The 57029-nt window shown below is 56.6% G+C and carries 56 protein-coding genes and 1 other RNA gene (2 of these 57 cut by a window edge); 18 read left to right on the top strand and 39 right to left on the bottom strand.

All coding sequences use genetic code 11. The features are described from left to right. From hisS to ndk, 6 genes are all read right to left on the bottom strand, one after another. A protein-coding gene (gene hisS / locus HFD97_RS17035; RefSeq protein WP_046102368.1) for a histidine--tRNA ligase crosses the window boundary here: on the bottom strand, positions 1–551 show its beginning. It extends 727 nt beyond the left edge of the window; only the first 551 of its 1278 coding nucleotides appear in the window; its start codon is at positions 549–551; its stop codon lies beyond the left edge, outside the window. 106 nt (positions 552–657) lie between these two features. Further along, positions 658–1779, bottom strand: a complete 1122-nt coding sequence (gene ispG, locus HFD97_RS17030) for a flavodoxin-dependent (E)-4-hydroxy-3-methylbut-2-enyl-diphosphate synthase (protein ID WP_167431283.1) — start codon at positions 1777–1779, stop codon at positions 658–660. A gap of 37 nt (positions 1780–1816) precedes the next feature. Then, entirely contained in the window at positions 1817–2830 is a 1014-nt protein-coding gene (gene rodZ / locus HFD97_RS17025; protein ID WP_167431282.1) for a cytoskeleton protein RodZ, read from the bottom strand. Next, positions 2820–3554, bottom strand: coding sequence for a type IV pilus biogenesis/stability protein PilW (gene pilW / locus HFD97_RS17020; protein ID WP_167431281.1), 735 nt, complete (start codon positions 3552–3554; stop codon positions 2820–2822). The genes rodZ and pilW overlap by 11 nt, the downstream gene beginning before the upstream one ends. Positions 3555–3634: 80 nt before the next feature. Further along, positions 3635–4804 (bottom strand): bifunctional tRNA (adenosine(37)-C2)-methyltransferase TrmG/ribosomal RNA large subunit methyltransferase RlmN, encoded by a 1170-nt coding sequence (locus HFD97_RS17015; RefSeq protein WP_009088720.1) that lies wholly within the window; start codon positions 4802–4804, stop codon positions 3635–3637. Between the two features lie 186 nt (positions 4805–4990). Then, positions 4991–5422, bottom strand: a complete 432-nt coding sequence (gene ndk / locus HFD97_RS17010) for a nucleoside-diphosphate kinase (RefSeq protein WP_003848684.1) — start codon at positions 5420–5422, stop codon at positions 4991–4993. Positions 5423–5740: 318 nt separating this feature from the next. On the opposite strand from ndk, the gene sseA reads away from it, so the two are divergent. Next, the gene (sseA, locus tag HFD97_RS17005; RefSeq protein WP_167431280.1) at positions 5741–6583 is read left to right on the top strand and encodes a 3-mercaptopyruvate sulfurtransferase; all 843 of its coding nucleotides are present in this window, start codon (positions 5741–5743) and stop codon (positions 6581–6583) included. Between the two features lie 38 nt (positions 6584–6621). Here sseA and sseB read toward each other — a convergent pair whose 3' ends face one another. From sseB to trmJ, 5 genes are all read right to left on the bottom strand, one after another. Then, the gene (gene sseB / locus HFD97_RS17000) at positions 6622–7386 is read right to left on the bottom strand and encodes an enhanced serine sensitivity protein SseB (RefSeq protein WP_167431279.1); all 765 of its coding nucleotides are present in this window, start codon (positions 7384–7386) and stop codon (positions 6622–6624) included. A gap of 46 nt (positions 7387–7432) precedes the next feature. Then, the gene (gene pepB, locus HFD97_RS16995) at positions 7433–8719 is read right to left on the bottom strand and encodes an aminopeptidase PepB (protein ID WP_009088714.1); all 1287 of its coding nucleotides are present in this window, start codon (positions 8717–8719) and stop codon (positions 7433–7435) included. A 161-nt stretch (positions 8720–8880) separates the two neighbouring features. Further along, on the bottom strand, positions 8881–10041 hold the full coding sequence (locus HFD97_RS16990) for an IscS subfamily cysteine desulfurase (RefSeq protein ID WP_167431278.1): 1161 nt from the start codon (positions 10039–10041) through the stop codon (positions 8881–8883). An 88-nt stretch (positions 10042–10129) separates the two neighbouring features. Continuing rightward, on the bottom strand, positions 10130–10627 hold the full coding sequence (gene iscR, locus HFD97_RS16985) for a Fe-S cluster assembly transcriptional regulator IscR (protein ID WP_009088710.1): 498 nt from the start codon (positions 10625–10627) through the stop codon (positions 10130–10132). A 145-nt stretch (positions 10628–10772) separates the two neighbouring features. Next, entirely contained in the window at positions 10773–11510 is a 738-nt protein-coding gene (trmJ, locus tag HFD97_RS16980; protein ID WP_009088708.1) for a tRNA (cytosine(32)/uridine(32)-2'-O)-methyltransferase TrmJ, read from the bottom strand. Between the two features lie 132 nt (positions 11511–11642). On the opposite strand from trmJ, the gene suhB reads away from it, so the two are divergent. After that, on the top strand, positions 11643–12446 hold the full coding sequence (suhB, locus tag HFD97_RS16975; protein ID WP_009088706.1) for an inositol-1-monophosphatase: 804 nt from the start codon (positions 11643–11645) through the stop codon (positions 12444–12446). A gap of 59 nt (positions 12447–12505) precedes the next feature. On the opposite strand, the gene HFD97_RS16970 is transcribed toward suhB, so the two are convergent. The 3 genes from HFD97_RS16970 to HFD97_RS16960 form a co-directional block, all read right to left on the bottom strand. Then, positions 12506–13519 (bottom strand): TIGR04086 family membrane protein, encoded by a 1014-nt coding sequence (locus HFD97_RS16970; RefSeq protein ID WP_046102373.1) that lies wholly within the window; start codon positions 13517–13519, stop codon positions 12506–12508. Between the two features lie 203 nt (positions 13520–13722). Beyond that, a complete protein-coding gene (locus HFD97_RS16965; protein WP_167431277.1) occupies positions 13723–14703 on the bottom strand; it encodes a nickel/cobalt transporter in 981 nt (326 codons plus the stop codon). Continuing rightward, positions 14694–15320, bottom strand: a complete 627-nt coding sequence (locus HFD97_RS16960; RefSeq protein WP_009088701.1) for a DUF1007 family protein — start codon at positions 15318–15320, stop codon at positions 14694–14696. The genes HFD97_RS16965 and HFD97_RS16960 overlap by 10 nt, the downstream gene beginning before the upstream one ends. A gap of 155 nt (positions 15321–15475) precedes the next feature. Between HFD97_RS16960 and csiE the strand changes: the two genes are divergently transcribed. Next, positions 15476–16744, top strand: coding sequence for a stationary phase inducible protein CsiE (gene csiE / locus HFD97_RS16955; protein ID WP_009088698.1), 1269 nt, complete (start codon positions 15476–15478; stop codon positions 16742–16744). Here csiE and HFD97_RS16950 read toward each other — a convergent pair. Both HFD97_RS16950 and glyA read right to left on the bottom strand, forming a co-directional pair. After that, positions 16726–17874, bottom strand: coding sequence for a 3-phenylpropionate MFS transporter (locus HFD97_RS16950; protein WP_167431276.1), 1149 nt, complete (start codon positions 17872–17874; stop codon positions 16726–16728). The genes csiE and HFD97_RS16950 overlap by 19 nt on opposite strands. Positions 17875–18002: 128 nt before the next feature. Beyond that, the gene (gene glyA, locus HFD97_RS16945; RefSeq protein WP_009088694.1) at positions 18003–19256 is read right to left on the bottom strand and encodes a serine hydroxymethyltransferase; all 1254 of its coding nucleotides are present in this window, start codon (positions 19254–19256) and stop codon (positions 18003–18005) included. Between the two features lie 324 nt (positions 19257–19580). Here glyA and hmpA point away from each other — a divergent pair, with 324 nt between their 5' ends. Next, complete coding sequence (gene hmpA / locus HFD97_RS16940) at positions 19581–20765, top strand: NO-inducible flavohemoprotein (protein WP_167431275.1); 1185 nt, start codon at positions 19581–19583, stop codon at positions 20763–20765. 93 nt (positions 20766–20858) lie between these two features. On the opposite strand, the gene glnB is transcribed toward hmpA, so the two are convergent. The 5 genes from glnB to purL all read right to left on the bottom strand — a co-directional run bounded on the left by glnB (position 20859) and on the right by purL (position 29261). Continuing rightward, on the bottom strand, positions 20859–21197 hold the full coding sequence (glnB, locus tag HFD97_RS16935) for a nitrogen regulatory protein P-II (RefSeq protein ID WP_003848647.1): 339 nt from the start codon (positions 21195–21197) through the stop codon (positions 20859–20861). A 183-nt stretch (positions 21198–21380) separates the two neighbouring features. Next, entirely contained in the window at positions 21381–22715 is a 1335-nt protein-coding gene (gene glrR / locus HFD97_RS16930; RefSeq protein WP_009088690.1) for a two-component system response regulator GlrR, read from the bottom strand. Next, on the bottom strand, positions 22715–23383 hold the full coding sequence (gene qseG, locus HFD97_RS16925) for a two-component system QseEF-associated lipoprotein QseG (RefSeq protein ID WP_009088688.1): 669 nt from the start codon (positions 23381–23383) through the stop codon (positions 22715–22717). The genes glrR and qseG overlap by 1 nt, the downstream gene beginning before the upstream one ends. 3 nt (positions 23384–23386) lie before the next feature. Next, positions 23387–24814 (bottom strand): HAMP domain-containing sensor histidine kinase, encoded by a 1428-nt coding sequence (locus tag HFD97_RS16920; RefSeq protein WP_009088686.1) that lies wholly within the window; start codon positions 24812–24814, stop codon positions 23387–23389. 559 nt (positions 24815–25373) lie between these two features. Further along, positions 25374–29261 (bottom strand): phosphoribosylformylglycinamidine synthase, encoded by a 3888-nt coding sequence (purL, locus tag HFD97_RS16915; RefSeq protein ID WP_167431274.1) that lies wholly within the window; start codon positions 29259–29261, stop codon positions 25374–25376. Between the two features lie 268 nt (positions 29262–29529). Here purL and mltF point away from each other — a divergent pair, with 268 nt between their 5' ends. Continuing rightward, complete coding sequence (gene mltF / locus HFD97_RS16910) at positions 29530–30996, top strand: membrane-bound lytic murein transglycosylase MltF (protein ID WP_167431273.1); 1467 nt, start codon at positions 29530–29532, stop codon at positions 30994–30996. On the opposite strand, the gene tadA is transcribed toward mltF, so the two are convergent. Further along, the gene (gene tadA / locus HFD97_RS16905; protein WP_009088680.1) at positions 30993–31484 is read right to left on the bottom strand and encodes a tRNA adenosine(34) deaminase TadA; all 492 of its coding nucleotides are present in this window, start codon (positions 31482–31484) and stop codon (positions 30993–30995) included. The genes mltF and tadA overlap by 4 nt on opposite strands. A 52-nt stretch (positions 31485–31536) precedes the next feature. Then, positions 31537–32175 carry a phosphatidylglycerophosphatase C gene (gene yfhb / locus HFD97_RS16900; RefSeq protein ID WP_140029715.1) on the bottom strand — a complete coding sequence of 213 codons (639 nt, stop codon included), beginning with the start codon at positions 32173–32175 and terminating at the stop codon, positions 31537–31539. Positions 32176–32331: 156 nt separating this feature from the next. Between yfhb and HFD97_RS16895 the strand changes: the two genes are divergently transcribed. Continuing rightward, positions 32332–33171, top strand: coding sequence for a MurR/RpiR family transcriptional regulator (locus HFD97_RS16895; protein WP_009088675.1), 840 nt, complete (start codon positions 32332–32334; stop codon positions 33169–33171). 55 nt (positions 33172–33226) lie between these two features. After that, positions 33227–33475, top strand: coding sequence for a YfhL family 4Fe-4S dicluster ferredoxin (locus tag HFD97_RS16890; RefSeq protein ID WP_009088672.1), 249 nt, complete (start codon positions 33227–33229; stop codon positions 33473–33475). Here HFD97_RS16890 and acpS read toward each other — a convergent pair. From acpS to rpoE, 11 genes are all read right to left on the bottom strand, one after another. Continuing rightward, entirely contained in the window at positions 33472–33852 is a 381-nt protein-coding gene (acpS, locus tag HFD97_RS16885) for a holo-ACP synthase (RefSeq protein ID WP_009088670.1), read from the bottom strand. The two genes, HFD97_RS16890 and acpS, sit on opposite strands and share 4 nt — an antisense overlap. Then, the gene (pdxJ, locus tag HFD97_RS16880; protein WP_009088667.1) at positions 33852–34583 is read right to left on the bottom strand and encodes a pyridoxine 5'-phosphate synthase; all 732 of its coding nucleotides are present in this window, start codon (positions 34581–34583) and stop codon (positions 33852–33854) included. The genes acpS and pdxJ overlap by 1 nt, the downstream gene beginning before the upstream one ends. A gap of 72 nt (positions 34584–34655) precedes the next feature. Next, a complete protein-coding gene (gene recO, locus HFD97_RS16875; protein ID WP_167431533.1) occupies positions 34656–35384 on the bottom strand; it encodes a DNA repair protein RecO in 729 nt (242 codons plus the stop codon). Between the two features lie 4 nt (positions 35385–35388). Continuing rightward, positions 35389–36294: a GTPase Era gene (gene era, locus HFD97_RS16870; RefSeq protein ID WP_009088664.1), complete on the bottom strand. Its 906-nt coding sequence runs from the start codon at positions 36292–36294 to the stop codon at positions 35389–35391. Between the two features lie 95 nt (positions 36295–36389). Beyond that, positions 36390–37070, bottom strand: coding sequence for a ribonuclease III (gene rnc / locus HFD97_RS16865; protein WP_009088661.1), 681 nt, complete (start codon positions 37068–37070; stop codon positions 36390–36392). 131 nt (positions 37071–37201) lie between these two features. After that, positions 37202–38176 (bottom strand): signal peptidase I, encoded by a 975-nt coding sequence (lepB, locus tag HFD97_RS16860; protein WP_009088659.1) that lies wholly within the window; start codon positions 38174–38176, stop codon positions 37202–37204. A 9-nt stretch (positions 38177–38185) separates the two neighbouring features. Next, positions 38186–39985: a translation elongation factor 4 gene (lepA, locus tag HFD97_RS16855; protein WP_009088658.1), complete on the bottom strand. Its 1800-nt coding sequence runs from the start codon at positions 39983–39985 to the stop codon at positions 38186–38188. A gap of 218 nt (positions 39986–40203) precedes the next feature. Next, positions 40204–40668 carry a SoxR-reducing system protein RseC gene (gene rseC / locus HFD97_RS16850; protein WP_046102382.1) on the bottom strand — a complete coding sequence of 155 codons (465 nt, stop codon included), beginning with the start codon at positions 40666–40668 and terminating at the stop codon, positions 40204–40206. Then, the gene (rseB, locus tag HFD97_RS16845; protein ID WP_046102383.1) at positions 40665–41621 is read right to left on the bottom strand and encodes a sigma-E factor regulatory protein RseB; all 957 of its coding nucleotides are present in this window, start codon (positions 41619–41621) and stop codon (positions 40665–40667) included. Before rseB ends, rseC begins: the two co-directional genes overlap by 4 nt. Then, a complete protein-coding gene (rseA, locus tag HFD97_RS16840; RefSeq protein ID WP_009088654.1) occupies positions 41621–42274 on the bottom strand; it encodes an anti-sigma-E factor RseA in 654 nt (217 codons plus the stop codon). Before rseA ends, rseB begins: the two co-directional genes overlap by 1 nt. A 27-nt stretch (positions 42275–42301) precedes the next feature. Further along, positions 42302–42880, bottom strand: a complete 579-nt coding sequence (gene rpoE / locus HFD97_RS16835) for an RNA polymerase sigma factor RpoE (RefSeq protein WP_009088652.1) — start codon at positions 42878–42880, stop codon at positions 42302–42304. Positions 42881–43292: 412 nt separating this feature from the next. Here rpoE and nadB point away from each other — a divergent pair, with 412 nt between their 5' ends. After that, complete coding sequence (gene nadB / locus HFD97_RS16830) at positions 43293–44915, top strand: L-aspartate oxidase (RefSeq protein ID WP_150028988.1); 1623 nt, start codon at positions 43293–43295, stop codon at positions 44913–44915. On the opposite strand, the gene HFD97_RS16825 is transcribed toward nadB, so the two are convergent. Continuing rightward, a complete protein-coding gene (locus tag HFD97_RS16825; RefSeq protein WP_150028958.1) occupies positions 44900–45649 on the bottom strand; it encodes a tRNA1(Val) (adenine(37)-N6)-methyltransferase in 750 nt (249 codons plus the stop codon). The two genes, nadB and HFD97_RS16825, sit on opposite strands and share 16 nt — an antisense overlap. A gap of 164 nt (positions 45650–45813) precedes the next feature. On the opposite strand from HFD97_RS16825, the gene srmB reads away from it, so the two are divergent. Further along, positions 45814–47142 carry an ATP-dependent RNA helicase SrmB gene (gene srmB, locus HFD97_RS16820; RefSeq protein ID WP_150028959.1) on the top strand — a complete coding sequence of 443 codons (1329 nt, stop codon included), beginning with the start codon at positions 45814–45816 and terminating at the stop codon, positions 47140–47142. Positions 47143–47359: 217 nt separating this feature from the next. Here srmB and grcA read toward each other — a convergent pair whose 3' ends face one another. Beyond that, on the bottom strand, positions 47360–47743 hold the full coding sequence (gene grcA / locus HFD97_RS16815; protein WP_009088643.1) for an autonomous glycyl radical cofactor GrcA: 384 nt from the start codon (positions 47741–47743) through the stop codon (positions 47360–47362). Between the two features lie 242 nt (positions 47744–47985). Here grcA and ung point away from each other — a divergent pair, with 242 nt between their 5' ends. Further along, positions 47986–48666, top strand: coding sequence for a uracil-DNA glycosylase (ung, locus tag HFD97_RS16810; protein ID WP_150028960.1), 681 nt, complete (start codon positions 47986–47988; stop codon positions 48664–48666). Between the two features lie 59 nt (positions 48667–48725). Here the strand turns inward: ung and grpE are convergent, their stop codons facing one another. Next, the gene (grpE, locus tag HFD97_RS16805) at positions 48726–49307 is read right to left on the bottom strand and encodes a nucleotide exchange factor GrpE (RefSeq protein WP_009088632.1); all 582 of its coding nucleotides are present in this window, start codon (positions 49305–49307) and stop codon (positions 48726–48728) included. Between the two features lie 122 nt (positions 49308–49429). Between grpE and nadK the strand changes: the two genes are divergently transcribed. From nadK to bamE, 3 genes are all read left to right on the top strand, one after another. Then, positions 49430–50308 (top strand): NAD(+) kinase, encoded by an 879-nt coding sequence (nadK, locus tag HFD97_RS16800; RefSeq protein ID WP_009088631.1) that lies wholly within the window; start codon positions 49430–49432, stop codon positions 50306–50308. A gap of 84 nt (positions 50309–50392) precedes the next feature. Further along, positions 50393–52054 (top strand): DNA repair protein RecN, encoded by a 1662-nt coding sequence (recN, locus tag HFD97_RS16795; protein WP_154927483.1) that lies wholly within the window; start codon positions 50393–50395, stop codon positions 52052–52054. 185 nt (positions 52055–52239) lie between these two features. Then, a complete protein-coding gene (bamE, locus tag HFD97_RS16790; protein ID WP_009088629.1) occupies positions 52240–52587 on the top strand; it encodes an outer membrane protein assembly factor BamE in 348 nt (115 codons plus the stop codon). A gap of 89 nt (positions 52588–52676) precedes the next feature. Here the strand turns inward: bamE and HFD97_RS16785 are convergent, their stop codons facing one another. Together HFD97_RS16785 and HFD97_RS16780 are read right to left on the bottom strand one after the other, a co-directional pair. After that, entirely contained in the window at positions 52677–52970 is a 294-nt protein-coding gene (locus HFD97_RS16785; protein WP_167431272.1) for an RnfH family protein, read from the bottom strand. Further along, entirely contained in the window at positions 52963–53397 is a 435-nt protein-coding gene (locus tag HFD97_RS16780; RefSeq protein ID WP_009088627.1) for a type II toxin-antitoxin system RatA family toxin, read from the bottom strand. Before HFD97_RS16780 ends, HFD97_RS16785 begins: the two co-directional genes overlap by 8 nt. A gap of 158 nt (positions 53398–53555) precedes the next feature. Between HFD97_RS16780 and smpB the strand changes: the two genes are divergently transcribed. The 5 genes from smpB to HFD97_RS16755 form a co-directional block, all read left to right on the top strand. Beyond that, a complete protein-coding gene (gene smpB, locus HFD97_RS16775; RefSeq protein WP_009088626.1) occupies positions 53556–54038 on the top strand; it encodes an SsrA-binding protein SmpB in 483 nt (160 codons plus the stop codon). Between the two features lie 43 nt (positions 54039–54081). Then, positions 54082–54443: a transfer-messenger RNA gene (gene ssrA, locus HFD97_RS16770) on the top strand. 192 nt (positions 54444–54635) lie between these two features. Beyond that, the gene (locus HFD97_RS16765) at positions 54636–55838 is read left to right on the top strand and encodes an integrase domain-containing protein (RefSeq protein WP_167431271.1); all 1203 of its coding nucleotides are present in this window, start codon (positions 54636–54638) and stop codon (positions 55836–55838) included. After that, positions 55838–56959 (top strand): SIR2 family protein, encoded by a 1122-nt coding sequence (locus HFD97_RS16760; protein ID WP_167431270.1) that lies wholly within the window; start codon positions 55838–55840, stop codon positions 56957–56959. The genes HFD97_RS16765 and HFD97_RS16760 overlap by 1 nt, the downstream gene beginning before the upstream one ends. Continuing rightward, on the top strand, positions 56947–57029 hold the 5' end (the start) of the coding sequence (locus HFD97_RS16755; protein ID WP_244319735.1) for a helicase HerA domain-containing protein. It continues 1168 nt past the right edge of the window; only the first 83 of its 1251 coding nucleotides appear in the window; it begins with the start codon at positions 56947–56949; the stop codon falls past the right edge of the window. The genes HFD97_RS16760 and HFD97_RS16755 overlap by 13 nt, the downstream gene beginning before the upstream one ends.

The raw sequence follows: 57029 nt of genomic DNA, 5'->3' as shown, positions 1-57029 counted from the left end.
AAGGCGACCAGTGCATCGCGGTAGTGCGCACGCGCTTCCAGTGAGCCGATGGAGTTGAGTTCCAGGCGAACGTGGTCGGCAATGCCTAACGCTTTCCACCAGCGGGCGTTGAGCATAATCAGCTCCGCATCGATGTCCGGTCCCTGCAGACCAAACACTTCGACGCCGATTTGGTAAAACTGGCGATAACGGCCCTTCTGCGGACGCTCATAGCGGAACATCGGCCCCATGTACCACAGGCGCTGCTCCTGATTGTAGAGTAAACCGTGCTCGATACCGGCTCGCACGCAGCCTGCGGTTCCTTCCGGACGCAGCGTCAGGCTTTCGCCATTGCGGTCCTCGAAGGTGTACATCTCTTTTTCAACCACATCGGTGACTTCACCGATGGCGCGTTTAAACAGTGGGGTCTGCTCCACCAGCGGCAAGCGAATTTCGCTGTAGCCGTAGCTCGCCAGCGTCTGCTTGAGTACGCCTTCAATCCGTTGCCAGAGAGCGGTATCCGCAGGCAGGTAGTCGTTCATCCCGCGAATCGCCTGAATATTCTTCGCCACGTTAAAATCTCTTAATGCAAAAAAAACCTGTCCGGCATCATACCTTATGAGGATGAAACCGCACAGGTTCAGTCAAAAAAGTCACGCACGCAGGCTGCGCACGCCATTATTTTTCCAGCTGCTGCACATCAATCCGGCGGCTGGCATCCAGCATCGACGCTTTGGCACGAATGCGCGCTTCCAGCTGATCGATCATGTCGTGGTTATCGAGACGATTGCGCTGACGCACGCCATCCTCGTAGAAACCACTCTTCTTGCTGCCACCGGTCACGCCCAGGGTCGAGAGCGTTGCTTCGCCCGGTCCGTTGACCACACAGCCGATAATGGAGACATCCATCGGCGTGATGAGATCTTCCAGACGCTGCTCCAGCGCGTTGACGGTGCCGATCACGTCAAACTCCTGACGTGAACAGGTCGGGCAGGCGATGAAGTTAATCCCACGCGAACGGATGCGCAGTGATTTCAGAATATCGAAGCCGACTTTGACCTCTTCAACCGGATCGGCCGCCAGCGAGATACGCAGCGTGTCGCCGATCCCTTCTGACAGCAGCAGACCCAGCCCAATCGCCGATTTGACTGCGCCAGCGCGCGCCCCGCCCGCTTCGGTGATCCCGAGATGCAGAGGCTGATCGATCTGTTTTGCCAGCAGGCGATAAGATTCCACTGCCAGGAAGACGTCAGAGGCTTTTACACTGACTTTAAACTGGTCGAAGTTAAGACGGTCGAGGTGATCGACGTGACGCATGGCCGATTCCAGCAACGCCTGCGGCGTCGGCTCGCCATACTTTTCCTGCAGATCTTTTTCCAGCGAACCGGCGTTAACGCCAATCCGGATCGGAATATTGTTGTCGCGCGCGCAGTCAACCACCATACGGATGCGCTCATTGTTCCCGATATTACCGGGATTGATGCGCAGGCAGTCAACGCCATATTCGGCGACTTTCAGGGCGATGCGGTAGTCAAAATGGATGTCTGCAACCAGCGGCACGTTCACCTGCTGTTTGATCAGCCTGAACGCTTCTGCGGCATCCATGGTCGGCACCGAGACACGAACGATGTCGACACCGACGCGCTCAAGGGCTTTGATCTGATTTACCGTCGCTTCCACGTCAGTGGTGCGGGTGTTGGTCATCGACTGGACGGCAATAGGTGCGCCGTCACCGACCGGCACCTTGCCGACGTAAATGCGTCTGGATTTACGACGGATAATGGGTGCTTCGTTATGCATATTTCTTCTCCACAATTGCCCGGTACGCGATACGCTGTTATTGCGCACCCAACGTCAGGCGAGCAACCTGGTTATTACGGATAAAACGACTTAAATCAACGGGCTGATTCTGATATTGCACCTGAACCGCGGACGGCGCGCCAATTTTCAGACGATACGGAGGTGTGCCCGCGAGGCTCAGTTTACCACCACTACGCTGAATGCCGCTGAACAGTTTTTTGCCGGTGGCATCGCTCACTTCCAGCCAGCAGTCGGCAGTGAAGTTCATGACCACCGCATTCGGGTCGGCCGCCGGTTCACTGACTGCGGCAGCGCCGACCGGCATCTGTGGTGTCGTGCTGGTTGCAGGGTTAGTCGTGGCCGGTGCTGCCGATGTGGTGTCCTGTGGCGCCTGGCTCGGTGACACGACAGCATTGCTGCTGTCGGTCTGCGTTGTGGCTGGGGTAGTGGTGGTGCTGGCAGCCGGCGCAGAGGTGGCTGGCGTGCTGGTCGCGCTGTTGTCGCTGGCGGCCGTATTACTTTCGTCAGGCGCGGCTGGCGCCGCGCTGTCACCGCTGGTCTCACCCAGCGGAATCGACTGGCCGCTATCGCCGCTGCTGCCGTTCTGGTCGGTCATCGGCACCAGTTCGTCCTGCGACGCTTTGTGATTCTGCCACCACCAGGCGCCGGTCAGGCCAATCACCACGAACACCACCAGCCAGGTAAAAATCATTAACCAGCCGTCGCGTTTCTTGCGGCGCTTGCCCAGGGAGAAACTTTGCATCGGCTCGATTTTTGCCGCCCGGACCGGCGTCTGTTTCGCCATCATCGGCAGCAGTTCCTCTTCAGGAATGTGCACCAGACGCGCATAAGAGCGGATGTAACCGCGCAGGAACGTCGAGGCTAAATCGGCAGGCGATTTGTCCTCTTCGATGTCACGCACGGTAGAGAGTTTCAGACACAGACGTTCAGCGACGTTCTGCTGTGACAGCCCCATCTGCTCACGGGCCAGACGCAGGCGATCACCTGTTGAATGTAATGCAGAGTTTTCTTGAGTGGCTTCAGTATTCATTAGCTAAATAACGCTGGTACTGTATCGATTGCGGAAAACGTCGCGCTAACTGGTCGCCATAACGTGAAACGTCTGCGGCATTTCCCTGTAGCGCGGCGAAACGTAAGTGTAACGCCAGACTGCGTGCCGTTTCGGGCAACTGTAGCTGGTAAACGTCGAGCAAAATCTGCACCCTCGCCAGATGGTTTTCAGCCATCTGCTTTTCAGCCTCCGCCAGCAGCGAATCAGCTTTTCGCCTGTCGGCTTCAATGGCCCGGCGTAGCATCCTGCGGGCGGCAACAACATCCCCCGCCTGCAGGTAACAAAAACCTGCCAGTTCAAGCGCGTCGTTGCGTGCATCAGACGACGGAGCGGTTTCTGCCCGACTAAACTGTTGATGCGCTTCGTCATACTGCCCTAAAGCGCAGAGAAACGCACCGTAATTGTTAGCAACAAAACCATTATCCGGGGCATGCTGCTGTGCCAGTATAAACCCTGCCTGGGCTGCTGTCTGATTGCCCTGCTGTTGCGCCAGTCGTGCCAGCGCAAGCGAGACCCGGTAATCCTCTGGCGCGGCGGCCTGTGCGCGCAGAAAGTTTCGCTCAGCGGCGGCATAATCACCCGCCGCCAGATAGTGCATCCCTAACTGCAGACGCACCTCTTCAGCACCGGATGAGTGCGGCTGGCTGACACACCCGCTTACAACAAACAGCGCCAGTACACTGGCGGGTAATCCGTTACGCACGATCGTTTCCCTCTGCCTGACATTGACAGGCTGCAGCCTGCCACGCGTCTTCACGTCAGGAAACGTTCTCTGTCACGCTTCTAGAGCGCCTTCACAGAGATGGCTTCACCCGCCATTTTTTTACGCAGCGTACGCTTGGTGCGGTCGATCACCTCACCCGCTAACTGACCACAGGCGGCATCAATATCGTCGCCACGGGTTTTACGCACAATGGTGGTAAAACCGTAGTCCATCAGCACCTTGGAGAAGCGATCGATGCGGCTGTTTGAGCTGCGGCCATAAGGAGCACCCGGGAAGGGGTTCCACGGAATCAGGTTGATTTTACACGGTGTTTCTTTCAGTAATGCGGCAAGCTCATGCGCATCGTCGGTGCTGTCATTGACATGATCCAGCAGGACGTACTCAATGGTCACGCGTCCCTGGTTGGCGTTAGATTTGCCAATGTAGCGTTTCACCGCTGCCAGGAAGGTTTCGATATTGTACTTTTTGTTGATCGGAACAATATCATCACGCAGCTTGTCGTTAGGCGCGTGCAGTGAAATGGCCAGCGCCACATCAATCATATCGCCCAGTTTGTCCAGTGCAGGCACCACACCTGAAGTAGAGAGGGTCACACGACGCTTGGAGAGACCGAAGCCGAAGTCATCCAGCATGATCTCCATTGCCGGAACCACATTATTGAGGTTGAGCAGCGGCTCACCCATGCCCATCATCACCACGTTAGTGATAGGACGCTGGCCGGTGATTTTTGCTGCGCCGACGATTTTCGCCGCACGCCATACCTGACCAATAATTTCTGACACCCGCAGGTTACGGTTAAAACCCTGCTGTGCGGTCGAACAGAATTTACACTCCAGCGCACACCCCACCTGCGAAGAAACACACAGCGTGGCGCGGTCGCCTTCCGGGATATAGACCGTTTCCACCAGCTGATCGCCCACGCGGATGGCCCATTTAATGGTGCCGTCAGTGGAGCGCATCTCTTCAGCCACTTCCGGTGCGCGGATCTCCGTCAGCTCCATCAGCCGGTTACGCAGCTTTTTGTTGATGTCGGTCATCTGCTCGAAATCGTCGCAGCAGTAGTGGTAAATCCACTTCATGACCTGATCGGCACGGAACGGCTTTTCGCCCAGCGACTGGAAAAACTCGCGCATCTGCTGACGGTTGAGATCCAGCAGGTTGATTTTCTGGCTTTTAGGGGAAACGACAATGGGGGATGCGGACGCGGACGTCACAATCTGTTCGGACATAATATTCTCTGGCCTCGTTGTTACACGTTATGGCGCTGTTCAGGGATAGGTGAAAAAAATTGCGCCTTCATTAAGCGAAGTCAATGAAGGCGCAATATTGTACAACATCTGCGGCCTGATAACAGGCGGGAGTGGCTCCCTCAGGCAGATTTTTGTAAAGCCGACCTGCTGTTTATCGCCAGGCGATTAACGGGTACGTGGGCAGATTTCGTTTTCGCCGAAGAAATAGGCGATTTCGCGGGCAGCGGATTCAGCAGAATCTGAACCGTGCGTGGCGTTTTCGGTGAAGCTGTCTGCGTAGTCAGCACGCAGGGTGCCAGCCAGTGCGTTTGCCGGGTTAGTCGCACCCATCAGGTCACGGTGACGCTGAACGGCATTTTCACCTTCCAGTACAGAAACGACAACCGGGCCAGAGGTCATGAATTCAACCAGACCATCAAAGAATGGCTTGCCCTGGTGCTCAGCGTAAAAACCTTCAGCCTGCTCTTTGCTCAGCTGCAGCATTTTTGCACCAACGATTTTGAAGCCAGCGCTTTCAAAACGGTTGTAGATAGCACCAATCACATTTTTAGCGACGGCGTTTGGCTTGATGATAGAAAAAGTACGTTCGATTGCCATGATGACCTCTGTCTTGACGTCCTGAAGAAACCGGCGGCGCAGCCCCCGGCCAATAAACGGCGCCGATTATAGGGGCTGAGTGCGGCATTGCCTATCAGAGATCCCTAATTTGTTGAAAATTCTTGATCTGAGTCGACGCAGAGGCGTCTTCGTTATGATTTTGCCTGAAAAAGCGCCGGTGCTGCGGCCCTGACGGACGATTCCTGAGCAGCACGCCAGGCTTTTTCTCCTCCCCTGCCCCATTTTATTAACGCATCGCTTGAGATGGTTTCCACATTCCCCGACACTGCTATCACAGATTGCAGAGATGAGGTTGTTATGACGACGCCACTGTTTGTGTCCGCCGACTGGTTACAAGAGCACTATGATGATGAGCGGCTTCAGGTACTGGATGCGCGCATGTTGCCACCCGGCATGGAGGCCGTGCGTGATATTCAGGCTGAATATCTGGCGGGACACTTACCCGACGCCCCTTACTTCGATATCGAAGCGCTGTCCGACCACACCAGCCCCTATCCCCATATGCTGCCGCGCGCCGAACGCTTTGCCGTGGCGATGCGCGAGCTGGGCGTCAGCAGCGATAAACACCTGGTGGTCTATGACGAAGGCAATCTCTTCTCCGCGCCACGCGCCTGGTGGATGCTGAAGACCTTTGGTGTCGCGCAGGTGTCGATCCTGACGGGCGGACTACAGGGCTGGAAAGCAGCAGGCTTTGCGCTGGAAACCGGCGAGGTCAGCCTGCCGGAAGGCGAGTTTGAGGCTCAGGCGGATGAAAGCCGGGTGAAACGTCTGACGGACGTGCTGCTGATCAGCCATGAAAGCGGCGCACAGATCGTGGATGCACGTGCGGCCAATCGCTTCAACGCGGAAGTGGACGAGCCGCGTCCCGGATTACATCGCGGGCATATTCCCAACAGTCTGAACGTGCCGTGGAACAGCCTGGTAGAGCAGGGAGAACTGAAGCCGGAGGCGGCGCTGCGCCAGCTGTTCGCTGACGCCGGCGTCGATATCAGCAAACCGGTAGTGGCCAGCTGCGGCTCTGGCGTCACGGCGGTGGTGGTAATCCTCGCACTGACGGCGCTGGGAGCGCGGGATGTCACGCTGTATGACGGCTCCTGGGGTGAATGGGGCAGTCGCGACGACTTACCGATTGCGAAATAAAAAACAGGCGGCCCATGAGCCGCCTGTTTTTAACTGCGTCAGATAATCCGCTCGCTGCCCTTGAAGTCACGCAGGAAACTGCCCCAGCGACGTTCATAAAAGGGCGTGATATGCGCGGTAAAGAAGTGGCTGATACCGCGGTCCTGCAGGGTAACTTCGCAGATATCAATCGGCGCATCGTCCGGCAGCGTATCCGTTGCCACGCTGCCCGCCGCCTGAATGATCGCCTCAATGTTGCTGTCCGCTTCAATTCCAATCAGCAGATTAGGCGCTTCGTCGGCCTGCTCACGAATGCTGGCAACAAAGGCGCGCCGCACCTCCTTGTGCTTGCTGAACAGCTGCGTCAGCGAGTCGATCATCTGCGCAGGCGGCTCGGCCACCTCAGAGAGCAGCAGGGCGTGCCCGCCTTCCAGCACGGTCTGCTGACTCAGCGCACTGCCCTGCTCCGCCAGCAGATGCGTAATCTCTGCCGGGGTAAACTCTTTGCCGGATGGGAGTTTTGGATTGAGAAACAGCGTTTCGCCGCGCGTAATCTCAAACAGCGTCCGCACCGGCAGACGCAGCCAGGCCTGTTCACCGGTGACGGCTTCGCTCATCGCATGTTCCGACGTGAAAAAAGGAATGATGCTGCTGCCATCCTCTTTTTCCCAGTGCTGCAGATCAACCGGCGTACTGGCATCGAGCTGTGGCTGGGTGCTTTCACCCGGAACCCAGACATCGGACTCCAGCAGCAGTTGAAAAAATTCGGGCCGATGGGCTGGCTCAGTTGCGGCCAGCTTCAGCACCTCTTCAAGACGGTTCATAGTTGCTCTCTGCATAGCGGTGGCATCGGCCACCGCTGGGGTCAGCTTATTTCAGTAACAGGTTGGCGATAGTGCGCACGCCCAGGCCGGTTGCGCCTGCGGCCCACTGATCGACCGCGCCTTTGCGATAGGTCGCAGAGCAGTCGATGTGCAGCCAACCCTGCTGATAGTGGCTGACGAAGTGGGACAGGAACGCTGCCGCACTGCTGGCACCCGCCGCATGGGAAGGGCTGGCGATATTGTTAAGGTCGGCGAAGTTAGACGGCAGGTGGCTGCGATGGAATTCTGCCAGCGGCAGACGCCAGAAAGGTTCATTCTCGCTCACCGCGCTGCCCATCAGCGACTGCGCCATCACGTCGTCAAAGGTAAACAGCGCATGGTAATCGTTACCCAGCGCCGTTTTGGCTGCGCCGGTCAGGGTGGCAGCGTCGATCAGCAGCGTCGGATTCTGTTCGCTGGCATCGATCAGGCCGTCAGCCAGAACCAGACGTCCTTCCGCATCGGTGTTCATCACTTCCACCGATTTACCGTTGCGATAGCGAATGATATCGCCCAGTTTAAAGGCGTTGCTGCTGACCATGTTGTCGGCACAGCAGAGGTAGAGTTTGACTCGCTTGTTGAGGCCACGGGAAATCGCCAGCGCCAGCGCGCCGGTGACGGTCGCCGCTCCGCCCATATCTGACTTCATCGAATCCATGAAGCTGCTCTGCTTCAGGCTGTAGCCGCCGGTATCAAAGGTGATGCCTTTACCGACCAGACAGGCGTAGACCGGCGCACTCTCATCGCCGGTCGGGTTGTAATCCAGCGCCAGGAAAACCGGCGGGCGATTCGAGCCACGTCCTACCGTGTGCAGGCCCATGTAGCCCTGCTCGCGCAGATCGTCACCTTTGGTGATGCGATAGCTGACGGCGCTGCCGCCCACTTCACTGATCAGATCGATCGCCATGTGTGCCAGCTGTTCCGGCCCCAGATCTTCTGCAGGCAGGTTGATGACGTTGCGGACCCAGTCGATCGCTTTCAGACGACGGTCAAACTCCGCCTGCTCATGTTCGCCCAGCGCCGGCCACTCCACCTGACGCTGCCCTTTCGGGCCACGGAAGCCCTGCCAGAATGCCCAGCACTGCTCAAGGTGCCAGCCTTCGCCGGTGAGCGCCACGTGGCGGATCCCCTGGCTGTCGATTTTGTGCGCCGCGCGCTGAATGGTGTTCAGCGCATCCGCGCCGGTCAGATGCAGCGTCATGCCGCTGTCGTTGCTGCTGAGAATCGCTTTTTCGCCCCAGCGCGCATCGGCGGGCTGGCTGCTAAGCGTGATGTTCATCGGTTGTGTGGTCATCGAAAAGCTCCATAATCGTTATCTGTTTCATCCAGCCTGATTGTTATAACGGCTTTAATAAGATGTTAAATGCAATCCGCAGACAGACCTGATAACAGATTCCGTCGGGTGATGCCAGCGAAGTGCAATGACAGGTGCCGTTTCCGGATTCTGACCGGGTGTCAGGATTTCATTAATGCCCGCAGACGCGTCACGGATTTCTGCACCAGCGCGATGGCGTAGTCGATCTCTTCATCGGTGGTGAAGCGTCCCAGCGAAAAGCGCAGCGAACTGTGCGCCAGCTCTTCACTCAGCCCCAGCGCCCGCAGGACATAGGAAGGCTCCAGGCTGGCGGAGGTACAGGCCGAGCCGGAAGAGAGCGCCAGATCTTTCAGCGCCATGATCAATGATTCACCCTCAACGTCAGCGAAACTGACGTTGAGAATATTCGGCGCGCTCTGCTGAGGATGGCCGTTAAGGGTCACGCCCGGCAGTGCGCTGATGCCCTGCCACAGACGCTCACGCAGCGCCTGCAGACGCGCCATCTCGGTTTCGCGCTCTTCAGCTGCGATGCGAAAGGCTTCCCCCATCCCGACAATCTGATGAACCGGCAGGGTGCCGGATCGCATACCGCGCTCGTGCCCGCCACCGTGGATCTGGGCGGCGATCTGCACGCGCGGTTTCCGCCGCACATAGAGCGCGCCGATGCCTTTCGGGCCATAGAGTTTGTGAGCAGAAAAGGACATCAGATCCACCGGCAGCACGCCGAGATCGACAGGCAGCTTGCCGACGCTCTGGGTCGCATCCACATGAAACAGAATCTCACGTTCGCGACAGAGTTCACCAAAGGCGGCGATATCCTGAACCACGCCGGTTTCATTATTGACGTGCATCAGGGTGACCAGAATGGTGTCGTCGCGCAGCGCCGCCCGCAGCTGGTCAGGGGAGATAATGCCGTCATTGCCAGGCGTAAGCCAGGTGACCTCAAAGCCTTCACGTTCCAGCTGCTGACAGCTGTCGAGTACCGCTTTGTGTTCGGTCCGGCTGGTGATGATATGTTTGCCACGCGCCTGATGGGCGTGGGCCGCACCTTTGATTGCGAGGTTGTCAGATTCGGTGGCGCCTGAGGTAAAGACGATTTCACGCGGATCGGCATTGACCAGTTCGGCGATCTGATTACGCGCAACATCAACCGCTTCTTCAGACTGCCAGCCAAAACGGTGCGATCGCGAGGCCGGGTTACCGAACGTGCCATCCAGCGTCAGAAACTGCATCATTTTGCTGGCTACACGCGGATCGGCCGGCGTGGTGGCGGCGTAATCCAGGTAAATCGGTAATTTCATTGCGCTACAGCTCCGTATAAAAAATCATACGTCTTTATAGCAGATTCGGCCCTGACCGCGTTAGCAGTAAGGGCCGCAACAGGGGGGATTACGAGGCGCGCTGATTGATGTTGATTTCCTGAGTACGCGGGCTCTGGAAGCGGCGATTATCAATCGCATTCTGCCGGTCGGCGACGTCCAGGATCTCCTGATTGTTCACCAGCTCAGCCAGCGTGATGTTATTCAGGAAGTCACTGATGCGCACGCTCAGGTCGCGCCACAGTACGTGGGTCAGGCAACGTTCGCCGCCCTGGCAACCCTCTTTCCCCTGGCACTTCGTTGCATCAACAGACTCATCCACGGCGGTGATCACTTCACCGACAGAGATGGTATTGGACGCTTTGCCCAGCAGATAACCGCCGCCCGGTCCCCGGACGCTGGAGACCAGATCGTTTTTGCGCAGCCGCGAGAATAACTGCTCCAGATAGGAGAGCGAAATGCCCTGACGCTCTGAAATATCAGCCAGCGGGACCGGGCCTTCATGGGAGTGAAGGGCAACGTCCAGCATTGCGGTAACGGCATAACGTCCTTTGGATGTCAGTCTCATAGCATACGACCTCAATAGCGTCCGGTTATCGGAGGATTAGCAACAGATGCTCTGAAGTCTGACATTCCCGAGTAAATTGGTCAACTATTTAACCTGGTAAAACACTCAACTATTTAACCTGGTAATTCAGTCAACTATTAACCGCTTATTTTTTATCGCTTTTTGGCTTTTCAAAGGAGGAAAGCATGCCGCGCAGAATGTTGAGTTCATCGCGTTCCGGACGCGCGCGGGTATAAAGACGGCGCAGTTTGCTCATCACCTGACCAGGGTTGGCTTCACGGATAAAGCCGCTGTTCAGCATCATCTGTTCCATATGCTGATAGAAGCGCTCCAGGTCGTCGACCAGCGGATAAGGCGATTCTTCATACTTCGGTGCCGGGCTGGCCTGCTCCTGCGACTGTAACCATGCCATGCGCACTTCATAGGCGATAATCTGCACCGCCATCGCCAGATTCAGCGAGCTGTACTCCGGATTCGCCTGAATCGCGACGTGATAATGACACTTCTGCAACTCTTCGTTGGTCAGGCCGACGCGCTCACGCCCAAAGACCAGCGCGACCGGTGCCTGCTGGCCCTCTTCCACACTTTTCACGCCGCACTCACGCGCATCCAGCATTGGCCATGGCAGTGAGCGGGAACGGGCGCTGGTGCCCACGACCAGGCTGCAGCCGGCGATCGCCTCATCCAGCGAGTCGACGATTTTCGCGTCGCCGATAACGTCGCTGGCACCCGCCGCGAGTGAGATGGCCTGTGAGTCGGGCTTGACCAGCGGATTCACCAGATAGAGGTTGGTTAAGCCCATGGTTTTCATGGCGCGCGCAACGGAGCCCATGTTACCGGTGTGAGAGGTCTCAACCAGAACGATACGAATATTTTGCAGCATGATTAGGGATACTCAGAAACGGGTCAGTAAAATCAGTGGGGAGAATCCTAACATAAAGCAGGACATTTACCGAACACACTGCTATACTCCGCGCCGTTTTCCCCGTTCTTTAACATCCAGCGAGAGATACCGATGCATCCAATGCTCAACATTGCCGTGCGCGCAGCGCGCAAGGCCGGAAATTTAATTGCCAAATATTATGAAACCCCGGACGCCGTCGAAGCCAGCCAGAAAGGCAGCAACGACTTCGTAACAAATGTTGACCGTGAAGCAGAACGCCTGATTATCGAAATCATTCGTAAATCTTACCCGAAACACACCATCATCACCGAAGAAAGCGGTGAGCTGGCGGGCGAAGATCAGGACGTTCAATGGGTTATCGATCCGCTGGATGGCACCTCAAACTTCATCAAACGTCTGCCCCATTTCGCTGTCTCTATCGCTGTGCGCATTAAAGGCCGCACTGAAGTCGCGGTCGTTTACGATCCGATGCGCAATGAGCTCTTCACCTCTTCACGCGGTCAGGGCGCCCAGCTGAACGGCTATCGTCTGCGCGGCAGCATTGCCCGCGATCTGGATGGCACCGTGCTGGCAACCGGCTTCCCGTTCAAGATGAAGCAGCATGCACCGGCTTACATGAACATCCTGACCAAACTCTTTACGCAGTGCGCCGATTTCCGCCGCACCGGTTCAGCTGCGCTGGATCTGGCCTACGTGGCCGCCGGTCGCGTGGACGGTTACTTTGAAATCGGCCTGAAGCCGTGGGACTTTGCGGCGGGAGAACTGCTGGTTCGTGAAGCGGGCGGTCTGGTGACTGACTTCACCGGTAACCATGGCTATATGCACTCCGGTAATATCGTTGCCGGTAATCCGCGCGTGGTGAAAGCGATGCTCTCCTCCATGCGTGATGAGCTGAGCGAAGCGTTAAAGCGCTAAGTCTCAGACAGAAAAAAGGCGGCTTCTCAGCCGCCTTTTTTATTGCCTGTTACAGGGGATTAGCGACGTTCGTGCGCCAGCACCTGACGAGGCTGAGTACGACGACCCACCATGCCCATCACACCCGCCAGCACGGCTTCGATAATCAGCAGAATCAGGGCATACCAGCTCGCTTTCGCAGTAGCAGCGGCCGCTTTTTCGCCGGCTTCACGCGCTTTCTGCTCAGCCTGCTGTTTCAGTTCCTGATACTTCTGAACAGCCTGCTGATAGCTCTGCTCGGTTTTGGCAACGATCTGATCCACTTCCTCATCGCTTTTACCGGTACGCGCCTTGATAATATTTTTCAGCGCATCACGGTCAGCGGCCTGCAGCGTATCAGAATGACGATCCATCACACCTTTTAACCAGTTAGCCAGATCGGTATCGGCCGTCTGCGGATGGTTTGCGGTATTGTTCGCCTGATTCTCTGCATTCTGCGCTTCGTTATTCGCGTCCTGTTTTAAATTCTCTGGCTGTAATTCCGGCTTACCGGTCTGACGCAGCGTGGTTTCCAGTTCGCTCTGCAGGTTATCCAGATTAATATTATTTTCCTGCAGCTTCTCTTTTGCCATTTGCGTTACCGAAGGTGCCGCTGCGGAAATACCATTACCCAGCGCCTGGAAGCCGGATCCTACAATATTCATCGCGCCGCCTAATACACTGGAAGCCAGCGTAACCGCCAGGTAAATAGTGAAAATTGTGCTAAGGCCAAACATCAGTAAGCCGTGCATGGCGCCTTCGCGCTGCGCCAGGCGTCCTGCCACATAGCTACCCGCCGCAATGGCAACCAGCATCTCAATCGCCGTCCAGACCAGTGCGCCCGTACCAAGGCCATCCAGAGGATTCTGTTCTTTCATCGGATCAATGGTGGTGGCACCGATCGCCGTTCCCAGCAGCGTCAGAATGATATGAACGATAAGCGCGCAGATAACACCGGCAAATACGGCGCTCCAGGAAATACGCTTTAACGGTAATCCTGCGGGCCCGGTCGCCAGCGTTTCGGTATAACCATTATTAATACGGGTATCAGCCATGAAATATACTCCTCGCAAAAAAGAAAGCTGCTTTGATCTTTTATCATCCCGACGGCGACGTGCCGATTTGGTATTAACAGCGTAGACAGGAAATAGTCACTTCTCCACTAAAGCGGCGTGAGAAAATAATAAAGATGTGAATCTAAAGCGGATTAGCGAAGAGAAAAACGCAGCGGCTATTTTATTCCCGCTGCGTTTTTAATTCAGAAAGGCCGGATGCCACCGCCCAGCGTCAGCTGGGCTGATTGCCACAGGGCGAGACCCGCGACGATTAAAATCAGACTGCCGGTCAGGGTCAGCAGCGGGATAAGCAGCCGCGCCCTGCCCGCCGTTTCGCGGGGCTGCGCCAGCCGTTGCGCCACCGAGCGCGCCTGCTGAACCAGCACGCCTATGGCGGAAATGGTGAGGGCCGTGCCGAGCGCCATCACCGCAGCCGAGAGCACGCCCCAGCCATACACGCCGATCACTTTGGCAAACAGCAGCATCATGATCGCGCCGGAACAGGGGCGTAATCCCATCGACACCACGACCAGCAGCTGAGTTTTCAGGCTGACACTTCCCTGCATCTGCTGCGGTGTCGGCAGGTGCGCATGTCCGCATCCACACTGCGCATCATGCTGATGATGGGGCTGGAAGGCGCGAAACAGTGGCGCAGGCCGGGGACGCAAAGCCCGCCACAGGGCACGCAGCGCCCGATAGCCCATCAGCACACCCAGACCGATCACCAGCAGATAGCTGCCCTTCTCCAGCCAGAAACTGCTGAGGTGCAGCTGGCGCGACGAGGTTTGCAGTATGACCAGCATCACCGTCACCAGCCCGATAGCTACCGAGCCCTGCAACAGTGAGGCGAGCAGCGTCAGCCTGATACTGGTTTTCACTCTGGCAGGATGGGTCGCCAGAAAGGTGGCGATCACCACTTTTCCGTGGCCCGGCCCCAGCGCATGCAGCACGCCATACAGCAGGCTGAAAATCACCAGCGACAGACCCGCCTGATGGGGTTGCTCAGCCACCTGCTGCAACAGCTGCGTCATCTGCCGGTGCAGATCTTTCTGCCACAACACGCTCTGCAGCAGAATCTGTGACCAGTAGATCCAGACCAGCAGTCCGCCGCTCAGCAGCAGCGCCGCCATCAGCCAGAGTGGCCAGAGCCGCGATCCCCGTTCCGGTGTGGACATTACTGACATGTCAGCCCCACCGTCTGAGCAAACTGGCGGCCCAGATCCATCTCCTCTGCGGGGGCATCGGCTTTATCCAGCGACAGCGCATACTGCTTCAGCGAATCATTGGGTTTCGGTGTTGTCAGGGTAAAGCGGCAGCGCCCCTGCAGTGCAGGCGGCAGCGTTAAGGCGCCGGGATTGTCATAGAACATATCGACGAAGTAAGTGGGATCGAAGGTCAGGATCTCAAAGTGCTGTCCGGTCAGCGTCGGCGGCTCCGCCAGCGGCAGAATAAATTCGAGCACCGCCTTGTGGCCATTGCGTGACAGATTATATTCCGTTGGCAGATTCAAAAACTTTACCCGCTGTTTGTTATGCCAGACTTCAGAAAAGTAGTGCTGGCCAAGAACGTTAGCCATCACGCCCGCCGCAAGCTTTTTCCACACCACGCTGCCTGGTCTGGCGTCGCCTGCATCATAAAGCAGATCGGCGGAGGTGATTTCATCCATGGTCCAGGTCATCTTTAAACCGGTAAAGGTGTCACCCTGTGCCACCAGCGCGGTTTTCATGTCGATGAAACTGTGAGGGTGAGCCACGACAGCCGGACTTAGTGCCATCAGTAAGGTCAGAAGTGCGCGTTTCATAATGTTATAAAGTAACGTTCCCGATGAAAAGAATCTATAAGTAACAAAATTTTGTGACCCGCCTTAAACCTCCGGCAAATAAACTGCGCAAAGCGCACAGGCGCTGACGCGGTTGACTATTCTTAGCTCAAAATAGCCTGCTGGAAATCTGATTGATGAGTTCTGCTACCCCTTTGGCACCACTCTTCACCCGTTCACAGCGTCAGTGCCACCTTTTATTGCTGCTGTTTCTGCCATCATCCGCGCTCACACTTGAGAAAGTCTGCCAGCTTAATGGCGTCGATCCTGCCGTTGCCCGACAGGATATCGCGGATGTCGGTCATGAGATACAGCGATATCACCAGCTGGAATTGCACCAGATGGTGGACGGCAGTTTTCGTCTTCATGGCACAGAGCTGAATCGGCGACTCTGTCTGCTGCACAACCTGCGGCGCAGTCTGCGTCTGTCGCAGGAGTTTGTCTGCGCGCATTTTGCCGCCCCGCTGCGCCAGCGCCTGAAGGTGATGAAGATTGAGAAAGCGCTGTGGGATGAGACCAATCTGCAGGCACTGATCCAGCACTGCGGCCTGCGCCTGAAGCGGGATTTCAGCGAGCGCGACCGCCTTTTTCTGCAGATTTTTATGAAATATGGCTTATGCGAGCGCCAGCCGGTGCTGTTCAGTGAGGCGCAGCGTCACTGGCTGCTGCATAAGGCAGAGCGGCAGGCCGCCGAGGATGTGATTCACCACTGGCGCAAACGCTGCCACCTGGCCCCGCCGATCAGTGAAGCGGATTTCTGGACGCTGCTCTTCAGCCAGATCCATACGCCGCTGACCCATGCCATTCATCATCCTGCCGAGCAGCAGTTAATGACGGCGACGCAACAGTTGATCAATGACTTTGAACAGTGCGCCGGTGTTACCTTTGCTGACCGCGACGGGTTGCTGAACCAGCTCTACCCGCATCTGGCCCAGGCGCTGGAGCGCACCCACTTCCATATCGGTATCGACAACAGCGTCGCGCTGGATGTCAGCCGCCTCTATCCCCGTCTGCTGCGCACCACCCAGCAGGCCTTACAGCCGTTTGAACAGCACTACAGCGTCGCTTTTACGCCGGAAGAGGTGAGTTTAATGACCATTATCTTCGGTGCCTGGCTGATGCAAGAGAGTGCGTTGCAGGAGAAGCAGGTGCTGATTCTGACGGGGGATGATACGCAGCTGGAGCAGGATGTGGAGCAGCAGATCCGCGAGATCACACTGCTGCCGATCAATATTACCTATCAGGATATCAGACAGTTTCAGCAGGAGGGCGCACCGCGTGATGTCGATATCATCATCTCGCCCTACCCTACTTCGCTGCCTCTCTTCTCGCCGCCGCTGGTGCACGCCGAACTGCCGCTGACGTTACACCATCAGCAGCGTATTCGTTATTTACTGGAGTCGTAGCCGGGACGAAGGAACAGGGCGGGCAGCGCCACCAGCGCCATGACCCAGAAAAGGTGGCCCTGCAGATGGGTAAACAGCACGCCACAGATCATGGTCATTATCGCTATCCCGCCGCCCATTGCCAGGGCGGAGTAGAGCGACTGCAGGCGGATCACTTCGGCTCCCTGCCGCGCCGCAATAAAGCGCATCGCCGCCAGATGACAGACGGTGAAGCTGCCACAGTGGAGGATCTGCGCCACAATCAGCAGCGGCAGTGCGGTGGTGGCTCCCATCAGGCTCCAGCGGATTAGCGCGCAGATGCCTGAAAGCAGCAGCAGATCCCGGGCGCTCCAGCGACGGAACAGGCGGTTGCTCAGGGCAAAGACCACGACTTCCGCCACCACGCCCAGCGACCAGAGATAGCCCACCGTCGAGGCGGAGTAGCCGCTCTCCTGCCACCAGATAGCACTGAAGCCGTAATAGGCGGCGTGCGCGCCCTGCAGCAGCGTCACGCAGAGCATGAACCGCCAGACCGCGTTCTCACGCAGCAGCGCCCGCCACGCCTGCCAGCCCCCACCTGCGGCGCCCTGACGCTCATCGCCCTGTGGCTGCGTGACGGGGGTCAGCATCATGCCGGCCAGCATACTGACCGCGCCCAGCGACAGCAGCAGCAGAATCGCCTGGGAGGTCCAGGCGCTGACCAGCACACCGGTTAACGCCGAGCTGAGCACAAAGGCCAGCGATCCCCACAGTCGCACCGGTCCATAAGCCAGACCAATCTGCCGTGTCCAGGTGGCGGCCAGCGCATCGCTGAGCGGCACCAGCGGGGAGAAAAAGAGGTTGAAGCCAATCATCACCGCCATCAGCCACATCCACTGCTCACCCACCCAGAATCCGATGATGAACAGGCAGGTCATCAGGGCCAGCAGGCGCAGCGCCGTGATCAGCCGGGCAGGATTTCTGACCTGAGACGCGATAAGCAGGCTGCCGACAAAGCGCGCCACCATGCCACAGCCCAGCAGCAGGCCGATTTTTTCTGCATCCAGACCGGTGCCTTTCAGCCACACGCCCCAGAATGGCAGGTAGATGCCGTAACAGAAGAAGTAAGTGAAGTAGCCCAGTCCGAGCCATCTGGCGGAGCCGATTGCCATATTCCCTCCGGCAGGTTTGCTGCCTTGCAGCACAGGTGGGCGCTACTCTGGCAGAGCGCCACCGGACAGGCAATAAAAAAGGATGGCAGATGCCATCCTTTTTGTGGTGTCTTACAACAGGTTAGCGATTAAGCGTAGACCGGCAGACGACCGCAGATTTCCAGTACTTTCTGCTTCGTGCGCTCAATGGTCGCTTCGTCGTTGACGTTGTCCAGCACGTCCGCGATCCAGCCTGCCAGTTCACGCACGTCTGCTTCTTTAAAGCCACGACGCGTGACGGCCGGGGTACCGATACGGATACCCGAGGTGACAAACGGGCTCTTCGGATCGTTTGGCACGCTGTTTTTGTTGACGGTGATGTTGGCACGGCCCAGTGCGGCATCCGCTTCTTTACCGGTCATGTTTTTGCTCACCAGATCGATCAGGAACAGATGGTTATGGGTTCCGCCAGAGACGATGTCGTAACCGCGCTCAATCAGCACCTCTACCATCGCTTTGGCGTTTTTTGCCACCTGCTGCTGGTAGGTTTTGAACTCCGGCTCCATCGCCTCTTTGAAGGCTACCGCTTTACCGGCGATAACGTGCATCAGAGGACCACCCTGACCGCCCGGGAAGACCGCAGAGTTCAGCTTTTTGTAGAAATCTTCGTCGCCGTTTTTCGCCAGAATGATGCCGCCACGCGGACCCGCCAGGGTTTTGTGGGTGGTGGAGGTGACGATGTGCGCATGCGGAACCGGGCTCGGATAGACCTCAGCCGCGACCAGACCGGCAACGTGCGCCATGTCGACGAACAGCCAGGCACCGACGCTGTCGGCGATTTCACGCATTTTTGCCCAGTCGCAGACGCCGGAGTAGGCAGAGAAGCCGCCCACGATCATTTTTGGCTTGTGGGTCTGCGCCAGTTCAGCCAGCTCGTCATAGTCGATTTTACCGGTTTCATCGATGCCGTAAGCAACCACGTTATAGAGTTTGCCGGAGAGGTTAACCGGTGAGCCGTGAGTCAGGTGTCCACCGTGCGCCAGGTTCATCCCAAGGATGGTGTCGCCCGGCTGCAGCAGCGCGGTGTAGACGGCGAAGTTTGCCTGTGAACCGGAGTGAGGCTGCACGTTAGCGTAGTCGGCACCAAACAGCGCTTTTGCGCGATCGATCGCCAGCTGCTCAACGATATCAACGTATTCACAACCGCCGTAGTAGCGTTTACCCGGATAGCCTTCAGCGTATTTGTTGGTGAGCTGAGAACCCTGCGCCTGCATAACACGCGGGCTGGTGTAGTTTTCAGAAGCAATCAGTTCAATGTGCTCTTCCTGACGCACTTTCTCCTGCTCCATCGCCTGCCACAACTCGGCATCATAATCGGCAATGTTCATATCACGCTTTAACATCCGGATCTCCTGACTCAGCTAACTTTCTGACGGTATTTGCCCCCTCTGGGAGCGAAGGCCCACAGTGTAAACCGTTTTAACAGGTGAAGGTAGGGTGAACCGTCTCTTTTTACGCAAACGATTGGCTGGCGGGTGGCACTGCTTTTTTACACCTTTTCTCCCCTCTCCGGCCCGCCGATTCCGCGTCTGATAACAGGCGCTTTTTTCCAAATGCACGTAAAAGTTGCCACCGGCAGTTGGTGAAAACTGACCGGCGGGTTTACAGCAGAAGCGAGACGGCATTAAGATGCATTTAAAATGCAACTTTAAAATGAGGTCACTGATATGCTTGATGCACAGACAATCGCCGCTGTTAAATCGACCCTCCCTGCCGTCGCCGCCTGCGGTCCGAAGCTGACCGCGCACTTTTACGAACGCATGCTGACCCGCCACCCTGAGCTGAAAAACGTCTTCAACATGAACAATCAGCGCAACGGTGCTCAGCGCGAAGCCCTGTTTAACGCTATCTGCGCCTATGGCGCGAATCTGGAGAATCTGGCCGTGCTGCTGCCCGCCGTAGAGAAGATTGCGCAGAAGCACACCAGCCTGAATATTCAGCCTGCGCAGTACGCTATCGTCGGGGAGAATCTGCTGGCAACGCTGCGCGAGTTGCTGAACCCGGGTGAAGAGGCGCTGGCCGCGTGGGGACGGGCCTATGGCGTGCTGGCGGATCTGTTCATTCAGCGTGAGGAGGAGATTTATCAGGCGACAGAGAACCAGCGCGGTGGCTGGCGCGGCACCCGTGCGTTTCGCATCAGCGCGATTGCACAGCAGAGCGAGGTGATCAAAAGCTTTACCCTGACGCCGGTTGGCGGAGGGCCGGTAGCGGCCTTTAAACCGGGTCAGTATCTGACCGTTCATCTGCAGCCCGCCTGTTTCGACCATCGTCAGATCCGTCAGTATTCGCTTACTCACCTCAGCAACGGCAGAGATTACCGTATCGCGGTGAAACGTGAAGCCGCGGGCAGCGTCTCCGGCTGGCTGCATCAGCATGCCTGCGAAGGTGATGTGCTGCAGCTGACTGCGCCGCACGGGGATTTCTTCCTTGAGGTGACGCCTGCTACGCCGGTGGCGCTGATCTCCGCGGGCGTGGGCCAGACGCCGATGCTGGCGATGCTGCATGCGCTGGCCGCCGGTCATCATCGCGCGCCGGTCAGCTGGCTGCACGCGGCAGAGAACGGCAGACAGCATGCGTTCCGCAATGAAGTGGCCGCGACAGGCGCACAGCTGGCCGATTTCACCCACCGGGTCTGGTATCGCGAGCCCGCAGCTGAGGATGCCGGGCACTATGAGGCTCAGGGCGTGATGGATCTCACCGCTCTCTCTGCACGCCTGGCCTCACCCGCCACCCACTTCTATCTCTGCGGTCCGCTGGCTTTTATGGAGCACGTGGTGGCGCAGCTGCGGGATGCCGGCGTGGCAGACATTCGCATTCATTACGAGCTCTTTGGCCCGCATAAAGGCATGTAATAAGCGTGAAAAAGCCCGCAGCGCGGGCTTAATCTGTTGAACGATGCAGGGTAATGCTGGCAGCAGCAGATACACGCAAGGCGCAGGAGGGCATCAGATTGCCTCTTCATCCTCTTCGCCGGTACGGATTCGCACCACGCGCGCAACGTCAAAGACAAAGATTTTACCGTCACCGATTTTGCCGGTCTGCGCCGTGCGCATAATGGTCTCGACGCAGGTATCAACGATATCGTCGCCCACCACCATCTCGATCTTCACTTTCGGCAAAAAGTCGACCATATACTCTGCGCCGCGATACAGCTCGGTGTGCCCTTTCTGGCGACCAAAGCCTTTAACCTCACTCACGGTCATCCCGGTGATGCCCACTTCCGCTAAGGCTTCACGAACATCATCGAGCTTGAATGGTTTGATAATCGCATCAATCTTTTTCATGTCAGACCCTTTTTCACTCCCTCCATGGTCAGAGGGTTTATCAAGTATAAATGTTGCTGGCGCTGTCGGGCGCTAATATCCGGGATTCTTCAGGTTGCCGCAAGCGCTGTCAGCGCCGGGAGACTGCCCGGCAACGATCCGCGCCTCAGCAGGCAACCTGCCGCTCGCCCGTCTCAGCCTGCCCTACTCTTTGAAATCACTGGCATCCAGCTCATGACGGGAGAGCAGCTTATAGAACTCCGTGCGGTTGCGTCCAGCCAGTCGCGCGGCGTTGGTCACGTTGCCCTTCGTCATCTGCAGCAGCTTACGCAGATAGTTCAGCTCAAACTGATTGCGCGCCTCGGCAAAGGTGGGCAGCGCACTATTTTCTCCGCTTAACGCCTGCTCCACCAGCGCATCGCTGATGACCGGCGATGAACTCAGCGCCACGCACTGCTCAATCACGTTAACCAGCTGACGCACGTTGCCAGGCCAGCTGGCGGCCATCAGACGCTTCATCGCATCGACTGAAAAACTGCGCACCTGCGGTTTATGGCGTTCCGCAGCCTGACGCAGCAGATGATTAGCCAGCAACGGAATATCTTCGGTGCGCTCATGCAGCGCCGGAATTTTCAGGTTCACCACATTGAGACGATAGAAGAGATCCTCGCGAAACTCTTTTTTCTCCATCGCCTTCGGCAGATCGCGGTGGGTGGCGGAGATAATGCGCACGTCGATCTCGCTGTCATGATCGCTGCCCAGCGGCCTGACCTTACGCTCCTGCAACACCCGCAGCAGCTTGACCTGCAAGGGTTGCGGCATGTCTCCAATCTCATCCAGGAAAAGCGTGCCGCCGCCCGCGGTTTTGAACAGCCCTTCGCGGGCGCTGACCGCGCCGGTAAAGGCACCTTTGGCGTGACCGAACAGCTCCGACTCCAGCAGCTGCTCCGGCAGAGCGCCGCAGTTAATGGCGACAAACGGCTTGCCGTTGCGCGGGCTGGCGGCGTGGATCGCCTGCGCCAGCATCTCTTTACCGGTGCCGCTCTGTCCGTTGATCAGCACGCTGACGTCAGACTGCGCCACCATATGGGCCTGCTCCAGCAGCCTTAACATCAGCGGGCTGCGGGTCACGATCGCCTCCCGCCAGCGGTCATCACTGACCGGCGCCTGCTGGGCCAGCGCCTCATCAATCGCTTTATAGAGCGCATCGCGATCAACCGGCTTGGTCAGGAAGCTGAACACCCCCTGCTGCGTAGCGGAAACCGCATCCGGGATCGACCCATGTGCGGTCAGGATAATCACCGGCAGACCGGTATGGCGTTTCTGAATCTCGCCAAACAGCGCCAGGCCATCCATTTCATCCATGCGCAGATCGCTGATCACCAGCTCAATCTTCTCTTTCTGCAGCAGGCGCAGCGCCTCTGGTCCACTGGCTGCGGTGGTGACCTGATAGCCTTCGCTGCTCAGACGCATGCCCAGCAGCTTCAGCAGGCTGGGATCGTCATCCACCAGCAGCAGTTTTGCCGCTTGTCTGACCATTATTGCTCCTCATCCTGCGGCAGCGCAGTGCCGTGGCCGTTTTCAGAGACATCCGGGGCTTTGCGCGAGGAGAGCTGACGCTCAATGTCCGTCAGCCGCTCCAGCTTATGCTGGGTATCGCTGAGCTGCTGCTGCTGTTTAACCATCTGCTGGCGGAGCGTCTCCTGCTGAAGGTCGCTGCTCTGTTGCAGATGCGCATAGCGGGTGCGCGCTTCGCTCAGGTCAAGCTGCGCGGTCTGGTTACTGCGCCACAGCTGAATCAGCGGGCGCACGGACGGCGGAAAATCACTGTTGTAGCGATCCAGGGTTGCCACATAGTCACGGCGCTCTACGGGGGTCACGTTGCCATTGGCCATCAGCACGCCCTGCTTGAACGCGCGCGACCAGCTCTCTGCCGGCCAGCGGTGGGCTTCGGCTCTCGCTTCGGCGGGAGAGAGGCGTTCCGCGCAGTCAATCGCCCGCATCCAGTAGAGGGGATTGCTCAGCGCCGCGCTCTTCTCTATCGGCCACAGATCGTTACAGCGGGTCGCCAGGTAGTCAGCGACCGTCACCTCCGGCTCCGCCACCTGATGACCAGACGGCAGAGAGGAGGTGGCCGGTGCGGTGGTGCATCCGCTGAGCAGCAGCGTCGCCAGCGTGCTCAGCAGCAAAGCGGGTAAATATTTCATCAGTCAGACGTTCCCGGCTGTGGTGTTCAGTTCAATTCGAAAACAGACATCCGCCTGTTCGCAGGCAACCAGCGTCAGGTCGCCCTGCATCCGGCGCAGGCAATCTTTGGCAATGCTCAGACCCAGTCCGCTGCCCTTGACCGGCCCTTTACGCTGCTGGCTGCCCTGATAGAACGGCTCAAAAATCATGGCCTGCTCCTCCGGCGGGATCGGCGTGCCGCTGTTGGCGACATCAATCCAGATCCGATCCCCCTGCTGCTGACTGCGCAGCCAGATGGTACCGGATTCGCTGCCGTAGTTCACGGCGTTCGAGTAGAGGTTATCGATGACCCGCACCAGAAGCGTGGGTTCAGCAAGACAGTGACTGACTTTGAGGTCGACTACCGTCTGCATCATTCTGGCATGGGCCGAGAGTGCATGCGCGTTCACCACCGACCCGACCGCATCCACCACGCTGACCGGCTCCAGCCGAATCGGACCATCGGCCAGTTTGCGGTTGTAATCAAGCAGCTGTTCAATCAGGCGTTGCAGATGGCGACTGCTGCCGTCGAGGATAGCGACCACCTCTTTCTGATCGGCATTCAGCGAGCCAGCCACCTCATCCGCCAGCAGTTCCGTGCCTTCGCGCAGGCTGGCCAGCGGCGTTTTCAGTTCGTGAGAGATATGGCGCAGAAATTCATGGCGCTGCGTTTCCAGCCAGGCCAGCCGTTCGCTCAGCCAGACGATGCGCTGTCCCAGCGACCGCAGCTCACGCGGGCCACGAAACTTCACGCTGTTCCCCAGCTCCCGCCCTTCTCCCAGCCGGTTGATCATCCGCTCGATACGCTTGACCGGTCCGATAATCATGCCGGTGAACAGCGTCATCAGCGCGAGGCTGATGATAAACAGAATCAGCGCCTGCCAGCCGAAAAACTGGCCACGATCGGCAATTTCGCGCTGCAGCTGTAAGCCGCGCGCAAACACCACTTCACGCGTGTCCTGCACCATCTGCGCGTTGGTGGCAGAAAAGCGATCCAGCGCCTCTGCGGCAACCGGCACCGGATTGCCGTTGTCACATTTCAGTGGCGTCAGCAGCGGCAGGGTGGCCTGCAGCGTCTGAAAGACGGGCAGTTCCGGCAGGCTGGCGCTGTGTGAACTCAGCATCTGACTGTAGCGGGTGTGCTGGGTCTGATAGAGGCGGGCCAGTGAGGCATCGTCCAGCACGCAATACTGACGATAGCTTCGCTCCAGCTCCACCGCCGTGCGCGCCATCGCCTCACTGCGGCGAACATCGGTAAACGTATTGCGGTTGGTGTCAGCGGCCTGCTCGCTTAGCGCAGAGAGACTTTCCCACGCCTGCCAGGCCAGCACCAGTAAAGGCAGCAACACCAGCACGAAAGCCATCAGCACCAGCTGACGCAGAGAACGGGGAAATAAACGCCATTTTTTCACGCGGCCGCTTCCTTAAAAGAGTGCTGACAGGATGCTAGCGGACTCTGCTGACGGAAGAAAGGGGAAGAAAAGAAAACGGCAGGCTCAGTGGCCTGCCGTGGACACGACGCGCAATGCCTCGTGTAAGAATGGGTGGAGCCTTACTCAACGTTACGTCCGGTGTTTGATAACGCAAGCGATTATCGGTCAGTTGGACGGCAGGCTCCGTTTGGTGCGTCATTCGGGCTTTATGAGCTCTTTTCCGCCAGGCGGGGCAATCATAAACAGGTGAATGAGCAGCTGCAGGATTATAGCAAGTTCCGTGCCAGAAAATAAATGATTATATTTTTCAGCATATTGCCTGCCTTAGCCCGCCTCCCCGTGCGAAAAGTCTGATGATGACAGGGGCGGAGTGTCGTCCGAAAGCGACATAAAATCACCCCTGTTCAGCAACCCAATAAAATCAGCAGGATAGATGTCGCCAGAAAGCGACACCCTCCTTACCGCTCTGTCGCCTTTTGCCAACAGGGGCAAAAAAAGAGGAGGCCCGGAGGCCTCCTCTTTAATGCAGCGGATGAGATTAACCCAGCTGTCTGCGCGCGTTGCGGAAAATACGCATCCACGGGCTGTCTTCGCCCCACTCTGCCGGATGCCAGGAGTTGCTGACGGTACGGAATACGCGCTCCGGATGCGGCATCATGATGGTGACGCGACCACTTTCGTTCGTCACGGCCGTGATACCGTTTGGTGAGCCGTTCGGGTTAGCCGGATAGGTTTCGGTCACCTTGCCGAAGTTATCCACGAAGCGCAGCGCCACCAGACCTTTCGATTCCAGCGCGGCCAGATGCGCCGCATCACGCACCTCAACGAAGCCTTCACCGTGGGAAACCGCGATAGGCATGTGCGAGCCAGCCATGCCGTCCAGCAGCAGTGACGGACTGGCGGCCACTTCGACCAGGCTGAAGCGGGCTTCGAAGCGCTCAGACTGGTTACGCACAAAGCGCGGCCAGAGATCGCTGCCCGGGATCAGCTCACGCAGATTCGACATCATCTGGCATCCGTTACAGACGCCCAGCGCCAGGGTCTGCGGACGGTGGAAGAAGGTTTCGAACTCATCACGCACGCGCGGGTTGAACAGAATCGATTTCGCCCAGCCCTCGCCAGCGCCCAGCACGTCACCGTAGGAGAAGCCACCACAGGCAACCAGCGCCTGGAACTCTTCCAGACCGCGACGACCGGCCAGCAGGTCGCTCATGTGCACATCAATGGCGGTGAATCCGGCCCGGTCGAAAGCCGCAGCCATTTCCACATGGGAGTTGACCCCCTGCTCACGCAGCACGGCGACCCGTGGACGCGCACCCGTGGCGATCATCGGTGCCGCCACATCTTCCTGCGGATCGAAGGTCAGATTAACGTTCAGGCCTGGATCGCTGTCGTTTTTCTTCGCCTCATGCTCCTGATCGGCGCACGCCGGGTTGTCACGCAGGCGCTGCATCTGCCAGGTAGTTTCTGCCCACCAGGTCCGCAGCGTGGTCCGGCTTTCGCTGTAGACGGCACTCTCACCGGCACGGATCACGAAGCGATCGCCCGGTTGCGCGCTGCCCAGCAGATGCGTTGAGGCGGCAAGGCCGTGATCGGCAAGGATCTGCTCAACCGCAGCACGATCGGCGGCGTCAATCTGGATCACGGCGCCCAGCTCTTCGGTAAACAGTGCGGCCAGCGCATCGTTACCCAGCGCGGCGATGTCAACGTCGATGCCGCAGTGACCGGCAAAGGCCATCTCGGCCAGGGTCACCAGCAGGCCCCCGTCTGAGCGGTCGTGGTAGGCCAGCAGTTTCTGCTCAGCCACCAGCGCCTGAATGGCGTTAAAGAAGCCCGCCAGCTGAGTGGCATCGCGCACGTCCGCAGGCTTGTCGCCAAGCTGACGATAGACCTGAGACAGCGCGGTTGCGCCGAGGGTGTTTGCCCCATTGCCAAGATCGATCAGCAGCAGCAGGTTATCCCGGTCGGCCTGCAACTGCGGCGTGACGGTGCGGCGCACATCTTCGACCCGGGCAAACGCGGTAATTACCAGCGACAGCGGAGAGGTCATCTCACGCTGTTCGGTGCCTTCCTGCCAGCGGGTTTTCATCGACATCGAATCTTTACCGACCGGGATAGTTATCCCCAGCGCCGGACAGAGCTCTTCGCCGACCGCTTTCACCGCCGCATATAAACCGGCATCTTCACCCGGATGACCGGCTGCAGACATCCAGTTTGCCGAAAGCTTCACGCGCTTCAGCGAGCCAATCTGGGTTGCCGCCAGGTTGGTCAGCGCTTCACCCACGGCCAGGCGGCCCGAGGCGGCGAAGTCGAGCAGTGCAACCGGCGAACGTTCGCCGAGGGCAAAGGCTTCACCGTGATAGCTGTCGAGGCTGGCGGTGGTCACGGCACAGTTGGCGACCGGGATCTGCCACGGTCCGACCATCTGATCGCGCGCCACCATGCCGGTCACGCTGCGGTCACCGATGGTGATCAGGAAGGTTTTTTCCGCCACGGCTGGCAGATGCAGGACACGATTGACCGCATCAACCAGGGTAATGCCGTCACGCTGCAGCGCGTTGCCCTGCGCCTGCTGCGTTACCACATCCCGCGTCATCTTCGGCGTTTTACCGAGCAGAACGTCAAGCGGCATGTCGATCGGCTTATTATTGAAATGCGAATCTTCCAGGCTCAGGTGCAGCTCTTCGGTCGCTTCACCAATCACCGCAAACGGGGCACGTTCGCGCTGGCAGATCGCTTCAAACTGCGCCAGCTGATCCGGGGCCACGGCCATCACATAACGTTCCTGTGATTCGTTGCACCACACTTCCAGCGGGCTCATACCCGGCTCATCGCTCAGGATGTCACGCAGATTAAAGCGGCCGCCGCGGCCGCCGTCGCTGACCAGCTCTGGCATCGCATTGGAGAGGCCACCCGCGCCCACGTCGTGGATAAACAGAATCGGGTTCTCATCGCCCAGCTGCCAGCAGCGGTCGATCACTTCCTGGCAGCGGCGCTCCATCTCCGGGTTATCGCGCTGAACGGAGGCGAAGTCGAGGTCAGCATCAGACTGGCCCGAGGCCATTGATGACGCGGCACCGCCGCCCAGACCGATGTTCATGGCCGGGCCGCCCAGCACCACCAGTTTGGCACCGACGCTGATTTCGCCTTTCTGCACATGGTCGGCACGGATATTACCGATGCCGCCTGCCAGCATAATCGGCTTGTGATAGCCGCGCAGTTCGGTGCCGTTGTGGCTGGTGACCTGCTCTTCGTAGGTACGGAAGTAGCCATTCAGAGCCGGACGACCAAATTCGTTGTTAAACGCCGCCCCGCCCAGAGGACCGTCGGTCATGATCTCCAGCGCGCTGACGATGCGAGCCGGTTTACCGAAGTCCTCTTCCCACGGCTGCTCAAAGCCCGGGATGCGCAGGTTAGAAACGGAGAAGCCGACCAGGCCCGCTTTCGGCTTGGAGCCGCGTCCGGTTGCGCCTTCATCACGGATTTCGCCACCGGAACCGGTCGCTGCGCCTGGCCACGGTGAGATGGCCGTCGGGTGGTTGTGTGTTTCCACCTTCATCAGGATGTGCGCCGCTTCCTGATGCCAGCGGTATTCGCTCTCTCCGGCGTCAGCGAAGAAGCGGCCCACTTCGGAACCTTCCATTACGGCGGCGTTATCTTTATACGCAGAGAGCACGTAGTCCGGCGTCTGCTCCATCGTGTTTTTGATCATCTTAAACAGCGACTTTGGCTGTTTTTCGCCGTCGATAATCCAGTCGGCGTTGAAGATCTTATGACGGCAGTGCTCAGAGTTCGCCTGAGCAAACATATAGAGTTCGATGTCGTTGGGGTTGCGCCCCAGCGCGGTAAAGGCCGTCACCAGGTAGTCGATTTCATCATCCGCCAGCGCCAGACCCAGCGTGGTGTTCGCCTGAACCAGCGCCTGACGGCCCTCACCCAGCAGATCGACACTCTTCACCGGCTGCGGCGTATGGTGCGCGAATAATTGCTCAGCCTGCGCCAGATCGCTGAAGACCGTTTCCATCATCCGGTCATGCAGCAGTGTGCTCAGCGCCTGCCACTGCGTTTCGGTCAGCTGCGGGGCCTGCACATAAAAGGCCAGGCCGCGTTCGAGGCGGCGAACCTGCGGCAGGCCGCAGTTGTGGGCGATGTCGGTGGCTTTGGATGACCAGGGCGAAATCGTACCGGGACGCGGGGTCACCAGCAGCAGACGGCCCTGCGGGGCATGTTCAGCAAGAGAGGGACCATATTTCAGCAGGCGCTGCAGACGGCTCTGTTCGTCTGCGCTTAACGGCGTGCTGACATCAGCAAAATGGATGTACTCGGCGTAAATATCACTCACCGGCAGATGAGCGTCCTGAAAGCGGGTCAGCAGTTTGTTTACACGAAATGCCGACAGGGCGGGCGAACCACGCAGAATTTCCATTACATAAGTCTCTCGTCAGGGCGCCGGGCGACGCTTGATTGGGCGCAACAGGGAAAACGGGGCGTATTATAGAGAAAGCGCCTTCGCGACGAAACCGTTTGCGCACAATTTTTGGCGACACGGATTTGCCTGAAATTTGCGCAAAAGCTGCTATAAAAGTTGCTCAGCGTCATTTTGTTGCGCAAAATGCCCCTCGCTCTGGGAGTTCAAAGAAGACAAATACTGCCTTTAAAAGACAGAGGCCTTAGAGCCAGCGAGAGATAACTATTTGAAACGCCTAAAATTTAATTATCTGTTTATCGGTCTGGTTGCCGTGCTGTTAGCGTTAGCGCTGTGGCCATCCATTCCCTGGTATGGGGGTGGGCAGGACACGATTTCACAGATTAAATCACGGGGAGTGCTGCGCGTCAGTACCATCAATTCCCCCCTGACTTACTACACCGTCAATCAATCTCCGGCCGGTATGGATTATGAGCTGGCAAAACGTTTTGCTGATTATCTGGGCGTCAAGCTCAAGGTCACGGTGCGCCCTAACCTGAGCGATCTGTTCGATGACCTGGATGATGGCAAAGCCGATTTGCTGGCCGCAGGCCTGAATTACAACAGCGAACGCCTGACCCGTTATCAGACCGGGCCGGGTTACTACAACGTATCGCAGCAGCTGGTCTACCGCGTGGATAAGCCTCGCCCCAAAAACCTCGGTGACTTAAAGGGGCGGTTAACGGTCGCGTCCGGATCGGCTTACCTCTCCACGCTGAAGAGTGCCCGTTCCAATCAGTTCCCCGATCTGGACTGGGCCATCTCCACCGACCAGAGCCCGAAAGCCCTGCTGGAAGCGGTGGCAGACGGCAAGCTCGACTACACCATTGGTGACTCCGTCACCATCGCCCTGCTGCAGCGTATCTATCCGCAGCTGGCGGTGGCGTTCGACGTGACTGATGAGGAGCCGGTCACCTGGTATGTGCGGCACAGCGACGATGACAGCCTGAATGCCGCGATGCTGGACTTCTTTAATGGCATGGGTGAAGAAGGCGCGATGGCGCGACTGGAGGAGAAGTATCTCGGCCACGTCGGCACCTTCGATTATGTCGATACCCGCACCTTCCTGCGCGCAATCGACAACACGCTGCCCGACATCAAGCCGCTGTTTGAGAAGTACGCCACCAGCATTGACTGGCGGCTGCTGGCGGCGATCTCCTATCAGGAGTCACACTGGAATCCTCAGGCCACCTCCCCTACCGGCGTGCGCGGCATGATGATGCTGACGCGCAACACCGCAGAGAGCCTGGATGTGGGCGACCGCACCGACCCTGAACAGAGCATTCGCGGTGGCAGTCAGTATCTGCAGGATATGATGTCGAAAGTGCCACAGACCATCCCGGAAGATGAGCGCATCTGGTTTGCGCTGGCCGCCTATAACATGGGCTACGCCCATATGCTGGATGTGCGGAAACTCACGGCCCGCCAGGGTGGCAATCCGGACAGCTGGGCAGATGTGAAGCTGCGGTTACCGATGCTGAGCCAGAAACGCTACTACACCCAGACGACCTACGGCTATGCGCGCGGGCATGAGGCCTATAACTATGTGGAGAACATCCGCAAGTATCAGATCAGTCTGGTGGGCTATCTGCAGGAGCAGGAGAAGCGCCTGGCACGCCAGGCGGCGGAGGCAGCAGCCGAGGCCGAACTGGCCAAAGGCTATCCGGCGGTGGAACCGAAGATCGCCATGAACTAACTCTGGCGTTGCGCCTGACGCAACGCTTTTTTCTCTTCGCGACGCATACGAAAGAAGTCGCTCAGCATCGCAGCACACTCCTCCGCCAGCACGCCGCTCGCTAACTCAACCTGATGGTTCATACCGGGGTGACCCAGCACATCCAGCAGCGAACCCGCCGCCCCGCTTTTCAGATCGTGCGCGCCATAGACGAGCCGGGTGATCCGGCTGTGCACCATCGCTCCGGCGCACATCACGCAGGGTTCCAGCGTCACATAGAGGGTGGTTTCCAGCAGACGGTAATTTTCCAGCACCTTGCCGCCCTGGCGCAGAGCCATGATCTCCGCATGGGCGGTGGGATCGTGCTGGCCGATGGGCCGGTTCCAGCCTTCGCCGATCACCCGGTCATTCTGCACCAGCACCGCCCCCACCGGCACTTCGCCCTGCTCCCAGGCCCGGCGTGCCAGGCTGAGCGCATGGCGCATCCAGTATTCATCTTGTTGTTTCATGCAGACCACTCCGGGCGACAGAAAAGCGGCGCATTATAGCGGGTGCCGAAACTTATTCCAGCTGTTGCAGCTCACCTGCCGGTGTCACGCGCCAGCGATGCTGGCAGAAAAACAGCAGCGGGTTATCCTGTTTGCTATCGCTGTAGCCGCTGTAGAGCTGCAAAGGCGTGCCGATTTTCTCTTCGAGCTGGGCGACTTTCTCATGGCCGAGGCAGCGCATGGCCAGCACCCGTCCCCCCCAGCCTCGCCGCATCTGACTGGCAATCAGCTTCACGCGCGGCAGAAAGGCGGAGTCATAGTAGACCTGCTCCACCAGCGACTGAGGCGATCCGGTGATCAGCCAGACATCGGCGTCATCACTGCCGAGGTAGTCGGTCAGGCGCTGCTGCACCACCGGAAAGGCGGTGACCCGCTGGCGAAACCACCGGGCAAACTCCGCCTCAAGTCGCAGCAATGCCTGCTCTGAACGGCCAAAGGTAATCGACCAGAGCAGCAGGCTCATGGGCCAGCGGGCCGCCCGGCCTTTAAACAGCAGGCCGATCCCCACCACCGGCAGGAGGGGCACCACCAGCAACAGATTAAGTGGTCGCCGGCGCAGCAGATAGCGCATAAAGGTGCCGAACATGTCCTGCTGGTGCAAAGTGCCATCCAGGTCGAAAAATACGATGCGACGTTGTGTTCCCCTGGTCAAACAACTCTCCTTCGGGTCTGGTTCCGGAATCATAAAGAGTAGTGTAGCCATCATCAGGCGTAACGGCGATGAGTGTCATTTTTAATTCCGATGACTACAATGCCTGATGAATAGTTTATTCTTCTCCGATTATCCCCTGAATGATGAGGATTGGGCATGAGTTCATTGCTGCGCATTCGCCAGCTTTATCCACGTCTGGCACTGAACGAGCGTCGGCTGGCCGATTTTTTACTGTCGCAACCTGACAGGGCGCGTCATCTCAGCTCGCAGAAGCTGGCGGAGGAGTCCGGCGTCAGCCAGTCGAGCGTGGTGAAGTTTGCGCAGAAGCTGGGATACAAAGGATTTCCGGCGCTGAAGCTGGCGCTGAGTGAGTCACTGGCGGACAAGGATGCCATCACGGTGCATAACCATATTCTCAGCGACGACCCGCTCAAAATGGTGGGTGAAAAACTGCTGACCGAAAAGCTGTCGGCGATCCGCGCCACGCTGGATATCAACAGCGAAGAGAAGCTCAACGATGTGCTGCAGCTGCTGAAGAATGCCCGGCGTATTCTGCTGGTGGGGATTGGGGCGTCAGGTCTGGTGGCAAAAGACTTCTCCTGGAAGCTGATGAAGATCGGGATCAATGCCGTGGCGGAGCAGGATATGCACGCCCTGCTGGCCAGCGTCCAGGCGATGGGGCCGGGCGATGTGCTACTCGCCATCTCCTATACCGGTGAACGGCGCGAGATCAATCTGGCCGCGCAGGAGGCCGCTGAGGTGGGTGCGGATGTGGTCGCCTTTACCGGCTTTACCCCGAATACGTTGCAGCAGAGCGCCAGTTACTGCCTCTATACGGTGGCGGAAGAGCAGAGTACCCGCAGCGCGGCGATCTCCTCGACGACGGCCCAGCTGGCCCTGACCGATCTGCTGTTTATGGCGCTGGTGCAAAACGATCCGGAGCGCGCCTCCAGCCACATTCGCCACAGCGAGGCGCTGGTGAAAAAGCTGGTCTGATCAGCGGGAGCGCGTATAATACCCGCGCTTTTTCTGTTGTTATCAGGTGGGAAACATGGCGTTATTGATTACGTCCAGATGCATTAACTGCGATATGTGCGAACCGGAGTGCCCGAATCAGGCGATCTCACTGGGCGAGGCGATCTATGAGATAGATGTCAGCCGCTGCACCGAATGTGTCGGCCATTATGAGGCGCCAACCTGTCAGCAGGTCTGCCCTATCGATAACACCATCATCGTTAACCCACAGCACACCGAATCACGCGATGCGCTGTGGGAGAAGTTTGTGCTGCTGCACGGCTAGTTTTCGATAATCACCGTGGCGCAGGCGTAGTGACGTTCATCTGCCAGCGTCACGTGTACCCGGCTGACGCCCAGCTGCTGTGCCACTTCCGCCGCGTGCTGGAAGAAGCGTAATCCCGGTTTTCCCAGCGCATCGTTGTAAACTTCAAACTGATTAAACGCCAGGCCGCCGCGAATGCCGGTACCAAAGGCCTTGGCCGCCGCCTCTTTCACCGCAAATCGCTTGGCGAGAAAACGCACCGGCTGCTGATGGGCCTGATACTGCTGCCATTCGGCTTCGCTCAGCACCCGACGCGCCAGACGATCGCCGGAGCGCTCAATCACCCCGGCAATGCGTTCGATCTCAACGATGTCCGTGCCCAGTCCCAGAATAGCCATCAGCGACGGGCTTCACGCAGCAGCTGTTTCATCTCTCTGACCGCTTCCGGCAGGCCACTCATCACCGCACGACCGATAATCGCATGGCCGATATTCAGCTCATGCATCTCCGGCAGTGCCGCAATGGGCAGGACGTTGTGGTAGGTCAGGCCGTGACCGGCATTCACCTTCAGCCCCAGGCTGGCGGCAAAGGTCGCGGCGTGGCGAATACGGGCCAGTTCCGCCTCGCGCGCCAGCCCTTCCGGTGCTTCGGCGTAGGCGCCGGTGTGAATTTCGATATAGGGCGCGCCGCTGGCAACGGCGGCTTCGATCTGACGGTGGTCGGCATCAATAAACAGCGACACCAGAATGCCCGCATCACTCAGCAGTCGTACCGCCGCAGTGATCTTCTCCTGCTGCCCTGCCACATCCAGGCCGCCTTCAGTGGTGACTTCCTGACGCTTTTCCGGCACCAGGCAGCAGAAATGGGGCTGAATATCGCAGGCGATACCGATCATCTCATCGGTCACCGCCATCTCCAGATTCATACGGGTCTGGATGGTGTCGCGCAGAATACGCACGTCGCGGTCAGTGATGTGGCGGCGATCTTCCCGCAGATGCACCGTGATGCCATCTGCGCCCGCCTGCTCAGCAATAAACGCCGCCTGCACCGGATCGGGATAATTTGTCCCACGGGCATTTCGCACCGTGGCAATGTGATCGATATTGACGCCTAACAGCAACTCAGCCATGACTATCCTCACTTCTTTTCCATCGGGGTGTTGAGTGTACCGCGCCCATCTCAGCAGGCGGTACGACCAGCGCTACTCATCTGTCTGTTCGGGCTTCTTCTTCGGGATAAGCTGGCGAAACAGCTCCTGACTCTTCAGCGGCTTGCCGCCCAGATAGGGCTTCAGGGCGATGCGGGTAAAACGCTTCGCGGCGCGCAGGCTCTCTGCATCGGGAAAGTCGCGTTCATAGAGGGCACGCAGTTCCCGGCCGGTAAAGCTGCGCTGATTGAGCACCAGGCTGGCGATAAAGCCACGCTCTTCGCGGTAGCTGTAGGTCATGTTATCCGTGATCGGCTCGCCGCTGCCTGCGCAGTGCAGGAAATCGACGCCATAGCCCAGGTGACCGAGCAGCGCCAGCTCAAAACGGCGCAGGGCCGGTTCGGGCTTGCCGTGCGTTGAGGCTAGCGCCTGCAGACAGTGAAGGTAGTCGAAGAAGAGTTCCTGGAAAGGCGATTCCTGCTGCAGCACGCGAGAAACCAGCTCATTCACATAGAGACCGCAGTAGAGGGTAATGCCGCTGAGCGGCAGTGCCAGCGACACCGCTTCGGCGTTGCGCAGGGTTTTGACTTCACCCCGCCCGCTCCAGCGAACCAGCAGGGGGGTAAAAGGCTGTAACGCGCCCTTCAGCTGTGAGCGCCGGGAACGTGCGCCCTTGGCCAGAACCCGCACCCGCCCTTCATTTTCACTGAACAGGTCGAGCAGCAGGCTGGTTTCGCTGAAGGGGCGACTATGCAGCACAAAAGCGCGTTGCCAGCCTTCCATCAGATCAGAGATCGTCTGTATAACCCAGGCTGCGCAGAGCACGTTCGTCATCTGCCCAGCCGGATTTCACTTTCACCCACAGTTCGAGATGCACTTTCGCTTCGAACATCTCTTCCATATCCCTGCGCGCTTCGGTGCCGATGGTTTTGATTTTGGCTCCTTTGTTGCCAATCACCATCTTCTTCTGCCCTTCGCGCTCGACCAGAATCAGACCGTTAATATCGTAACCGCCCCGCTCGTTGCTCACGAAGCGTTCAATCTCTACCGTGACGGAATAAGGCAGTTCAGCGCCCAGGAAGCGCATCAGTTTTTCACGGATGATTTCAGACGCCATAAAACGCTGGGAGCGGTCAGTAATGTAATCTTCCGGGAAGTGATGATCGGCCTGGGGCAGATGCTTGCGGGTGATCGCCGCAATGGTATCGACGTTTTTGCCGCTTTCGGCAGAGATCGGCACGATGTCGAGGAAGTTCATCTGCTGGCTCAGGAACTGCAGATGCGGCAGCAGCACGCTCTTGTCCTGGATATTATCGACCTTGTTGATCGCCAGGACGACCGGCACTTTGCCGTCACGCAGCTTGCCTAATACCATCTCATCGTCTGGCGTCCAGCGGGTGCCTTCCACTACGAAGATCACCAGCTCCACGTCGCCAATAGAGCTGCTGGCAGCGCGGTTCATCAGGCGGTTAATCGCGCGCTTCTCTTCCATGTGCAGACCGGGGGTATCGACGTAGATCGCCTGATATTCGCCCTCGGTGTGAATGCCCATGATGCGGTGGCGCGTGGTTTGCGGCTTACGCGAGGTGATCGACACCTTCTGCCCCAGCAGCTGGTTCAGTAAGGTGGATTTACCGACGTTAGGTCGGCCAACAATCGCGACAAAGCCGCAATAAGTAACGTTTTCGCTCATTCGAATCCTGAGTTATTCAGCGCCTGCTACGGCGCCGAAAGAGTGCAATGTGTCTTAGCGCATCCGGCGTCCGCAGACGCCGGTATGCCGGAGTGCTATTCGAGGCCCAGCTTGATCAGCGCCTGCTCAGCGGCAGCCTGCTCAGCTTTACGACGGCTGGAGCCGACGCCGACAACCGGCTCGGCCATGCCACTCACCTGACAGTGAATGGTGAATTCCTGGTCGTGGGCTTCGCCACGCACCTGCACCACCAGATAGCTGGGCAGCGGCAGGTGTCGTCCCTGCAGATACTCCTGCAGGCGGGTTTTGGGATCTTTCTGTTTATCGCCCGGACTGATCTCGTCAAGGCGCGTCCGATACCAGTCGAGGATCAGCTGCTCTACCCGTTCGATACTGCTGTCGAGGAAGATGCCGCCAATCAACGCTTCGACCGTATCGGCCAGAATCGATTCGCGGCGGAAGCCGCCGCTTTTCAGCTCGCCCGGCCCTAAGCGCAGGCATTCACCGAGATCAAATTCGCGCGCCATTTCAGCCAGCGTATTGCCGCGCACCAGCGTGGCGCGCATGCGGCTCATGTCACCTTCATCAACCCGCGGGAAGCGATGATAAAGGGCATTCGCAATCACATAGCTAAGAATAGAATCGCCAAGAAATTCCAGGCGTTCGTTGTGCTTACTGCTGGCGCTGCGGTGTGTCAGGGCCTGCTGTAACAGTTCCGAATGAGTAAAAGTGTAGCCCAGTTTGCGCTGAAGCTTATTAATCAGGATGGGGTTCATGCGATTCCAGTTCTTTGTTGCGTCTGTGACTCTGCATACCAAACGGGGCTGGCTTTCCAGCACGTTCCGTTTGGTGTGCAGTGGCCTCCCAAAGGAGGCCACCCGTTTTGCCTGTTAATCAGACAATTTTATCAGTGAATACCGCCGATACGACTGAATCGTACGCCGGTTGGCCACTGGCCTTCCTGTTTCTCAAAGCTCATCCAGATAGCGACCGCTTTACCGACCAGGTTACGCTCCGGGACAAAGCCCCAGTAGCGGCTGTCGGCGCTGTTATCACGGTTGTCGCCCATCATGAAGTATTGCCCTTTCGGCACCACCCAGGTCGCTTGGGGCTGGCCCGGCTGCTGATAATACATGCCTGCCTGACTCTGCGCTTCGTTTACCAGCAGAATGTCATGCGTTACGCTTCCGATGGTCTCTTTACGGGTGCCCAGGCGCAGTCCGCCGCGCAGGGTATCGCCCTGCGGCACCTGATAAAAACCGTTACCGGTTTCGTTGCCATCAAAGCCGCTGAAGGTCTGGATAAACTTGCTTGGCTCAACGCTGGTGTAGGTCACCGGCAGCGCAGAGTCACAGGCTTTGCCCTCATCGCAGGCCGGTTTCACCGTCAGCGTCTTACTGTAAGGATCATAGATGACTTTATCGCCCGGCAGGCCGATCACGCGCTTAATGTAGTCCAGGCTCGGATCTTTCGGGTATTTAAAGACCGCGATATCGCCGCGCTTCGGCTGACCGGTTGGGATCAGCGTGGTCTGGGTGATCGGATCTTTAATCCCGTAAGCAAACTTCTCCACCAGGATAAAGTCACCGATCAGCAGGGTTGGCATCATCGAGCCAGACGGGATCTGGAACGGTTCGTAGATAAACGAACGCACGATGAACACCACGGCCAGCACCGGGAAAACAGAGGCGGTGGTCTCCACCCAGCCAGGCTGTGAAGAGACCTTCGCCAGCGTTTTGCTGTCGAGTGCGTTGCCGGTCTGCGCCTGCGCCGCGGCCTGCTTTGCACGGCGCTCCGGCGCCCATTTGAAACGATCAATTACCCAGACGATGCCAGTAATCAGCGTCGCTATCGCCAGAACCAGGGCGAACATATTAGCCATTGGAAATCCTTATTTGCTGTCCTTACCGACATGCAGAATGGCGAGGAACGCTTCCTGTGGCAGCTCAACGTTGCCAACCTGCTTCATTCGCTTCTTACCATCTTTCTGCTTCTGCAACAGTTTCTTCTTACGGCTGACGTCACCGCCATAACATTTGGCGAGAACGTTTTTACGCAACTGTTTAACCGTTGAACGTGCGATGATGTGGTTACCAATGGCGGCCTGAATCGCAATATCAAACTGCTGACGCGGGATGAGATCTTTCATCTTCTCAACCAGTTCGCGGCCGCGATAAGGGGCGTTGTCGCGGTGCGTGATCAGCGCCAGCGCATCCACACGCTCAGAGTTGATCAGAACGTCAACGCGCACCATGTCAGAGGTCTGGAAACGCTTGAAGTTGTAATCCAGCGAGGCATAACCGCGTGAGGTCGACTTCAGACGGTCGAAGAAGTCGAGCACCACTTCTGCCATCGGAATTTCGTAGGTCAGCGCGACCTGATTGCCGTGGTAAACCATGTTGGTCTGCACGCCACGCTTCTCAATACAGAGCGTAATAACGTTGCCCAGATACTCCTGCGGCAGCAGCATGTGACATTCCGCAATCGGTTCACGCAGCTCTTCAATGTTGTTCAGCGGCGGCAGCTTAGAGGGGCTGTCGACATAGACCGTATCACCGCTTGTGGTCACGACTTCATACACAACCGTCGGCGCGGTGGTGATCAGGTCGAGATCGTATTCACGCTCCAGACGCTCCTGAATGATCTCCATGTGCAGCAGACCCAGGAAGCCACAGCGGAAACCAAAGCCCAGCGCCGTTGAGCTTTCTGGCTCATAGAACAGCGAGGCGTCGTTCAGGCTGAGCTTGCCGAGCGCATCACGGAAGGCTTCATAGTCATCGGAGCTGATTGGGAACAGACCGGCGTAAACCTGCGGCTTCACTTTTTTGAAGCCAGGCAGCGCTTTGTCAGCCGGGTTGCGGGCGGTGGTCAGGGTATCGCCCACCGGCGCGCCGAGGATATCTTTGATGGCGCAGACCAGCCAGCCCACTTCACCGCAGTTCAGTTCGGTACGGTCGACCTGTTTCGGGGTAAAGATACCCAGACGGTCCGCATTATAGGTCTGGCCGGTGCTCAGGACTTTAATCTTGTCGCCTTTGCGCATGGTGCCGTTTTTCACACGCACCAGTGAGACCACGCCCAGGTAGTTATCAAACCAGGAGTCGATAATCAGTGCCTGCAGTGGCGCTTCCGGATCGCCTTCCGGCGGCGGAATATCGCGCACTAAACGTTCCAGCACGTCAGGCACGCCAACGCCGGTTTTGGCAGAACAGCGCACCGCATCGGCGGCATCAATGCCGACGATATCTTCAATCTCCTGCGCCGCGCGCTCAGGGTCGGCAGCCGGCAGGTCGATTTTATTCAGAACCGGCACTACTTCCAGATCCATCTCAATCGCGGTGTAGCAGTTCGCCAGTGTCTGCGCTTCAACACCCTGACCGGCATCCACCACCAGCAGTGCCCCTTCACAGGCAGCCAGTGAGCGGGACACTTCATAGGAGAAGTCTACGTGGCCCGGGGTGTCGATGAAATTGAGCTGGTAAGTTTCGCCGTCTTTCGCATGGTAGTCGAGTGTGACGCTCTGTGCTTTGATGGTGATGCCACGCTCACGCTCCAGATCCATAGAGTCAAGAACCTGCGCAGCCATTTCACGGTCTGTGAGGCCACCGCAGATCTGAATAAGGCGGTCAGAGAGCGTGGATTTACCATGGTCGATATGAGCGATGATGGAGAAATTTCTTATGTGCTTCATTTATAGGGATATCTTCGCTTAAAATTCAGTTGAAAACCTGAGCACAGACACATTCAGGAAGATCGCTCTTTACCCACAATCCTGTCAGCCTCATTAATGACGACGCATATTACACTGTTAACGCCGCGCATAAAAGAATGGAACGAGGTGGAAGCGAAACAGATATCTGCGCAGGGCAGAACGGACAAAGGCCGCGGAGTGCGCGGCCTGGACGTGCATTACGCTTCGCTTTCGACACGCAGCGCATCGGGAGGTAAAGCGATGTTGAGGATCACCGGCTGAAAGGCTTCGCGATCGCCAAATTTCAGTGAAACGCCTTTGGCGATAATAAAGCCGCCAACGCCGCCCAGCAGTGCACCGCAGGCCGCCGCCAGATCGCTGCTGAACAGCGACTGAAACAGGCCTGCCACCAGAAAGAGGCCCAGCAGTGGCGTCATGTAGACCAGCAGTGCCGAACCGAGCAGGCTGCTCTCCCTGATGCCCAATTCGATGCGCTGCCCCGGCTGCAGTGGCTCGCTGCTGGCGATCTGCATCACGTGCGCATTTTTCGGGCCGAGTTTATTCAGCATATGACTGCCACAGCCTTTGCGCGCCTGGCAGCTGTTGCAGGAGGTTTTTGCTTCGGTGTGCAGCGTGGCGATGCCATCCTGCCATGCCACCACGGTGGCCCATTCTCTCATCATTTCTGTGATCCCAGGTCGATGCTGTCCGCAATACGTTTAGCGGTTGAAGGCGGTATCTCGCCAATCACCGCAATCTCGTAATTATTGCGCACAACAGTCTGAACCGTACGACGCCCAGTGCGCAATGTCTGGGTAAGGCTGGTTTTATCCGCCGGCGTCACGTTGATCGCAAAACTGAACAGGCCGTCGCTGTAGAGCTTCGATTCCATATTTTTGTTCAGCGCCGGCAGCGAACGGCGATTCTGCGACACCAGTGACATCCCGGCAGGGATCCAGCCTGGCTGCCAGGTAAGCGTGACCGCATCCCCTTTCGGCACCGACAGCGACGGCGGCAGATTGGCTTTTTCCAGCCCCTGCATCAGGTTTCGCACCCCCTCATCCACCGCAAAACTGATCACGCGGAACTGCTCCAGCGTTTCACCATCACGGTCAAGCAGGTCAATGCGCAGCGGCAGTTTGGTGTCGACATCCAGCCAGACCACATAGCTGTAGCGGGTCCCATCCCGTGAAACGATACGCAGCACATCACACATCTGATCGGCAATGCGCGAGCGTCCCACGGTAATAAAATCGTAGGCGCTGGCCAGCTTGCTGAAGTCAGCAAAAATCACAGACGGCAGTGCGTCAATGATGTGATTGCCGGGAAGCGAAAAGGGATCGAGGCCAGGTTCGAAGTAACTGATATCGTTGCCGCGCTGGATCACTTCCCGACGCGGCCCGTCCATCTGCAGTAGCTGAGCAAATATCCGGTTATCGATCACAGCATGTCGATAGCGCAGCGATTCGATGCCGATGCGGGAGACGTTGATATAGGCGAATTCGTAGTTGAGGTTCTGGCTTGCCTGTTCCATCTGCTGCAATAGCGCCCCGGACGCCGAAGTTTGCGCCGGGGCAACAGATGACCACAACAGGCTGCCTGCCAGCAGGCTAACAGCATACCAATGCGGCTTCATTACTGCTGCTGCTGTCCTAAAGATTGGTTTCCGGGAACATCCACCTGTGCCTGTTTAGGGGCATCGGTTTCGAATTGCAGCTGATCAGCGTGCAGACGACGCTGCAGTTCATAATCCTGCAGCATCGCATTGACGCGACGGCGCTGATCCTGAACCTGCTGATTAGAACTGTTGGTGTCAAACGCATCAGACGGCACGCCCAGACTGACCGGCGACGCTTTACCCATCATCGGCAGCGTATTGAACACCGGCGAGTCAGAGGTCTGAGTCGCGCTACCCTCAGGCTGATTGTAATGCTGAACACCCACGATGACGGCCAGTGACACACAGGCCGCCACACCCACCTGCGTCAGCTGTGCTGCCCACGGACGCGCTTTTTTCCAGAACGGCATTTTTTCCCAGCGGGAAGGTTCTGGCTGAGCTTCAGGGATCAACGTTGTGACAGAACGCAGCGGTTCTTTTTCGATAGCAGCAGCGACGCGCGCAGAGATATCGAAATGCAGGTGCTCACTGACGTCACCGCGCATGGTATCGCGGATGAGGTGATAGCTTGCCCAGCTTTTCTGCAGTTCTGCGTCCTTCGATAAGGCGGAAAACAGCTCGTTATCTAAGGTCTCACCATCCATTAAAGCGGAAAGTTTTTCTTTCTGCATGCCTATGTACCCTTCCAGTAGCCGTTATCACTGACGTTGGATAAGCGGTTGAACTTTGTTATCAATAGCCTCTCGCGCACGAAAGATACGTGATCGAACAGTGCCTACCGGGCAATCCATAATGACGGCGATCTCTTCATAGCTCAGGCCGTCCAGTTCCCTGAGGGTGATTGCCATACGCAAGTCCTCGGGTAGCGCCTCGATGGTACGAAAGACAATTTGTTTCAATTCGTCAGACAACATTAAGTTCTCAGGGTTCGAAATTTCTTTTAATGCACCCGCACTTTCGAAATTTTCTGCGTCAATCGCATCCACATCGCTGGATGGCGGACGACGCCCCTGAGCAACCAGGTAATTTTTCGCTGTATTGACCGCAATGCGGTACAGCCAGGTATAAAAGGCGCTATCGCCACGGAATGAATCCAGTGCGCGATACGCTTTGATAAATGATTCCTGTACGACATCAGGCACATCGCCTGAAGGTACATAGCGTGAAACCAGGCTCGCCACTTTGTGCTGGTAACGAATCACCAGTAAGTTGAAAGCTTTTTGATCTCCCTTCTGAACCCGCTCGACAAGAACCTGATCCGTTAACTGCTCGCTCATCCGAGGTAATGTCTCCCCAAACTTTTCTTACGCATAAAGTAACTGCCAGCACATCTCATTGGTTCTGAGCAAGCATGCGCTTAGAGTTGTGATGTGGTGCGAAGTTCACTTCCCGACCTGATATTTGCCGCTCCGGAATTGATTACACAGGTTGTTCGTTTTCGTTCAGTGTAAGGAGCGCAAATCGCAGGCAGAGTAACCTATGACAACAGCTTTTTCATCATTAAATCCTCCGCCGATAATAAGTTTGGTATAGAAAACAGAGCTCAAATTGTACTGTTTATAACTTAATGATTATCGGTGATTTTTCTGAATTCACACCGTGAATCTGCGAACTTTTGTTTAAAATACTTCACAGCGACCGGCTCAGGGCATATGCTCAGGGCAATCTTTGTTTAGTAAATTAAACACCATGACAAATGCGAATCCGGATTATCAGTGTGATGTATTGATTGTGGGCAGCGGTGCGGCGGGCCTCTCTTTAGCGCTGCGCCTGGCGAAACAGTATCAGGTCACGGTGCTCAGCAAAGCGCAGGTCAATGAAGGCTCTACGCTTTATGCTCAGGGCGGCATTGCGGCGGTGTTCGATGAGACCGACAGTATTGAAGCGCATATAGAAGATACGCTGATTGCCGGCGCCGGACTGTGCGACCGGGAGGCGGTCTCGTTTATCGCCAGCAATGCCCGGCACTGCGTGCAGTGGCTGATCGACAACGGCGTTGCCTTTGATCTTGATCCGCAGGCCTCAGGCGAGATGCGCTATCACCTGACGCGCGAAGGCGGACACAGCCATCGCCGTATTCTGCACAGTGCCGATGCCACCGGTCATGCGGTTGAAACCACGCTGGTAAGCCAGGCGCTCAGCCACCCCAATATCCGCATTCTGGAACGCACCAATGCGGTCGATCTGATTCTCTCCGATAAAATCGGCCTGCCTGGCCCGCGCCGGGTGGTAGGTGCCTGGATCTGGAACCGTAACCGTGAGCAGGTGGAAACCTGTCAGGCGCGGGCGGTGGTGCTGGCGACCGGCGGCGCCGCCAAAGTGTATCAGTACACCACGAATCCTGACGTCGCCTCCGGTGACGGGATTGCGATGGCCTGGCGTGCGGGCTGCCGGGTCGCCAACCTCGAATTTAATCAGTTTCATCCTACCTGCCTGTTTCATCCCCAGGCGCAGAACTTCCTGCTGACTGAAGCCCTGCGCGGAGAAGGCGCCTGGCTGGTGCGTCCCGATGGCAGCCGTTTCATGCCCGATTTTGATGAGCGCGCCGAGCTGGCTCCGCGCGATATCGTCGCACGCGCCATCGATCATGAGATGAAGCGGCTGGGCGTGGACTGCATGTATCTGGATATCAGCCATCAGCCGGAAGAGTTTGTGCGCGCCCACTTCCCGATGATCTATGAAAAGCTGCTGACCTTTGGCTTCGACCTGACCCGGGAACCGATCCCGATCGTGCCTGCCGCCCACTATACCTGTGGCGGCGTGATGGTGGATCAGCATGGGCAGAGTGACGTCAGCGGCCTGTATGCCATCGGTGAGGTGAGCTACACCGGCCTGCACGGTGCGAACCGCATGGCCTCCAACTCACTGCTGGAGTGCCTGGTCTATGGCTGGTCAGCCGCCGAAGCGCTGATCCAGAGCCTGCCTGGCATAGAGGCTGTGACCACCCTGCCCGCCTGGGATGAGAGCCAGGTCGATGATGCCGATGAGCGCGTCGTCATCCAGCACAACTGGCATGAGCTGCGGCTCTTCATGTGGGATTATGTCGGCATTGTGCGTACGACCCGACGACTGGAGCGGGCTTTGCGCCGCATCACCCTGCTTCAGCAGGAGATCGATGAGTATTACCGTCACTTCCGCCTCTCCAATCATCTCCTTGAGCTGCGGAATCTGGTTCAGGTGGCGGATCTGATGGTGCGCTGTGCGCTGGAGCGAAAAGAGAGTCGCGGCCTGCACTACATTCGCGACTACCCGAACCTGCTGCCTGAGGCGCTACCGACAATTCTGACGCCGCCCGGCTACATAAAGAGATAGAACGCCCGCGTCAGGCTGCACCACTCATCCGAATAGTGGGTGTCTGCTGCGCGGATAGCGAGCCGCTCCAGCAGGGTTTCGCCAGGCTGCGGCGAAAAGCCCAGCACAACCCGGTGCGGCGGACGATGGGCATACTCCGCCACATCCAGGCGCGAACGCAGATGCCAGCCATCCGCCTCTGCCAGCGCGATAAAATCCTGGCCGATGGCGGCAGGCAGCACCACGCAGAACATCCCCTCCTCCTCAATCAGTAACGCCGCGCTGCGCAGTAACGTCTGATGGTCGAGCGAGGCTGTGGCACGGGCGCTGTCCCGCGCTGGCGTAGAACAGGCCACGCCAGGCGCAAAGTAAGGGGGATTGCTGACGATGAGGGAATAGCGTGCTGTGGACTCCTCTGCCCAGGAGGCGATGTCGTGCTGATGCACCCGGATTCGTTCAGGCCACGGCGACTGCTGCACATTCTCCTGCGCCTGCTGCGCGGCCTCTGGCTCTAATTCAACCGCATCGACCAGCACCTGCGACGGTGTACGCTGCGCCAGCATCAGGGCAATCAGCCCGCTGCCGCTGCCGATATCCAGAATGCGCCTGACCCCGGCCACCGGTGCCCAGGCCCCGAGCAGAATGGCATCGGTTCCTACTTTCATCGCACAGCGATCGTGTGCGACAAAAAATTGTTTAAAGGTAAAACCGTTCTTGTTTAACTGTGGCCGTTCACGCGGCTTATCCTGCATCATTGTTCACTACCATCGTTTTTTCCTGCCGTCCGGCAGCGCATGAGTGTAACGTGGCAACAGAGGGAATTCACGCGGCAGACAACCCCAGGCGCAGCGGAAACGGATTAACAGATGAAGATTCAGTCTGATCTGTCTATAATCAGCGCCCCAAACTGAGGTAGACCATGACAGTAACCACATTTTCCGAACTCGAACTCGACGAAAGCCTGCTACAAGCGTTGCAGGAAAAAGGCTTCACGCGTCCAACAGTGATTCAGGCTGCTGCAATTCCGCCCGCGCTGGAGGGCCGCGACGTTCTGGGTTCGGCACCTACCGGGACCGGGAAAACCGCCGCCTATCTGTTACCGGCGCTGCAGCACCTGCTTGATTTTCCGCGCAAGAAATCTGGCCCGCCACGCATCCTGATTGTGACCCCGACTCGCGAACTGGCGATGCAGGTCGCCGAACACGCGCGTGAACTGGCGAAACATACCCATCTGGATATCGCGACCATCACGGGCGGCGTGGCCTACATGAACCACGCCGAAGTGTTCAGCGAAAACCAGGATATCGTGGTCGCGACCACCGGCCGCCTGCTGCAGTATATTAAAGAAGAGAACTTCGACTGCCGCGCTGTGGAAACGCTGGTGCTGGATGAAGCGGACCGTATGCTGGATATGGGCTTCGCCCAGGATATCGAAACCATCGCGGCTGAAACGCGCTGGCGCAAACAGACCCTGCTCTTCTCCGCCACGCTGGAAGGCGACAACATCCGCGATTTCGCCGAACGTCTGCTGAACGATCCGGTTGAGCTGGAAGCGGATCCGAGCCGTCGCGAGCGCAAAAAGATCCAGCAGTGGTACTACCGCGCTGACGATCTTGAGCACAAAACCAAACTACTGATTCATCTGCTGAAGCAGCCGGAAGTGACGCGCAGCATCGTGTTCGTGCGTAAGCGTGAGCGTCTGCATGAGCTGGTGAGCTGGCTGCACGAAGCGGGGATTCGCACCAGCTATCTGGAAGGCGAAATGGTGCAGGCGAAGCGTAACGAAGCGATCAAACGTCTGAGTGAAGGACGGGTGAACGTGCTGGTTGCCACCGACGTTGCGGCGCGTGGCATCGACGTTGAAGATGTCAGCCACGTCTTCAACTATGACATGACGCGCACCGCCGATACCTATCTGCACCGTATTGGCCGTACCGGCCGCGCCGGTCGTAAAGGCATCGCCATCTCGCTGGTCGAAGCGCACGATTATGTCCTGCTGGGTAAAATCACCCGCTACGTTAATGAGCCGATTAAAGCGCGCGTCATTGACGAGCTGCGTCCGGTGACCCGCGCTCCAAGTGCGAAAACCACCGGCAAACCGTCGAAAAAGGTGCTGGCTAAGCGCGCAGAGAAGAAAGCGAGCGAAACTGAAAAACCCCGCGTGAAAAAACGCCATCGTGACGCCAAAAATATCGGCAAACGCCGTAAGGCAAGCGGCAGCGCGGCCGCTAACGAGAATGCGGAATAAAACAGCGCTTAAACAAAAAAATCGCCTCTGATGAGGCGATTTTTTTTAGCTGACAGCTGTTAACAGCCTTTTCACACCATTTTACCTGCCTGATCGCGTTGCTGGCGATCCTCACTGACCGGCTCGCTGCACATGACTCTCTATCTTGCTGATAAGGATGATAAAATCTGCTGTGTGCGCTTTGCGTTTATTTTCAGCGTCCGATCACTCAGGCCTCTTAAAGACTTTCGGTAAAAGTACGGGCAATCACGTCACGCTGCTGTTCAGGAGTCAGTGAGTTGAAGCGCACGGCATAACCCGACACGCGGATGGTCAATTGCGGGTAGTTTTCCGGGTGCTTCACCGCATCTTCCAGCGTTTCACGACGCAGCACGTTGACGTTCAGATGCTGACCGCCTTCAACACGCACCTGCGGTTTGATTTCTACCGGAACTTCACGATAAGCAAATTCGCCCAGCTCGCTGATAGCCACAACCTGGTCTTCTTCATAACCCCCGGCGGCACAGAGGCAACGCGCCTGAGCTTTCTCTTCGTCCAGCAGCCAGAAGGAGTTCAGCAGGTTGGCATGGTTGGATTGAGTGATCTGGATTCCTGTGATCATCTTTGCATCTCCCGAATAATAGGTGAATAAATCAAATTTAAGGCTCCGGTATACCACCCATCCTTTCGACCGGCCTTGACCTGCATCAATCTTCACCCGGCGCTCCGTGGCCATTCAGGCTAACCCGTTGATCTGAAGATGCATTGCTTCTTAACTTTATTTGTATTTTTCAAATTTATTTTACCTTCAGCTGGGCGGCAGGAACGGCTAAGCTTACGGCACTAACGGAAAGGGAGTTGAACATGGCTGAAAAGCTGACCTGGCACGACGTGCTGGCTGAAGAGAAACAGAAACCCTATTTTGTCGAGACGATGAAGCTGGTCGCCGATGAACGCGCTGCGGGGGTCACCGTCTATCCGCCGCAGAAAGATGTCTTTAATGCCTTTCGCCTGACGGAACTGGGCGACGTCAATGTCGTCATCCTCGGCCAGGACCCCTATCATGGCCCTCACCAGGCACATGGCCTGGCCTTCTCTGTGCTGCCAGGCGTACAGGTGCCGCCATCCCTGCAAAATATCTATAAAGAGTTGCAGCAGGATATTCCGGGCTTTGAGAAACCCAGTCACGGCTTCCTGGAGAGCTGGGCGAAACAGGGTGTGATGCTGCTGAACACCGTTTTAACGGTCGAGGCGGGCAAAGCGCACTCCCATGCGCGATTCGGCTGGGAGACGTTTACCGATAATGTGATTGCAGCGATCAATCAGCATCGTGAAGGGGTGATTTTTCTGCTGTGGGGATCGCATGCCCAGAAGAAAGGCAGCATCATCGATCGCCAGCGCCATCATGTGTTGCAGGCACCGCACCCTTCGCCGCTCTCTGCGCATCGCGGCTTTTTCGGCAGCCACCATTTCTCAAAAACCAACGAACTGCTCAGCGCGGCCGGTAAAAAACCGGTGGACTGGACGCCGGTATTACCGGACTGACGCCAGAATGCACACGGCCGCGTCAGTGCGCGGCCGTGTAGCAGCATTCCGGTGCTGAATCAGCCTTTGGCTTTGGCAACGGCAACCATTGCCGGACGCAGCAGGCGACCATTCAGCGTGTAACCACGCTGCATCACCAGCATGACATGGTTAGGCTCGAACTCTTCAGACTCCATCATCGACATCGCCTGATGCACTTCCGGGTTAAACGGCACGCCGGTTTCGCCGACCACTTCAACACCGAATTTACGCACGGCACCCAGCAGACCTTTCAGAGTCAGTTCAACCCCTTCGATCATAGGCGCCAGCTGTGAATCTTCTTTGTTCGCCACTTCCAGCGCGCGCTCAAGGCTGTCGATAACCGGCAGCAGTTCGTTGGCAAATTTCTCCAGCGCAAATTTGTGCGCCTTCTCAACGTCCATTTCCGCACGACGACGAATGTTTTCGACTTCAGCCTGCGCACGCAGCTGAGCATCACGCACGCCGGTCTGCGACTGCGCTAATTCAGCTTCGAGCTGAGCGATACGCTCATCACGCGGATCCACCTCTGCCGCTGTCTCCGCTTCCTGAGGTTGCTGCTGATCCTGCTGAATTTCGTCTGAGACTTGCTCGTTTGGGGTGTTCTGTTCTTTACTACTCATGAATTTCTCCGCGTTTTGCACATTCATTTCGCTGGTTGGCTTATTATGGGGATTGAAATAGCGGTTTCAAGGGAACCTGTCACATTGCCTTGCCGTTTTGGCTTATAAGGAACACCGACCAGATGAACAAACACTTTAACTGCATTGGTATTGTGGGTCATCCACGCCATCCCACCGCGCTAACCACGCATGAGATGCTCTGGCGCTGGCTGACAGCCAAAGGTTATCAAGTGATCGTCGAGCAACAGATTGCGCAGGAGCTGTCGCTTCACGATGTGCAGACCGGCACGCTGGCGGAGATTGGTCAGCAGGCCGATTTAGCGGTCGTAGTAGGCGGTGATGGCAACATGCTGGGTGCCGCGCGGGTGCTGGCCCGTTACGACATCAAGGTGATTGGCATAAACCGCGGTAACCTCGGCTTTCTTACTGACCTCGACCCGGACAATGCGCAGCAGCAGCTGGATGAGGTGCTGCAGGGCAACTATTTTGTCGAAAGCCGCTTTCTGCTGGAAGCGCAGGTGTGCAAATCGGCCTGTTCGCCGCGCATCGGCACCGCCATCAACGAGGTGGTACTCCATCCCGGCAAAGTCGCACACATGATCGAATTTGAGGTTTATATCGATGAGGTGTTCGCCTTTTCGCAGCGCTCTGACGGACTGATTATCTCCACCCCTACCGGCTCGACCGCATACTCGCTCTCTGCGGGTGGCCCGATTCTGACACCGTCGCTGGAAGCGATCGTGCTGGTGCCGATGTTCCCGCATACGCTCTCGGCGCGGCCGCTGGTCATCAACAGCAGCAGCACCATCCGCCTGCGCTTTTCGTCCCGCCGCAGCGACCTGGAAATCAGCTGCGACAGTCAGATCGCCCTGCCGATACAGGAAGGAGAGGATGTTCTGATCCGGCGCAGCAATCATCACCTCAACCTGATTCACCCTAAAAACTACAGCTATTTCAACACGCTGAGCTCTAAGCTGGGCTGGTCAAAAAAATTGTTCTGAAAAGGGGTGCCGCCTCTTTACTGGATAAAAAACCAGTTTATACTGTATGAAAAACCATATGTGTTTATTCGTACAGGTGAACCTATGCTGGCCCAACTGACCATCAGTAATTTCGCTATCGTTCGTGAGCTCGACATTGATTTCCACCGCGGCATGACAGCCATCACGGGTGAAACCGGTGCCGGTAAGTCCATCGCGATTGATGCGCTGGGATTATGTCTTGGCGGTCGTGCTGACGCCGACATGGTGCGTCAGGGAGCCAGCCGGGCTGACCTGTGTGCCCGCTTCCAGCTTAAGGCCTCCCCTTCAGCCCAGCGCTGGCTGCTGGATAATCAGCTGGATGATGGCAACGAGTGTCTGCTGCGCCGGGTGATCAGCGCCGATGGCCGTTCGCGCGGCTTTATCAACGGCACCGCGGTCCCGCTCTCTCAGCTGCGCGACCTTGGTCAGCTGCTGATTCAGATCCACGGTCAGCATGCCCATCAGCTTCTGCTTAAACCCGATCACCAGAAACATCTGCTGGATGCCTATGCCGGTCATGATGATCTGCTGCAGCGCATGCGTGCCAGCTATCAGACCTGGCATCAGAGCTGCCGCACCCTGGCGCTGCATCAGCAGCAGGCGCAGGAGCGCGAAGCGCGCCGTGAACTGTTGCAGTATCAGCTGAAAGAGCTGAACGACTTCGCTCCGCAGCCGGGTGAATATGAGCAGATCGACGAAGAGTACAAGCGTCTGGCGAACAGCGGCCAGCTGCTGTCAACCAGTCAGCAGGCGCTGCAGATGCTCTCCGACAGTGATGACACCAATCTCAACAGCCTGCTCTACAGCGCCCGTGAGCTGATTTCTGAGCTGACCTCGCTGGATGAGAAGCTGAACGGCGTGCATAACCTGCTGGAAGAGGCGGCTATCCAGCTGAGCGAAGCGAGCGATGAGCTGCGTCACTACTGTGACAGCCTCGATCTGGACCCTAATCGCCTGTACGAACTGGAAAAACGGATTTCACGCCAGATTGCCCTGGCGCGTAAGCATCACGTCACGCCAGAAGCGCTGCCTGAACTGCATCGGCAACTGCTGGATGAAGCGGAGCTGCTGTCACAGCACGAAAGCGACCAGGAGAGCCTGCAATCGCTGGTCGGTGAACACTATCAGGCTGCCCTTAAGAGCGCCGAAGAGCTTCACCAGCAGCGCAGCCACTTTGCAGATGAGCTGCAGCATCTGATTACTCAGAGTATGCATCTGCTCTCGATGCCGCACGGCCAGTTTAAAATCGCCCTGACCTTTAACCCGGATCAGCTGACGGCTGATGGCGCAAGCCGCGTCGACTTCCAGGTCACCACTAACCCTGGTCAGCCGTTGCAGCCGCTGGGTAAAGTGGCTTCAGGCGGTGAGCTGTCACGTATCGCGCTGGCGATTCAGGTGATCACCGCGAAGAAAATGGAAACGCCGGCAATGATTTTCGATGAGGTTGATGTCGGTATCAGCGGCCCGACCGCCGCCGTCGTAGGTAAACTGCTGCGTCAGCTGGGTGAATCGACGCAGGTTATGTGTGTCACGCACCTGCCGCAGGTCGCCGGTTGCGGTCATCAGCACTTCTTTGTGAGCAAAGAGACCGACGGCGCAATGACTGAAACGCATATGCAGCCGCTGGACAAGCGGGCGCGCCTGCAGGAACTGGCTCGTCTGCTGGGCGGCAGCGAGGTCACCCGCAACACCCTGGCGAATGCAAAAGAACTTTTAGCCGCATAGCAGCGCACTTTTTTAACCTGACGGGGTCATATGCTTGCTCTGCAGAGGTTTCCAACAGCGAAAAGGTTTATTATCATCGGCACTTATGTCGCCAGAGTAATAAAGCCTGCCGCAGGCAGAGTTCAGATTTTGATGGCAATAAAATCGCCTGTTGAGGCGTTTGGCCCCGGAAAAGGAATGTATAGATGCGCTGTAAAACGCTGACTGCCGCGGCAGTGGTAATGTTGATGATGACCGCCGGATGTTCCACTTTAGAGCGCGTGGTCTACCGTCCTGATATCAACCAGGGCAACTATCTGGTTGCCAACGATGTGGCCAAGATCCATACCGGTATGACACAGCAGCAGGTGGCTTACACCCTCGGCACGCCGATGATGAAAGACCCGTTTGGCAGCAACGTCTGGTATTACATCTTCCGTCAGGAACCCGGCCATGAGCGCGTCAAACAGCAGACGCTGACCCTGACCTTTGATGGCAACGGTGTGCTGACCAACATCGACAATAAGCCAAATCTCTCTCAGAACAGCGATTAATCACACGGCAGAGAGTCTGAAAAACAGGCAGCAAAAAGGCGCACCGAGCGCCTTTTTTTATGTCCGTTATCTGCCAAGCCAGACAGAACTTATTTTTTGCTCACCGCAGCCCGCTCTGCACGCTGGCGACGAAGCTCTTTAGGATCGGCAATCAGCGGACGATAAACCTCGATACGATCGCCCTCATTCACCTCATCATCCAGCTTCACCGGCCGACTGTAGACGCCGACCTTGTTGCTGGTGAGGTCAATTTCGCGACGCAGCTCCAGTAATCCTGATTTTACGATGGCCTGTTCTACCGTGCTGCCCTGCTCCACTTTGACGTAGAGCTGATACTGCTTTTCAGGCAACGCATAGACCACCTCAACGGCGATATCAGGCACTGTAGACCTCTTTGGCGCGCTGGGTGAAAGCCTGGACCATGCTGTTGGCAAGCTCTTTGAAGATGCGTCCAAAGGCCATCTCTACCAGCATATTGGTGAATTCAAACTCCAGGCTTAATTCGACTTTGCAGGCGTCATCGCCCAGCGAGACGAACTTCCATCCGCCGGTCAGCTTACGGAACGGGCCATCAACCAGCTGCATATGGATGCTCTGGTTATCCGTCAGGGTGTTACGGGTGGTAAAGGTTTTGCTGATACCCGCTTTCGAGACATCCACGGACGCCGTCATCTGATTCTCTGACGCATCCAGCACGCGGCTTCCGGTGCAACCCGGCAGGAATTGCGGATAGGCATCCACATCATTTACAAGTTTGTACATCTGCCCGGCACTAAACGGGACCAGTGCCGAACGACTAATCTGAGCCATAATGGTTCCTGTTCATCAAGAAACCGCTGAATAATAGCATTTTCAGCGATCAAACAAAAATGTCCCTGGTAAAGGGTGTGCTAGAATATCCCGTTTCCTGCTGCCCCGCTGGACTGGGGATGCGATAACCGACTAAGTGATGTAAAATACGCCTCATTATGACAAAGAAAAAAGCACACAAACCCGGTTCGGCCACTGTTGCCATGAACAAACGCGCCCGCCACGAATACTTCATCGAAGAGGAGTATGAAGCGGGATTATCGTTACAGGGATGGGAAGTTAAATCACTTCGTGCCGGTAAAGCTAACATCAGCGACAGCTATATTCTGCTGCGCGATGGCGAAGCGTTCCTGTTCGGTTCAACCTTTCAACCTTTAGCGGTTGCGTCCAGCCATGTGGTCTGTGACCCGACCCGTAACCGTAAGCTCCTGCTGAAGCAACGCGAACTCGACTCCCTCTATGGGCGCGTTAACCGCGAAGGTTACACCCTCGTGGCGCTGTCGCTTTACTGGAAGAACGCCTGGTGCAAACTGAAGATTGGTGTGGCACGCGGTAAGAAAGAGCATGACAAGCGCGACGACATCAAAGATCGTGAATGGAAATTAGACAAAGCCCGTATCATGAAGAATTCAGCGCGCTAAGCACTGGATTTTATGCTGTTTAATTGCTAACATTTGAAGTTCTGGGGCTGATTCTGGATTCGACGGGATTGTGAAGCCTTAGGAGCATGCCGAGGGGCGGTTTGCCTCGTAAAAAGCCGCAAAAAAATAGTCGCAAACGACGAAAACTACGCTTTAGCAGCTTAATAACCTGCTCTGAGCCCTCTCTCCCTAGCTTCCGCTCTTAAGACGGGGATCAAGAGAGGTCAAACCCAAAAGAGATCGCGTGGAGGCCCTGCCTGGGGTTGAAGCGTTAAATCCAATCAGGCTAGTCTGTCAGTGGCGTGTCTGTTCGCAGCTGACCGGCGAATGTAAAAACTGACTAAGCATGTAGTGCCGACGGTGTAGTAATTTCGGACGCGGGTTCAACTCCCGCCAGCTCCACCAAAATTCTTCAAAGATGGTTCCAGAGCCATCCGTAGAAGTCCTGAAAGCCCGCACGGCACAAGCCCTGCGGGCTTTTTTGTGTCTGTAACCTTCCGAGACGATCCGCCTGAATCCAGAGATAATTGGTACACGAATTGGTACACGTTATAATACGTATCAAAAACGTGTACCAATTATGGACGGAAACCAGTCATGGCGCGGATAACACGCCCACTCACCAATAACGAAATCCTTAAAGCTAAGCCTCAAGAAAAAGACTTCACGCTGCACGATGGCGACGGACTTTTCCTGCTCGTCAAAACATCTGGTAAAAAGCTGTGGCGTTTTCGTTACCAGCGGCCAGCAAGTAGCAGCCGTACAAATCTCAGTCTTGGATCATACCCTGCTTTAACGCTCGCTGCCGCACGTCAGATGCGTGACCAGTACCTGTCGTTGCTTGCTCAAGGGATTGACCCGCAGAAGCAGCAAGAGGAAGTATCAGAGCAACGCCAAATTGAGCTAGATAGCATTTTCTCAGTTGTGGCTGGGAGGTGGTTCCAGCTCAAAAGTAAAAGCGTCACAGAGGATTATGCGAAGGATATTTGGCGGTCGCTGGAAAAGGACATCTTCCCGACTATAGGTGAGATTCCTGTTCAAGCGCTCAAGGCCAGAACGATCGTTGAAGCATTGGAGCCGATAAAAGCTCGCGGGGCGCTTGAAACAGTCCGTCGCCTGGTTCAGCGTATAAACGAAATCATGATTTATGCGGTAAACACTGGCCTGATTGATGCTAATCCGGCATCAGGGGTTGGCATGGCCTTTGAAAAACCAAAAAAGCAAAACATGCCGACACTGCGGCCAGAAGAATTACCCAAGTTGATGCGTTCTTTGGTAATGTCGAATCTGTCCGTTACGACTCGCTGCCTTATTGAATGGCAACTCCTGACTCTGGTACGCCCTTCTGAGGCCTCTGGTGCTCTGTGGGCAGAGATTGATCGCGATGCAAAGATTTGGACAATTCCGGCAGAACGAATGAAGGCCAAACGTGAGCACATCATACCTTTATCGTCTCAGGCATTGGAAATTCTGGATGTGATGAAACCTATCAGTGCTCACCGTGAACATATCTTTCCGAGCAGGAATGATCCAAAAAGAGCTATGAATAGCCAGACAGCTAATGCTGCTTTAAAACGTATTGGGTTTGGAGGTAAGCTCGTAGCTCATGGATTAAGGTCAATCGCAAGTACAGCAATGAATGAAGCTGGCTTAAATTCTGACGTAATAGAATCAGCATTAGCTCACACTGATAAAAATGAAGTTCGTAGGGCTTATAATCGATCAATTTATCTAGATCAGAGGATTGATTTAATGAACTGGTGGGGTAAACAAGTGAGTAAGCATAAGGAGTTAAGCTAATGGATAGAGAGTTCCCTTGCAAAGCTTCAAATATTTATGACAAAAATATAAATTTTTTGTTCGGTTCAGGAGCCTCTGCTGCATACATACCCACTTTATGGCTAGATGATGACACAACATATGAAACCTTACTCTCACACGATGATGTTAAAGGTAAAACTGATGTAGAAAACTACATATTAAGCGCCTATTACAACAACATTATTCATAAAACATTTTGCATTGAGCCAGAACCGATATCCAAGAAGTTCTCTAAAACCTTACAAGATTACAATAGATTTTTATACGAACTGGTTTCTCTATTGGAAAGAAAAGGCTCGAATCAAATCAAAAGAGGAAATATCTTCACTACAAACTACGATCTCTTTTTCGAAACAGCAGCTGACACTGCGCTCAACAAAAAAAGCTTTTATTTTAATGATGGTGCTCTGGGTTTTAGAGAGCGAAGCCTAAATATTAGTAACTTCCATTTATCGCATTGGCACCAAGGAACTCACGATTTATATAAACAAGAGGTCCCAACAGTCAACATAATCAAAATGCATGGGTCGGTATCTTGGAATAAAAACAACGAGCAAAAAATTAACATCGCTTACCCCAAGATGGCGCCAGAAAAAACAAATTTAGAGTGCAATATAACCATAAAGGACTTTACCGAGAGTTTTAACAATACAGATGAAGACCTTTCTAATTACTTAGATCTTAGTAAAAAAGATATTGAAATTCTTTCTGAATTTAGAGTTGAATACAACAGGTTAGCAATAGTAAGCCCTACAAAAGAAAAGTTTTCTGAGACTGTTTTTCAGCAACATTATTATCAAAGCCTTAGGCTGTTAAGCTATGAACTTGAAAAACCTCAGACTGTTTTAATCTGCTTTGGTTTTTCATTTCAAGACGAGCATATTTTAGAAATAATCAAGCGTTCTCTCAGCAATCCAACATTGAAAGTTTTTGTATTTTGCTACAGTAAAGATAGTCGACGCTCCATAAATGAAACAATTAATGATTCGAGAATATCATATATTTACCCTAAAAATGATGCGCATAATATTTCTTTCGATGCTTTCATAGATAGAATTTTTACATCTGATAATGGAGATTGGATTTCATGGACGGATTGAATGTTGGCTATGTTACTCAAGTAAAAGGGACGATGGTTGTCGCGAAAGTTGATCATGCTTTGTATCAATC

This window comes from Pantoea sp. EKM103V (assembly GCF_011800365.1).
GTDB classification, from domain to species: Bacteria; Pseudomonadota; Gammaproteobacteria; order Enterobacterales; family Enterobacteriaceae; genus Pantoea; species Pantoea anthophila.
This window is presented reverse-complemented; position numbering and strand designations above follow the sequence as displayed.

Excerpts from the sequence above, each read along its gene's own strand:
- ispG (WP_167431283.1), bottom strand. The coding sequence starts at position 1,779 with ATGCATAACGAAGCACCCATTATCCGTCGTAAATCCAGACGCATTTAC.
- rodZ (WP_167431282.1), bottom strand. The coding sequence starts at position 2,830 with ATGAATACTGAAGCCACTCAAGAAAACTCTGCATTACATTCAACAGGT.
- HFD97_RS17015 (WP_009088720.1), bottom strand. The coding sequence starts at position 4,804 with ATGTCCGAACAGATTGTGACGTCCGCGTCCGCATCCCCCATTGTCGTT.
- ndk (WP_003848684.1), bottom strand. The coding sequence starts at position 5,422 with ATGGCAATCGAACGTACTTTTTCTATCATCAAGCCAAACGCCGTCGCT.
- sseA (WP_167431280.1), top strand. The coding sequence starts at position 5,741 with ATGACGACGCCACTGTTTGTGTCCGCCGACTGGTTACAAGAGCACTAT.
- sseB (WP_167431279.1), bottom strand. The coding sequence starts at position 7,386 with ATGAACCGTCTTGAAGAGGTGCTGAAGCTGGCCGCAACTGAGCCAGCC.
- pepB (WP_009088714.1), bottom strand. The coding sequence starts at position 8,719 with ATGACCACACAACCGATGAACATCACGCTTAGCAGCCAGCCCGCCGAT.
- HFD97_RS16990 (WP_167431278.1), bottom strand. The coding sequence starts at position 10,041 with ATGAAATTACCGATTTACCTGGATTACGCCGCCACCACGCCGGCCGAT.
- iscR (WP_009088710.1), bottom strand. The coding sequence starts at position 10,627 with ATGAGACTGACATCCAAAGGACGTTATGCCGTTACCGCAATGCTGGAC.
- trmJ (WP_009088708.1), bottom strand. The coding sequence starts at position 11,510 with ATGCTGCAAAATATTCGTATCGTTCTGGTTGAGACCTCTCACACCGGT.
- suhB (WP_009088706.1), top strand. The coding sequence starts at position 11,643 with ATGCATCCAATGCTCAACATTGCCGTGCGCGCAGCGCGCAAGGCCGGA.
- HFD97_RS16970 (WP_046102373.1), bottom strand. The coding sequence starts at position 13,519 with ATGGCTGATACCCGTATTAATAATGGTTATACCGAAACGCTGGCGACC.
- HFD97_RS16965 (WP_167431277.1), bottom strand. The coding sequence starts at position 14,703 with ATGTCAGTAATGTCCACACCGGAACGGGGATCGCGGCTCTGGCCACTC.
- HFD97_RS16960 (WP_009088701.1), bottom strand. The coding sequence starts at position 15,320 with ATGAAACGCGCACTTCTGACCTTACTGATGGCACTAAGTCCGGCTGTC.
- csiE (WP_009088698.1), top strand. The coding sequence starts at position 15,476 with ATGAGTTCTGCTACCCCTTTGGCACCACTCTTCACCCGTTCACAGCGT.
- HFD97_RS16950 (WP_167431276.1), bottom strand. The coding sequence starts at position 17,874 with ATGGCAATCGGCTCCGCCAGATGGCTCGGACTGGGCTACTTCACTTAC.
- glyA (WP_009088694.1), bottom strand. The coding sequence starts at position 19,256 with ATGTTAAAGCGTGATATGAACATTGCCGATTATGATGCCGAGTTGTGG.
- hmpA (WP_167431275.1), top strand. The coding sequence starts at position 19,581 with ATGCTTGATGCACAGACAATCGCCGCTGTTAAATCGACCCTCCCTGCC.
- glnB (WP_003848647.1), bottom strand. The coding sequence starts at position 21,197 with ATGAAAAAGATTGATGCGATTATCAAACCATTCAAGCTCGATGATGTT.
- glrR (WP_009088690.1), bottom strand. The coding sequence starts at position 22,715 with ATGGTCAGACAAGCGGCAAAACTGCTGCTGGTGGATGACGATCCCAGC.
- qseG (WP_009088688.1), bottom strand. The coding sequence starts at position 23,383 with ATGAAATATTTACCCGCTTTGCTGCTGAGCACGCTGGCGACGCTGCTG.
- purL (WP_167431274.1), bottom strand. The coding sequence starts at position 29,261 with ATGGAAATTCTGCGTGGTTCGCCCGCCCTGTCGGCATTTCGTGTAAAC.
- tadA (WP_009088680.1), bottom strand. The coding sequence starts at position 31,484 with ATGAAACAACAAGATGAATACTGGATGCGCCATGCGCTCAGCCTGGCA.
- HFD97_RS16895 (WP_009088675.1), top strand. The coding sequence starts at position 32,332 with ATGAGTTCATTGCTGCGCATTCGCCAGCTTTATCCACGTCTGGCACTG.
- HFD97_RS16890 (WP_009088672.1), top strand. The coding sequence starts at position 33,227 with ATGGCGTTATTGATTACGTCCAGATGCATTAACTGCGATATGTGCGAA.
- acpS (WP_009088670.1), bottom strand. The coding sequence starts at position 33,852 with ATGGCTATTCTGGGACTGGGCACGGACATCGTTGAGATCGAACGCATT.
- pdxJ (WP_009088667.1), bottom strand. The coding sequence starts at position 34,583 with ATGGCTGAGTTGCTGTTAGGCGTCAATATCGATCACATTGCCACGGTG.
- recO (WP_167431533.1), bottom strand. The coding sequence starts at position 35,384 with ATGGAAGGCTGGCAACGCGCTTTTGTGCTGCATAGTCGCCCCTTCAGC.
- era (WP_009088664.1), bottom strand. The coding sequence starts at position 36,294 with ATGAGCGAAAACGTTACTTATTGCGGCTTTGTCGCGATTGTTGGCCGA.
- rnc (WP_009088661.1), bottom strand. The coding sequence starts at position 37,070 with ATGAACCCCATCCTGATTAATAAGCTTCAGCGCAAACTGGGCTACACT.
- lepB (WP_009088659.1), bottom strand. The coding sequence starts at position 38,176 with ATGGCTAATATGTTCGCCCTGGTTCTGGCGATAGCGACGCTGATTACT.
- lepA (WP_009088658.1), bottom strand. The coding sequence starts at position 39,985 with ATGAAGCACATAAGAAATTTCTCCATCATCGCTCATATCGACCATGGT.
- rseC (WP_046102382.1), bottom strand. The coding sequence starts at position 40,668 with ATGATGAGAGAATGGGCCACCGTGGTGGCATGGCAGGATGGCATCGCC.
- rseB (WP_046102383.1), bottom strand. The coding sequence starts at position 41,621 with ATGAAGCCGCATTGGTATGCTGTTAGCCTGCTGGCAGGCAGCCTGTTG.
- rseA (WP_009088654.1), bottom strand. The coding sequence starts at position 42,274 with ATGCAGAAAGAAAAACTTTCCGCTTTAATGGATGGTGAGACCTTAGAT.
- rpoE (WP_009088652.1), bottom strand. The coding sequence starts at position 42,880 with ATGAGCGAGCAGTTAACGGATCAGGTTCTTGTCGAGCGGGTTCAGAAG.
- nadB (WP_150028988.1), top strand. The coding sequence starts at position 43,293 with ATGACAAATGCGAATCCGGATTATCAGTGTGATGTATTGATTGTGGGC.
- HFD97_RS16825 (WP_150028958.1), bottom strand. The coding sequence starts at position 45,649 with ATGATGCAGGATAAGCCGCGTGAACGGCCACAGTTAAACAAGAACGGT.
- srmB (WP_150028959.1), top strand. The coding sequence starts at position 45,814 with ATGACAGTAACCACATTTTCCGAACTCGAACTCGACGAAAGCCTGCTA.
- grcA (WP_009088643.1), bottom strand. The coding sequence starts at position 47,743 with ATGATCACAGGAATCCAGATCACTCAATCCAACCATGCCAACCTGCTG.
- ung (WP_150028960.1), top strand. The coding sequence starts at position 47,986 with ATGGCTGAAAAGCTGACCTGGCACGACGTGCTGGCTGAAGAGAAACAG.
- grpE (WP_009088632.1), bottom strand. The coding sequence starts at position 49,307 with ATGAGTAGTAAAGAACAGAACACCCCAAACGAGCAAGTCTCAGACGAA.
- nadK (WP_009088631.1), top strand. The coding sequence starts at position 49,430 with ATGAACAAACACTTTAACTGCATTGGTATTGTGGGTCATCCACGCCAT.
- recN (WP_154927483.1), top strand. The coding sequence starts at position 50,393 with ATGCTGGCCCAACTGACCATCAGTAATTTCGCTATCGTTCGTGAGCTC.
- bamE (WP_009088629.1), top strand. The coding sequence starts at position 52,240 with ATGCGCTGTAAAACGCTGACTGCCGCGGCAGTGGTAATGTTGATGATG.
- HFD97_RS16780 (WP_009088627.1), bottom strand. The coding sequence starts at position 53,397 with ATGGCTCAGATTAGTCGTTCGGCACTGGTCCCGTTTAGTGCCGGGCAG.
- smpB (WP_009088626.1), top strand. The coding sequence starts at position 53,556 with ATGACAAAGAAAAAAGCACACAAACCCGGTTCGGCCACTGTTGCCATG.
- HFD97_RS16765 (WP_167431271.1), top strand. The coding sequence starts at position 54,636 with ATGGCGCGGATAACACGCCCACTCACCAATAACGAAATCCTTAAAGCT.
- HFD97_RS16760 (WP_167431270.1), top strand. The coding sequence starts at position 55,838 with ATGGATAGAGAGTTCCCTTGCAAAGCTTCAAATATTTATGACAAAAAT.